Here is a 57671-nt window from a genome sequence, read left to right as displayed (position 1 = left end):
ACACTTTGCTTTTTCCCGCAATCCCCCCCCCTTTCCCATCAACTACGCACATATTCCCTTATAAAAGGGACCAATCTCAAAGCCGATCTACCTCAAAAAATTCATACAGACAATCCACCAAAGTTGATAACCATCACATGGTGCTAATTTGTATTAATTTTGAATATTTTGATTAAGCGCACAATTAGGCTATTGATTTGTTACTCAGACAAATTTTGTCATTTAATTACACATTGAAACTGTGTGCGCAGGACTATTTCATCGCTTGACAGTGAATTTAATCACGCATCCATCACACTTTTAACCGGTTTGATTCCGCCCTCTCATTGTATTGATAATAAGCACAACCAATGACGACAGGGAATAAAGACATGCTGTATGAGTTAATTGATCATGAACTGGTTGATGTTATCAATGACAACACTTATCAGTGGCAAGACGCCGTAAGAAAAACCACCGCTTACCTAGAAGAACGCGGTTACGTATCCGCCGATTATGCCGACGCGATTATTCAATCTACCCACGACAACGGCCCCTACTACGTATTATGTCCTGGGCTCGCCATGCCACATGCCCGTCCTGAGGCTGGCGTCATCAAAACCGGATTGGGTATCCATGTATTCCCAACCCCGATTGATTTTGGCTCTGAACTGGGCCCCGCAAACATCCTTATTACTTTAGCAGCAAAAGATTCTGATACCCACATCGAAGTGATTCAAGCGCTGAGCGAAATGTTTGTGGATGAAGACAGTATTGTAAAGCTCTCACAAGCCGCATCCAAAGAACAAGTCCTCGACATTATTAAAGCGTACTAAGAAGGATAATAACGTGAAAACGAATATGCGAGCGAATGTCCAAGCCTTTGGGGGTCACCTGACCGCCATGGTGCTACCCAATATCGGCGCTTTCATCGCCTGGGGGTTTATTACTGCCCTGTTTATTCCTACTGGCTGGATGCCAAACGAAGCGTTTGGTGAACTTGTCGGCCCCATGATCACCTACTTGCTGCCGCTGCTGATTGGTTATACCGGTGGTCAAATTATCGGAGAAAAGCGCGGTGCCGTTGCCGGTGCTATCGGTACCATGGGCGTCATCGTCGGTGCTGATATTCCCATGTTCGTCGGTGCGATGATCATGGGTCCACTCAGTGCTTGGGTGGTGGTGCAGATGGATAAACGCATCCAACACCGTATCCCTTCCGGTTTCGAGATGGTGGTGAATAACTTCTCTCTCGGTATTGTCGGCATGCTGCTGTGTCTGTTTGCTTACGAAATTGTGGGCCCTGCCGTTACTGCTGCGAACCTTTTTGTGAAATCAGGCATTGAAGCATTGGTTGCCACTGGCTTCCTGCCACTGCTGGCGATCATTAACGAACCGGCAAAAGTGCTGTTCTTGAATAACGCGATTGATCAGGGAATTTACTACCCACTAGGCCTGCAAGCAGCGGCTGAAACCGGTAAATCTATCTTCTTTATGGTGGCGTCTAACCCGGGTCCGGGTCTGGGTATGCTGTTGGCTTATGCCATGTTCGGCCAAGGCCTGAGTAAGCGTTCAGCACCAAGTGCCATCATCATTCACTTCTTTGGCGGTATTCACGAGCTGTACTTCCCGTACGTACTGATGAAACCTGTCATGATTCTCGCCATGATTGCAGGTGCAGCCACAGGTATTGCGACCTTCAACTTGTTCGATGCAGGTCTGGTTGCAGGCCCAAGTCCTGGCTCTATCTTCTCTTACCTGGCATTAACGCCAAAAGGCAGCTTCATCGGCACCATTGCCGGTGTGACAAGTGCCGCGATTGTCTCCTTCTTGGTGGCCAGCGCCATCCTGAAAATGAGCAAGTCAGAAGTGAAAGAAAGCGACTTTGAACAATCTGTCACCGACATGAAAGACATGAAAGCTGAAGGCGCGGCAAAACCTGCAACAGCAATCGCAACCAATGCACTGGATACGATTAACGCACAGGCCAAACCGATTCAGTTTATCGCCTTCGCTTGTGATGCGGGTATGGGGTCGAGCGCCATGGGAGCATCTACCTTCAAGCGCAAACTCACCAAAGCGGGGATTGATATTGAAGTGAAGAACTTCGCTATCGAAAAAGTCCCCAGTGATGCAGACATTGTCGTCACCCACGAGAGCCTAGAGAGCCGTGCCGTGAACGCAACCGGGCTACCCGTCATCACGATTAAGAACTTCCTCAATGACCCTGCTCTTGATGAGCTGATGGTAACTATCGAACAACAAGCCTAATCAAACAGTCCGGGGCGGTTCACCGCTCCGACTCTAAAGACTTCAGGAGACCTATCATGGTACAAACAACAGCAGCGGTTATTTGTGGCGAAAAGAACGTACAACTCAGAACCTTTGATTTACCAGCAATTTCCCCAGACGAACTGCTCGTCAAAAACATCTCAAACAGTATTTGTCTTTCTACCTACAAAGCCGCATTGCTAGGCTGCCAACACAAGCGTGTACCCGAGAATATCGAAGACGTGCCCGTAATGACCGGTCATGAATACGCTGGTGTGATTGTAGAAGTCGGCGACAACCTCAAAGATCAGTTCACGAAAGGCGAATACTTTGTGTTGCAGCCAGCGATGGGGCTACCTTCTGGCTACTCTGCCGGTTACAGCTACGAAACCTTCGGCGGTAACGCGACTTACTCCATCATTCCAAAAATCGCCATTGATTTAGGCTGTGTCCTGCCATACAGCGGTGACTATTTTGCTGACGCATCACTGGCCGAACCTATGTCTTGTATCATTGGCGCGTACCACGCCAGCTACCACACTAAACCGTACGTGTATGATCATGATATGGGCATCAAAGCCAACGGCTCACTGGCACTACTGGCCTGTGCCGGCCCAATGGGGATTGGTGCTATCGACTATGCGATTAACGGTTCCATCAAACCGAAACGCATTGTGGTGACAGACATCGACCAAGCTCGCCTTGATCGCGCAGAAAGCCTGATCCCGGTGAGCGCCGCACAAGCGCAAGGTATTGAACTTCACTATGTGAACACGGCCAACGTCGATGACCCCGTTGCTTATCTGAAATCACTGAATGACGACCAAGGCTATGACGATGTCATGGTTTACGCGGCCGTTGCACAAGTGCTGGAGCAAGCCGATGAATTACTGGGGAATGACGGCTGCCTGAATTTCTTCGCAGGGCCAACAGACAAAAACTTCAAAGTGCCGTTTAACTTCTACAACGTGCATTATGAAGCAACCCACATTGTCGGCACATCGGGCGGCTCAACCGGTGACATGATTGAATCACTGAATCTGTCTTCAGATCGTTTAATCAACCCGTCTTTCATGATCACTCACGTGGGCGGGCTGCAAGCCGCACCGCACACCATTTTGAATCAGTTGGACATCCCCGGCGGAAAGAAGCTTATCTACCCGCACATTGATCTGCCGCTGACAGCCATTGATGGTTTCCTCTCTTTGGCTGACAACGACCCGTTCTTTGTAGAACTGGATGCCATTCTGAAAGCCAACAACTATGTGTGGAATGTGGAAGCGGAAAAAGCGCTGCTCGCCTTCTACAACGTGAGCTTGACGGTTTAGTCACAATGACATTATGTGGTAGCCTTGCGCTGCCACATAATCAAGAGGTTACCAACGTTGTCACGTGAAAATGCACTACTTAAGAAACTGGAAGATTGCGAGAATGCCTCGTCATTTCTTCAGATTTCAAATCAAGTGATCAACCTCAAGTTAAAGGCGTTACTCCCTCGCGTGTTTGTTCAGGATGCACTGGTGATGGAGTATGCCGTGGAACCCTTATTACGGGAAGATGGCCCGCTGGAAACCACCGATGTGGTATCAAAACTGATGTTTGCGATGGGCAAAATTTCGCTCAAAACCTATGCTGACATCGGGCTGTACAACCAGACGCTAGAATACGCCGCCTCCCTACCCGATGCGCTGCAATTTGGCGATGACGTCGTCTACGACTTCATTAAAAGTCAGGCGGTATTATCATCCCAGCAAGACGGCTATTACCTTGAGTCCATCAACAAGATTAAGTTTTCCTCTTTCGAGGAATTTTCACAGATGCGGTATGAATCGCTGATCAAAACCGTCCTTAACCTCTCTTGTGAGTTGCTATTAGAAAATCTCGAAAGTGAAATTAATCAATGAGGCTTCGCCATGAAAGTGAACCTGAATATCAGCGGCTTTGAGACCCAAGCCGACTTCCCCGACCAAGACATTCAACGCATCCACCAGCCGCTGGTCGAAAAATTTACCCGTTTATTTCAAGAAACCCAGCAACGTGTGGTGATTTTTCTCTCCGCCCCTCCCGGCAGCGGCAAATCCACCCTTGCGGCTTTTTGGGAATATCTGTCTGAACAACAGCCCGACCTTGAGCCGCTGCAAGTCTTACCGATGGACGGCTTCCACTACCCCAATGACATTCTTGATGCCAATACCATTGAGAAAAATGGCGAACAAATATTATTGCGTAGCATTAAAGGCGCATATGAAACCTTTAACCTCACAGAACTCATCGCCAAACTCAAGCAATTGAAAACGGGCGATCCGGCTTGGCCTTATTACGATCGCAACCTGCATGATCCGGTAGATGATGCCATTGCGGTCACGAAAAACATTGTGGTGGTGGAAGGTAACTGGCTGCTATTAGACGAACCCGTATGGCGCGGACTGCACCAACTTGCCGACTTCACTGTTTTTATTGATACACAACCTGAATATTTGCAAGCGCGTCTCGTCAGTCGCAAAATACGTGGAGGGACATCACCAGAAGAGGCACTGGCGTTTTATCAGCGTTCAGATGCGGTCAATGTTGAAAAGGTACTCCAGCATTCCGTCAATGCCGATCTCACCCTGTTCTTGAACCAAGACGGTTCATTTGCCATTCAATAAGTTGTTCACCTAGCAGGAGATTATGATGGACATCGTGATTGACACCCACACTCACACTCTCGCAAGTGGCCATGCGTACAGCACCATCATTGAAAACGCACTGGCCGCCAAAAACAAAAACCTCAAGCTATTATGTACCACGGATCACGCCCCGAGCATGCCAGGCGCGCCACACTACTGGTTTTTTAACAACCAGCGCATTTTGCCGCGCTTTTTGCACGATGTGGGCATCATTCGAGGTGTGGAAGCCAACATCCTCAACCTTGAGGGCGAGATAGACCTGCCCCCTTCTTCCGACCAGCACCTTGATTGGGTGATTGCCAGCTTCCATGAACCGGTATTCCCACCCAGCACAGAAGCGGACCATACCACGGCACTCGTTAATATCATCAAAAGCGGCCGTGTCGATGTACTGGGTCACTTAGGCAACCCTAACTACCCGTTTGATATTGATGCGGTATTAACATGTGCCAAAACATACAACGTGGCCATTGAAGTCAATAACACCTCGCTGACCGGCAAAAGCCGTCACGGCAGTGATGTACGCTGCAACACCATTGTGGAACGCGGCAAAGCCATTGGCGTGCAATTCACGACCGGCTCAGACGCTCACTTTTGTGAAGAGATCGCTACACTCGATCTGGCGATTGCCCTACTGAAAAAACACGAGGTGGAAGAAGAGTACCTACTCACGACATGCCCAAGTCGATTCCTGAATTTCTTACTACTGCGTGGCAAAGAGAAAATCGATGCGTTTGAGGCGCTTTACTAATATTTGCTCCAATGGGTGCCGGGAATGAATAATCCATAAATTGGCACCCAAACCACCACACAATAGAAAAATCATCATTCAACGCATAAAATAAAATTGCACTCATCACAGCCGAATATGGGTCAAAACGGCCCCATAACTATCAAATTACTCACCACCAATAACGAACAAAAATCAAACAACAAACAAACCCTGCGACCAAAATACAACCAAACAGCTTAATGATGAAATTTTTTAATTTAACGTATTTTCATTTACCAATAGCATATGCAACCATAAAAATATTTAACTAAAGCATAATTACAATGAAAAAACTACTTCTTACCACTTTAATCTCACTGTCACTTCTAGGATGTGGAGGCTCTGACTCAGACTCAGGCTCAGGCTCAGGCTCAGGCTCAGGCATAACATTTAAAATGGATGATGCTACAGCTCTTGTTCTTTCAACAAAAAGTCGTTCAAGTAACTCTGCTTATAAAATTACAGAGCAAGGGGAACTTGATAATATCACTGAACCTCAATATCAAGTTGTAGATTTTAAAGTAATTGGCAACGAAACATTTTTTGAAGTTTTAAACTCAGATGAGTCCAACCCAGCTTTTTATGTAGTTCAGAGAGATGGAAGTCACCTAAGACTTGACGTAACCTCAATGCCTATATCTCTAACTGAAAGTGGAAAAATCATATTTTCAGATGGTAGCATCTATGAACCAGGAAGCCAAAGTGTATCTAAGTTACAATCTGTGATTGATGGAGAAAAGTATATTCATGATGTATCGGGAGATTTTTTCGTTTTACGATCTAATGATAATTCTGTAAACCAAATTCATGGTATTGAGACAGGTACACGATTCAACATTCAAGGATGCAACTCTAATCACATCGTTGCACTATCCAATAGATACGCTATCGTTGATGATTGCAATATAAAATCATATGTTGACATGGAAACAGGTGAACGCTCAAACAAAAACATCTGGGGTATTCAATGGGAAAACATTCCTTTAAAAGGTGGGAATGGTGCTATTTATATTTCAGAAGATACCATTAATGGCATTCACGGATGGTATCTTAAGCATGTTAATGCAAACGGTATTGAAACTCTATTGATTGATACAGATACAAATGTGAATATCTCTGCAATGTCACATGGAATTAATCGTAATCGAGTTTTATTTATGTCTGAAAGCTGGGTTGCTGTTCGAGGTTTGGATCGCGTAACACTATTAAACTTGAAAGATAATAGCGTTTCCTCCGTACTAGAAAACCTAAATGTGCTTCATATTGATTTAAGCGGAAACAAATTGCATTATGTCGCAGAAACTATTAAAGGAACCCCTCTTACAGGTATAATGGATCTCAATACTGGTGAAGATAAACCTCGTGAGCGTAGCATCCAATTTGATACTATTGACTCTCTATAAATAAATATAAAATACATTCACAATTTAAATTTATAGTTATCAACTAGTGACATATTACGCCTATCTATAACACAGATAGGCGTTTTCAATTTTATCGTTCGGGTTATTTACGATGCGCGGCAGGTAGCAAATACATCCTGATGCTGGCGATAAGCATCCGTTTCGACATCCATGATACCGAGCAACGAATCAAACAGATTGTCGTGTGAATAAGTCGCTTCTTTCGCATTCTGACGTAAGCAGTCGTCATTCAAATGCTTTTGCTGTTTGAAATCATCAGAGAACCACATCAGCATCGGCACGTGAGTCTGCTCTTTGGGTGCAATGGCATACGGAATACCATGCAAGTACACCCCATCTTCGCCTAATGATTCACCATGATCAGACAGATAAATCAAACCCACATTGTATTTGTCAGAAACCAATTTCAGGTTCTCGATGGCCTGCGCAATGAAGTAATCAGTGTACAAAATCGTATTATCGTACGTATTCACCAAGGCTTCATTCGTACAGTTTTCAATGTCTGCACGCTGGCAATCAGGCGTAAACGCACGGTGAGATTCCGGATAACGTTTAAAGTACGTTGGACCGTGACTGCCTGAAATATGGTAGAAGATGATACTATCTTGAGTTAACCCCTTCGCATCTTCCGCAAAATCTTCTAGCATCGCGATATCGTAGCAATGATCGTTATTACACAGCGGATCCGCATCTTTCGGCATTTGAGTTAACTTTCGGATATGGTGCGCAACGCCTTTATCCCCACCATCATGATCACGCCAAATCGAGTGAATACCGGCACGCTGCATGATATCCACCACATTATCTTGGTTATAAGCCGTCTCTTTATCGTAATTTGTACGGTTCATGTTAGAGAACATGCAAGGTACAGATACGGCTGTCGCTGTGCCGCAGGAGGTGACATTTTGGAAGAAAATCAGATTGTCCGGCGCAGTATGCTGGTTGGTTGGCTTGTCGTAGCCATGATATTGATAGTTATACGCACGTGCGGTTTCGCCTAGCACAAAAACCAGCAACGTTGGCTTGGCCGCTGCTGTTTGCTTCGCATCGGTGCCGATTTCCTTGTAAGGCACAGGATCAACAAAGTAAGTATCACGGACATAATTATAGGTTCCCCACACGTATTCATTGGGGATGATCATTTTCTTCAAATGATGGTTATTACGACCAACGGATGCGTAGTCTTTGTAGTACAGGCCGGCAATGGCACCAATTACCATCAATGAAATCGCAATACCGCCCAATTTCCAGCCAAAGAAGGATTTTGCGCCGGGAAATTCCAACTTGGTGAACGCCAATAAGCAGGCAGGTCCCCCCCCCATCAACACAAACCAGACAACGGAATAAGCGCTCAAATAACTACTCGCTTCTCCGGCGTTGGTTTCAAAGACATTTTCAATCATCCCGTAATCAACGAAGATGCCATAATTATACATGGCATAGCTGACTAAACTTGACGTCAATAATAAGAAAATAAAGAAAGGCTTCGAGAAATACGGCCAATTAAATAGCTGAAAAATCGCCTGAAAAGCGGCACAGAAAAACACGGGGAGTGATAACACAAAGCCCTGTTTATAAGAATCCATGGCTGACATGATCCGCCATAGCTCATGGGCAATCGGCAGATTCACAACAACGGTATAGTAGAGCGCCAAAATAATCGGCAGTTTATTGATAGATACGTGCGGTCTTGCTTGATAATTAAACACGGACTTTCCCATCCTATTATTATTTCGCTCATTATGACTATAGTATTTACAATTGGTTTCAAAAAATTACTTGCCCTAACCTAAACGGTCAAATTAAAAGCAATGTGATGCAATTTGTTTGATATGCTCTGTGTCTATCTGTCGCTTCTTTCGCCTGATATTCTTGTATTAACTGCCGCACTGTCACTCTCTATTCAGCCCTCTTCATTGCCAGCAAGCGCCTGATAAAAGAAAAATCAATAAATGCACAAAATGCATGGTAAATATGATAACCATTCATTTTACTCATAAATTAGATTTGTTTAGTATCACTCCCAAGTTAAAGACGTGAAGCAAACACGTATTCCCATTGACGTTTCAATAGGTTGTGCCTCTTGGGCCGGGTCTTTTACACCCTGAATTTGAGCCAAAATATTCATGAAAGCATTGATGGATACCGCCTTTCTTGTTTCACGCCTGCTGTTTTCAAATACCCATTATTTTGAGGAATTAGGTATGACCATTCCAACCACAGCAATGTTAGACGCTTGGCAAGGCTTTACCGCTGGTGCATGGCAAACAGACGTCAATACCCGTGATTTTATTCAAACGAACTACACGCCTTATGAGGGTGACGAATCTTTCCTTGCTGAAGCCACAGAGGCGACCAAAACGCTTTGGAATAACGTACTGGAAGGTATTAAAGAAGAAAGCCGCACACATGCGCCGTTAGATTTTGATACGGACCTGCCTTCAACCATTATTTCTCACGATGCGGGCTACATTAATAAAGATATCGAAACCATCGTTGGTCTACAAACAGACAAACCACTGAAGCGTGCCATTATCGCTAATGGCGGTATTCGCATGGTGAAAAACTCATGTGAAGTGTATGGCCGCGAACTTGATCCACGTGTTGAGCAAATTTTCACGGAATACCGTAAAACACACAACAAAGCGTGTTTTGATCTTTACACCAAAGACATCATTGCCTGCCGCAAATCCGGTATCATTACTGGCCTGCCTGATGCTTATGGCCGTGGCCGTATTATCGGTGACTACCGCCGTCTTGCGCTTTACGGTATCGACTTCCTAAAAGCAGACAAACTTGAGCAAATCAATTCAACTCAAGCCTTCCTGGAACAAGGACAAGACCTAGAGAAAACCCTTCGCCTACGTGAAGAGTTGGCAGATCAGGTACAGGCACTGGAAGATATCCGCACCATGGGCCTGAAATACGGCATTGATATGTCTTCCCCTGCCCGCACCGCACAAGAAGCGATCCAATTTACCTATTTTGGTTACCTTGCAGCGGTGAAATCACAAAATGGTGCAGCCATGTCTCTGGGTCGTACGTCGACTTTCTTGGATGTGTACATTGAACGTGACTTGGCGAACGGTGCGATCACCGAATCTGACGCGCAAGAGATGATTGACCACTTCATCATGAAACTGCGTATGGTGCGTTTCCTGCGTACGCCTGATTATGATTCACTGTTCTCTGGCGACCCAATCTGGGCAACAGAAGCGATGGCCGGTATGGGTGTCGATGGCCGTACCTTAGTGAGCAAAACCACGTTCCGTTACTTGCACACGCTGCACAACATGGGCCCAGCCCCCGAGCCAAACATGACCATTCTGTGGTCAGAACAATTGCCGGTGGCCTTTAAGCAATACGCAGCGAAAGTGTCTATTGAAACCTCGTCTGTTCAGTATGAAAACGATGACTTGATGCGTCCAGATTTCAACAATGATGACTACGCCATTGCGTGTTGTGTGAGCCCACAAATTGTGGGTAAAGACATGCAGTTTTTCGGTGCCCGTGCCAACTTGGCCAAAGCCTTGTTGTACACCATCAATGGCGGCATCGATGAAAAATCAAAGGCTCAAGTTGGCCCACAATTTGGCAAGATTAGCGATGAGGTATTGGATTTCGACAGCCTGATGCCACGCTTTGATGAAATGCTCGATTGGCTGGCCACCCAGTACGTGACCGCATTAAACATCATCCACTACTCACACGATCGCTACAGCTATGAAGCGTCACTGATGGCACTGATGGATCGCGATGTGCATCGTACCATGGCCTGTGGTATTGCGGGTCTGTCTGTCGTAGCGGATTCTTTGGCAGCCATTAAATTCGCCAAAGTGACACCGATCCGCGATGAAGACGGCATTGCCATCGACTTTAAGATTGACGGTGACTACCCAGCCTTCGGTAACAACGACGACCGTGTTGATGCCATTGCCTGTGATTTGGTCGAACGCTTCATGAACAAAATTCAGAAGATGACCATGTACCGCAACGCAACGCCAACACAATCTATCTTAACCATCACCTCTAACGTGGTGTACGGTAAAAAAACCGGTAACACACCGGATGGTCGCCGTGCAGGTATGCCATTTGGTCCGGGTGCGAACCCAATGCACGGCCGTGACACAAAAGGCGCGGTAGCCTCACTGACCTCTGTCGCGAAACTGCCGTTTGCCTTTGCCAAAGATGGGATCTCTTACACCTTCTCTATCGTGCCAAACGCACTGGGTAAAGAGGTGAACACCCAGAAGCAAAATCTGGCGGCGTTGATGGACGGTTATTTCCACCACGAGGCGGACAAACAAGGTGTCAGCGTAGAAGGCGGTCAGCACTTGAACGTGAACGTGATGAACCGTGACATGCTGATGGATGCGGTGGAAAACCCAGAGAAATACCCGCAGTTAACCATTCGTGTATCTGGTTATGCGGTACGCTTTAACTCACTGACCCGTGAGCAGCAACAAGACGTGATCACCCGTACGTTTACAGAGCGCGTGTAAGCAGGAATCGCTCTCTGCGGTATCACCGCCTCACTGACTGAGATAACCGGTCATAAAATGAAAAATGGCTCGCGATGGCGAGCCATTTTTTTAACGTTCAATAACATCACTTATAAAGCCATTACTTTTAAATCGGACGGTCTTAAGCCCATAGATCGTTAGCCCTTTAAGACAGGTGTACTCTCTGACACGCACCCCGCATCTTTATAGCGGTTCGACAGGCTCTGCAAAATCTCATCTTCTGTCAGTGCGCGCCCCACGCGCTTTCGCTCTTTACTGTCAGGCGCAAACAACTCGTCAACTAAACGTACCATCATCACAGCGACATCTTGTTTTTGTGCCCCTTTGCTTTGCCATGCAATCGCTTCATTGAACCAATCATCCGACGGATGACCAGATTTTTTCAAGATAATATAAATGTTAGTGGCATAGGACACACACTGGCTGGCTTTCGATGGCTCTGCCGCCATCGCTGGTGCGGACAATAGTGGTGCCGACAGCATTAACGCTGACAATAAAAGGAGAGTTTTCTTCACTGTTAATCTCAATAGTGTGTTGGTAAGCGGTTCCGCGACGTAACCTACGGGTGACGAGTAGTAGGCCATTTCACGAATGAATACCCTACAATCCCGATAAAATGTAAGAAACACAATGCCTCTGATGCATTGCTTGTAGTGACCTCAAACTACTGATGATAAAACGCATTTCACTTTCATCAGGGTGAGGATAGCCTCTAAAATGCTAAAAAATCGTACCGCTACTCAGTGACATCGGATTGAAACGTCATCATCGCCTATCATCCGCAACAACATAGGATTCCGTGTGTATTTTTGGTAGGGTGAAGGCGTTTTTTCATCCACACGCAAGAATGATGTTGCGTTGCCTTAACTGCTATAGGGAAGAATCATGACACATCCTATTATTTCTGATCTCAACAGCCGCTACACCGCTAAACGTTACGATGCATCGAAACGTATTCCACAAGCTGATCTGGATGTGATCTATGAAGCGATGCGCCTGTCGGCCTCGTCCATTAACTCACAGCCTTGGAAATTCATTGTGATTGAAAGCGATGCCGCCAAACAGCGTTTTCACGATACCTTTAACAATAAACACCAATTCAACCAACCCCACGCAAAATCCGCATCACACATCATTTTGTTTGCCCATAACCCACACTACACCCGTGATGATTACGCCAACGTGGTCGATAAAGGGATTGCCGATGGCCGCGTACAGCCAGAAAACCGTGAGCAAGCCTTTGGCTCTTATGCCTTTGCCGACCTAAATACCGATGAGAACGGGTATAACGGTGGTTGGACGAACTCACAGACTTACATCGCACTGGGTAATACCCTGCATACATTGGCGCGTTTAGGCATTGATTCTACCACCATGGAAGGCATCGACAGTGAACGCATCAGCGAGGTATTTACAGCGGAATTAGGCGGCTATGTGTGTAACGTGGCGCTGGCCATCGGTTACCACCATGCTGATGAAGACTACAACGCGAAATTACCAAAATCCCGTCTTGCCAAAGAAGTGGTTCTCACCATGCTGTAGCAAAGAAATTTCATCCTGTTCATCCAAACTTTCGAGTGATTCATGATCTTTGAAAACAACAGGTTGTGAGTATTTACGTCTGACGGAATACTATAACGAATATAGGCTTTTGCCCGATACGGATTAACACGACGTACTATTCAAGGAAGAATGCAATGAAACCGTCACTTCATTACCTGTGCCCTTTGTGCACGACGCAATCAACGGCTGAATTAAAAGAAATTGATAAGCTTATCAAAGATAAGACGACAAACTGTCAGTCCTGCAACGGTGAACTGGCGTTAGATAACGAAGGGATTACCACCCTGACAGCAAGATGTGAGGAGATTAAAGCCGCGGGGACCTATCAGTTATGGGGCAGCTTGATCATGGTGGCTTCAACGCTACTCCACTTTTCAGAAGTCATTACCATGCCCCTACTTATCATCGGTTACGTAGCGACCGCAGGGCTTTATATTAAATCGCATTCCACCACCTTTCCGGATGCGATGCTCACTTTTTATGCCGATGAGAGCACGCAGGATAGCAACGCGGAAACCGCTGAGATGGACTTAAACAATGAAAACGCAGCAAAAACACTGAATGACACACCATAACGTTTGATCATCAGCACTCAGGAGGATATTGCGCCGCAATGGCACAGCCACCTCGCATTATCCTCCTTGCTCATCCCCTCGCCGACTTGTATTGTCTTCATGCCCCTCTTTCCGTTCTCTCACGACTTTCCTTGTCATCGGCGAACGATTAACATTTAATACCCCTGATACACACTTCCCCATCCGGCTATCGCCGTGGCAAGTAATACATGCTCATTAAGACAGTGTGTCACCGAATCATTTTAGTAAGGGATCAGTTTGGCTAAAAAATACTATGTTGTGTGGCAAGGTCGTGAAACCGGCATCTTTACGAGTTGGGCAGACTGCAAAGCACAAGTCGATAAATTTAATGGCGCGCGATTCAAATCGTTTCCGACGCTAGATGAAGCCGAAGCGGCGTTTGGCAAGAAAGCGTCACCGTCATCATCTCAAGCCTCATCCCGTCGCACCGCCCCTCAAGCGAAAAAGAAAGCGGCTCCGCTGTCTCAAGCACAAATCACCGCAATGCCGTTTGATATTAAGATATTCACAGACGGTGCCAGTGAGCCGAATCCGGGCGAATCCGGCACTGGGTTAGCCGTGTATGAACAAAACCAGTTAAGCGAGTTATGGTATGGCATTTATCAAGCCATGGGCACCAACAATACCGCGGAACTCAATGGTCTGTATCAAGCCTTAATCATGGCAAAAACAAAACTTGCGCAAGGCCGTTCGGTTGCTATTTATTGTGACTCGATGTACACCATTGATTGCATCACTAAGTGGGCAAAAGGCTGGTCAGCAAAAGGCTGGGTGAGACCCGGTGGTGAGATCAAAAACCTCGATATCATCAAACCCGCGTATGCGTTATACCAAGAGATTGCTGCCAGAATCACCATTTACCATGTGAATGGACACGTGGGTATTGAGGGTAACGAACTGGCCGATAGAATGTCGATTATTGCTATTGAAGCACAAGAAGAAGGCCTGAGCTTGTACCGTGAAACGGATGACATTGCTGAAATACTGGCCTGCCGTAGAGGCTAAAACACGGCAACATTCCGTTCTTAATGTGCAACGCCTGCCCCTCTTCCATTCTCGGGATACGGCGAAGCACCGCATTCTCATAGTAAACACGATTGATCTGCATTACAGTCAAGGTCATACAGATCAATCATTCTTCGAGGCCATCATGTTTAGTCAACGTCCTATCAAGCAAGCCAAAACCATTGATAATGTGTACGGCAGTGCGTTTTATCACCTTGAAGCCAAAGACAGAACCATTGATGAGCTCAGAAAAAAACTCGTCGCCAAAACCGATAACCAAGAATGGATTGATACCGTCATCAATGACTTGATTGATCGCGGGTATTTAAAATCCGATGACAAGTTTGCAGTTAACTTCGCTGAAATGGCCTTCAGTGCAGAGAAAGGCAGCCAATTCATTCAATCAAAACTGAAAGAAAAAGGCATCAGCGAAGCAACCATTAATGAAGCCATCTCGTACGTCATGCAGCGTGACAACATTTGCGAGATAACCTTATTGCAGCGCCGTCTGGCGAACATGCGGCTTGAGTCATTATCCAGTGATAAATTGCATGCCACGTTAACAAAATATGGGTTTAGATCATCCGATGTGCGTGACGCGATTCAAGCACACCCAGTGGCGGCTTCATTGCCGTCTAAAATGCAAATCAAGGCGGATAAAACCGACATCACCAAAGAGATTGAAAGGCTTGCCCGTAAATTAAAAGGCAAATCGACCATTCGCCGAGAGCTGCAGCAAAAGCTGATTGATGTGTCTCATTTTGATGAACAAGTCGAAAAGTTAGAGTTGGATGGCAGTATCGATTTTTATGAAAACTGCCGCTTACGCTTAGAGAAGAAACGCTTTGATTTGAGCGATTCAAAAGACAAAAGTAAAGCCTATGCGTACCTGTATTCGCATGGCTTTAGTGCCGATGAAATAAAGGAAACACTGGGTAGTTAACAAAATAAAGATTAAATCACTAAAAAAGCTTCACCAACGCGTTGAGGGGTATAAATTAATAGCTATAAGCTATTTTCTGTTTTTCCTCAGCGTGTAGGTGTTCATATGATAAAAATGCTGGTATGCGACTTCGATGGCACAATCAATGGTGGCCCGTCACACGGTGTACACGAATTTTCTGACTACCTCAGTACGCAACTTGATCTGCACTTTGTCATCGCGACCGGCCGAACTTTTCCTTCCATTACCGATGGACTCACCACCGAAAATTACCCGACACCTCGCTGTATCATTAGCGATGTGGGTACTCAGATACATCATGACCACGATCAGGGGGCGGATACCCTTTGGCAACGTCACTTAGAAACCAAATGGCGTAAATCGGCTATTCAAGACGCACTCAGTCACATTCCGTTTTTGGGAGAATGCCATGCACTACACCAGGGGGACTATAAACTGACGTTTGAAGGGAAACTTAGCCCGAAACAATATGATGCGATTGCAGCGCAGTTACTCTCCCATCAGATTGATGTTGATTTAACCTACTCACATGATTGGTATTTAGACATCACCCCGAAAGGGGTCAATAAGGCGACGGCCATTCATTACTTGATGCAAAAACACGGTTTATCTGTCCACGAAATTTGTGTCGCGGGCGATTCGGCCAACGACACCGCCATGCTGACCATGCCCGGCATCAATGCCATTTTAGTCGCGAATCATTACCCGGAAGTGGCGCACTTATCAGCCTTAAATCATGTGTACACCAGTACGGCATCGCACGCAGAAGGGGTATTGGAAGGCTTAAAATACTGGCAAGATGTAGCGATAACGCGTTCAGTATAAATAATGGCAATAATTGGCTGTGATGAATCATAAACAGACATAAAAAATGACGAGCTGCTACCCTCGTCATTTTTCTTGGTTTTATGTGTCGAATGCCACTTTCGCCATCATACTATGGCATGGCAGACAACGGCGGTTCACCATTCAAGGTCGCGAGACAATTACGCGCCGCCTGTGCTGGGCTATCTGCATGACAAATGGCAGACACCAAGGCGATGCCATCAGCGCCGGCGGCATCAATTTCTGTGATGTTCGACATATTGATGCCCCCAATGGCTACGATCGGAAACGAACTCTGTGCCACCGCCTTCGCCAGGCCCTCAATGCCCCACGCTTTCTTGATGTCGGTTTTGGTGGGTGTGGCAAAAATGGCGCTCAAGCCTAAATAATCCACTGGCAGGGCTTCTGCCTCCACTAGCTGCTGCTCATTTTCCACCGACAAGCCGAGAATTTTCTGCTCACCAATCAATTGTCGAGCGATCGCCGCAGGCATATCCGATTGCCCTAGGTGCACACCATCGGCATCAACCGCCAACGCCACATCCACCCGATCATTGATGATCAGCGGCACACCGGTTCCCTGCAAAATGGCTTTCACTGCCAGAGCGCGTTCAATGAATGCGCGCACATCGCCGTGTTTTTCTCGCACTTGTACCATGGTAACACCACCAGCAACCGCTTCTGCTACCACCGTTTTCAAGGTATCGAGATCTTGCTGATCATCCGTCACTAAATACAGACGGTACGGATTCATCTCGGTCATCGCGTTACACCATCTCCAAACGTTGTACTAACGTGTTTTCATCTAGCTGATAGAGCGCATCCAGCAAATTAAGTTGCAGGCTACCGGGTCCTGCAGATTGCTCTGCCGCGATCTCACCCGCGACGCCCATTACCGCCGCCGCAGCTAACCCTGTCGTTTCCCCAACCGCGGCAAACGCACCTGTTAAGGCCGACAAGGTGCACCCCATACCCGTCACGTAAGGCATCATGGTGTGGCCGTTGTGCAACGCCGTGATGCACTGGGCTGTGACGATGTAATCCACCTCACCCGAAATCACAACAGAACAACGGTAAGTCTTAACCAAATACTGCGCGGCGCCAACGGCCGCTTCGCTGCTGTCCAGCGCATCAACACCCTTGCTTTGCGCTTTGTTTTGACCTTCTTCACCGGCTAACGCGATAATTTCAGACGCATTACCACGAATGATCAAGGTCTCAGCGGCCTCTGCCAGACGCCGAGAGGTTACTGTTCGCAACGTGCTGGCACCGCACCCGACCGGATCCAGTACCACACATTTTTTATTTATGTTCGCCTGTTCAATGGCATACGCCATACGCGGTGTCCATTGGCTGTCGAGCGTTCCAATATTGATGACCAATGCCCCACAAAAGGTCATCATCTCAGCCATTTCTTGCTGCGAATGCGCCATGATCGGCGACGCACCAATCGCCAGTAACGCATTCGCCGTATTGTTCATCACCACATAGTTGGTGATATTCACCACAAGGGGTTTTTGCGCACGTACCGCGTGAAGTGCATCAAGGATGCGTTGTGTTTGCGTTTGTGTATGTGCTTGCAAGTTAGCTTGTGTGCTCATCATTATCCTTCCTTTACGGCGTTTAAGCCTTGCTGCCAAAACGCCACTTCCATGCGGGTCGCCGTTTTGAACACCTGAATCAGGTGCTGCCCGCGAGGACTGTTTACATCAATATCGTGCAGCAGACTATCAAGGTGATCTCGCCCATTCGCCACGCCCTGCTGGAATTCGTCCCCACTGTACAGCGCCATCCAACTTGCGTACGGATTCCCGTCTCTTACCGTTTCTGGCGCGGCGGCCAACAAGCGGCCAATTTCTGCATAACCCAATGCACAAGGCGCCAATGCGGTGTACAAGTCGACAATATCGCCCGTCATACCGGCATCGAGCACATAGCGGGTATAGGCCACGGTACCGACATCCTCCATCTCTGCTTCCATGTCGGCTTCGGTCAGTCCCCATTGCGCGCAATACGACACGTGATGAGCAATTTCTGAATCCAGCAACGCGTGTACGCTGGTGAGTGCCTTACGCATCCCCGTTAAATTCGGGGCTTTGTAAATTGCTAACGCATAGGCGCGCGCGTATTGCTTCAAAAATAAAAAGTCTTGCTTTAAGTAATGTAAATAACACGGCTGAGCCAACGTGCCCGCGCCCAGTTGCTGTACAAACGCATGTTGGGTGTAATCCATCCAATCCGCTTGGCATGCGTTAATCAAATCCTGATGATTCATCTGTGGCGTTCCTTATGTTCTTTTTTATCGGTATAACGCGATTACAATACGGGTACGTAATCTTGGGCTTTAGGCACGGTTTCAATAATATTATGTGCCTTCATAAACACGGCATAATCATCGTATCGCTTCAAATCCACCGCCGATGGGCGCAAAGCAAAGCGGGTCAACGTGTCCTTCCATGCGCGGTGGTTCAGTTCGTTATCCAACGTGTCCGGGGCGTAAGCAACAAAGGTCTTCCATGCTGCTTCCGGGTGATTCACTATGTACGTAGTGGCTTGCTCAAGGGCATGATTAAACGCTTGAATCGCCGCTTTATCGTAGGTGTTCGCATTGGCGACAAACACCAGTTCATCGTAAGCTGGCACACCGTGCTCTTCGGGGAAAAATGCCTTTGCTTTGTAGCCTTCTAACGCCAATTGGTTGGTTTCAAAGTTACGCAGCCCGCCCCAAATCGCATCCACTCGGCCGGAAGCCAGCGAGGACGATAACGCCCAGCCCACGTTAATGATTTTCACCTCATCGAGGCTGACACCGCCGCTGTTGAGCATGGTACCAATGGTGGCTTCTTCATTGCCCGCAATCGCAATACCGATTTTCTTGCCTTTAAAATCAGCCATACTGTTAATACCTTTGCCTTCCAGCACCATTAAGGTATTCAGGGGGGTCGCAATCAACGTGCCGGCACGGACTAAGGGCAAACCGGCGGCCACATCAATGGTCAAATTCGGCTGATAAGTGATGGCCAAATCCGCTTTATTCGCCGCCACCAGCTTAGGCGGCATGCTTGGGTCGGCAGGCTCTTGAATCGTGACATCTAAGCCATTCTCGTTGAAATAGCCTTTCTCTTTCGCAATCACAATAGGGCCATGATTGGGGTTCACAAACCAGTCCAGCATCAACGTCAGCGGTTGGGTTTTACTTGCGGTATCCGCAAGCGCAGTACCCGACATCATGAGCGATACGAGGAGTGAAACCGCCGAGGCGGCGTATCGCATGCCTGTCTTTTTCATGCCTGTTTTTTTCATGCTATGTCCTTCTTCTGTGTGGCAAATAATTAACATTGTTATAATCTGGATAATTAATCGGCTTCCCAAGGGATCAGGCGTTTAAGCACTTTGTCGGTGATGAAATACAGCGACACTGATAACGCGGAAAGGATGAATAATGCAGCAAACATTTCATCAATCATCATGCGGGCATTGGCTTGGAGCATCAGGTAGCCTAGCCCTTCGCTGGAGCCGACCCATTCACCGGCCACCGCACCGATCGGGGCGATGACGACCGCGACACGAATGCCGGACGCCAAGGTAGGTAACGCCGCCGGCAACTGCACATAGCGCAAACGCTGCCATTTCGTGGCGCCCATGGTGCTGACTAAATCAAGGTATCCCGTTGGCGTATTACGCAAGCCGTCATAGCAGCAGGTCGTCACGGGGAAGAAGATAATCAACGCGGCCATCACCACTTTTGAACCGATCCCATAACCCAGCCACAACATCAGCACGGGAGCGATGGCGAACACGGGGATGGCTTGACTAGCGATCAACAGCGGCAATAACCAACGCTTCAACGGTTTGAACAGCAGCATTTGCAGGGCAAAAAACAGCCCCATCGACAACCCTAACAACAAACCAAATACGATTTCCTGTGCGGTCACCCAAGTATGTTTCAGCAACACATCGTGTCGCTGTATCATGCGCTCAAACACATCCAGCGGTGCCGGTAAAATAAAAGACGGCATCGCAAATACCACCACAATGGCATGCCAAAGGCCGATGATGACCGCCGTACTGATCGCCACTCGCACCAATGGATGCGATAACGGGGAGACAGAAATGGCCGTCTTTGTAGAGGATGACGATTGCGCCGCGGAGGATGCTGAAGTTAATCGGGTCAGGTTAGTCATCGTCTTGCTCCAAGCGCGTCAAGATCACTTGCTGCAAGCGGGCACAATCGGCGTTGTAGTCACGCGGTGTCACTGACGCAGGCACGTCAAGCGCCATCGCCCTAGCAGGCTGTCCTTGCAGGATGTACAACGCATCGGCCAGACGCAGGGCTTCTTGCGGATCATGGGTGATCAGCACCACGGTTTTACCTTTCAGCAGCGTACAAGCGAGGTTTTGCAATTTATGGCGTGTGACCGCATCAAGCGCGGAAAACGGCTCATCCATCAGTACCACGGGCTTGTCTTGCATCAAGGTGCGAGCCAATGCCACCCGCTGACGCATTCCGCCGGATAATTGTTGTGGTCGATAATGGGCTTTGTCGGCTAACCCTACACTCGCCAGTAACGCGAGGGCTTTTTGTTTCGCTGACATTGATATTTGACGTGAGGCAGAATCACCAAACCGGGTACTCAACATGACGCTCTCGAGCACCGTTAGCCACGGCATCAACAAATCTTGCTGACCCATATAAGCAATATGCGCATGCAAATCACACGCCGGCGTCGTCGTCAGGTGCCCGTTCCACACCACGCTGTTATCCAATAACCCGGCTAAATAACGCAGTAATGAGCTTTTACCGCACCCACTGCGCCCCAATAAACAAGTCCACTGGCTAGCGGGGATCTGCATATTCAGCCCCGCCAACGTTGCCGTTTCACTGTCGAGATAATGTAAATAGCCGTCTTCAATGCTCACCGCCACCCCATGATGATCATCAAGGGATAACGGGAGAGTGATCGATGACACACTAGCGGACATCGTTATGACCAGGGAAGAAGTGATTAACCGGGCCATGGCCTTTGCCGATATCTAACGCATCCGCATGCAAAATGGCCTGCGAGATATACTGCTTACCCAAGGTCACGGCTTGCAACAAATCGTTGCCTTGCGCCAAATAAGAGGCGATGGCTGACGACAAGGTACAACCGGTGCCGTGCGTATTGCGCGTTTGTACGCGTTTCGCACTCAAGCGTTGCACATCGTCAGAGAGGATCAGTAAATCGTTACTGTTTTCATCTTGCTCTAAGTGGCCACCTTTCAGCAAAACACTCTTGGCACCGAGTTGACGCAGATCTGCAATCATTGCCGCCATTTCATCTTCATTGGTTGGGATTACCCCCCCAATAAGTGCTGCGGCTTCTGGCAAATTGGGGGTGATGACATCGGCTAACGGCAATAACGCGGATTTCAATGTACTGATCGCGGTGTTTTCTAATAATAAGTCGCCGCTTGTAGCAACCATAACGGGATCAACAACAAGATGAGCAGGACGGTACTGCTGAATTTTGGCCGCCACCACCTTAATGATCTCGCTATCGGCCAACATACCGACTTTAACGGCGACAACATTGAGATCAGAGAACACCGCATCCAATTGGTATTCCACATGTTCAACCGGGATCGGACAAATGGCAGAGACGCCTAGCGTATTTTGCGCTGTGATAGCGGTGATCACCGAACAGGCATAACCGCCAGTGGCTGAAATGGCTTTAATATCGGCTTGAATACCGGCACCACCACCGCTATCTGAACCGGCAATGGTCAGAACAATGGGGGTCGATGCGTCAAGCGCTTGGGGAACATACGATAAATTTGACATAATCATTCCTCGAACTGACGTTCTAGGACTTATCAAGCCAAGACATGAATAATGAGGAAGGAGAGGTCATCATCAGCAAGACAGATAGTTCCCTACGCCAGTGTTAACTGAATCAGGTTCAACGGGTCTCGCGATGCGATCTCAGCCTACTGGCCCCCCGACTATACTGTTGCGATAGTAGCAATTTTCAATAAAAGTGCAACATATCAAACTTGCATCACATTGATTCTGTGGGTCGAAACACTTTATTTAGAGGTTCTATGGCGCATTCCTGTCTGTAAAGTGACCCACGACATAACGAGCCAACATAGCCAATACGATGCCACACACTATACCGCCACCATTCGCGGCCATGTCCAACCACTCACCATACCGGTTCACATACGGCTGGATCAGTTCTATGGCCCCACTCCACAACCAGAAAGCACCGGCCAGCGCGAGCCAATAACGCGGCCTGACAAACGCCGCCGGAAACATTAACGCGGCATACGCGATAAAATGGGGGGTTTTATCCGTTCCCGGTACAGGCGGTAAACTCGCCATCGGAGAGAGCGACAGTACCGTGATCGCCAATAGAATCAGAATAGTCACGGCAACCCAATACCGTACCATTAAACGAATAATCAAAATTTCACACTCAATAGTAATCGTGTTGCGTAATGTACACGGCCTAACAAACCACCTCAAGCCTATGGCTGATTGCCCGACAGCCCATAATCATTGAAAAGATTTATGTATATCAAGAAGTACGTTACACTTCCTCACAAACCGTAATCGTTGGTGATGCGGCCGACTGCTGCAAATAACCGACATGAATTCCACCGGTTGCGCTTACCCTAACGTGCGCGCAAGCCGGAAAAAGAAAATAGAGTTTCCCTATGAGTAACACAATCCAGTGGTTCCCGGGCCACATGCACAAAGCGCGTAAAGAGATTGAAGAAGTGCTTCCGAAGATCGATGTGATCATTGAAGTGCTTGATGCCCGTATTCCTTTCAGTAGTGAAAATCCACTGATCAAAACGTTCCGTGAAAAGAACAACAAGCCTGTCGTTAAAGTGCTGAACAAGCGCGACTTGGCGGATCCGGAAATGACGGAACTGTGGATCAATCACCTTGAACAAGAGCAAGGCGTAAAAGCCATTGCCATCACCACAGAAAACATCAACGAAGTGAATAAAATCACTGAGTTATGCCGCAAACTGGCCCCACACCGTGAAGACATGGGCAAGCATATTCGCACCATGATCATGGGTATTCCAAACGTCGGTAAATCCACCATCATCAACACCCTTGCAGGGCGTTCAGTGGCGATTACCGGTAACCAGCCAGCGGTGACCCGTCAGCAGCAGCGTATTAACCTGCAAAACGGCATTGTGCTATCTGATACCCCAGGGATTTTGTGGCCAAAAGTGGAAAACCCGCACAGTGGTTTCCGCCTTGCGGCTACAGGCGCAGTGAAAGATACCGCGATGGATTACATCGATGTCGCTTTCTTTACCGTTGAATACTTGGCACAAGCTTACCCTGAGCGCTTGAAAGCCCGCTACGACATTGACGAACTGCCAGAATCTGAAATCGAAATGATGGAAGAGATCGGCCGCAAACGTGGTTGCCTGAAATCCGGTGGCCGTGTTGACCTGCATAAAGCGTCTGAAATTCTGATCAATGAACTGCGCAATGGCACCCTTGGTCACATCACGATGGAACGCCCAGAAATGATCACCCAAGAGTTGATCAATGTGGCAGTAGAAAGTGAGCGCAAGGCTGAAGAAAAGATCCGTGTGAAAGAAGAACGCCGTAAGCGTTACTTGCGTAACAAACGCTAAGTTTCACGACCGCGTCTGAGTAAAATAGACGCATTGCAAAAATAGCATCGCCGTCATGCAATATTGAGCCACCAGCACTGAGCGGCAGGTGGCTTTTTCACCCTTGCAGCCCTGCAAAAAAACAAAGAAAATAGCCCATACTCACGTGACCGTCCAATACAGGGTTCACGCGTGTTCAGCACAGCCCATATTCTCTCCCTGAAAGTCACATTTTGAGGAAGTTTAGGGTTATAGAGAAACTTTTCGTGCTACGGCCGGTCTGATTTCGTTCAAGCATGTTTATTTTCAGCCTGTTGATACGCAACACGCTGACTGAAGTAAGGTTCAAAAACGTTTTTCATGTATTCCACTGCCACACACCGTCAGCTTGCCAAATACGCGCTATGGTTAATCGCCATGGCGATTTTTGTGTGCACCAGCCAAAATACACGACTAACAACGATCTGCTCGGCATCACCTTCCGTCAACGCGATTAACACGATTGACGCGACCTTTATCAGCGGTAATACACCGGCATTGGCGCAATCAAACCCTATCGTCGCTTTCCTTGCCATGCAAATCGACGCATTGCACGCTCAAGCGCAACAAAATGATGCCCTCACCCGAATCGCCAGCAGTGACATCAGCAAAGCCTGTTCGCTCACTGACCACCTGCTACCGTGGCATCCTCCCCAGCTTGAACACGGCATCATTAATATACTGTTTATCGTCCTCACCTTTGCTGTCTTTGCAGGCGCAGGGTTACTTGTACCGGTTCTCACTGAACCGATCCCTCCGACGCAGCGGCGTCACCTGACTTTTTGTGTCTTCCGGGAATGAAACCGGCAGAGTCCATGCTGGCCATCGCGTAAGCGAGTTCTGTAACGTTTTTATTTTTGGAGTCACCACAGTGAATTACTCAACCCCACACGGTCGCACCTCCCGCCACCGAAAATCAGCAGCCCGTACACCCATTGTGCTGTTATTGGCATTACTTAGCCTGTTCATGTCTTTGGGGGCATGGGCCAAAACGGCCACTACTGGCTGGTTACATAATCCGGATCATCCACCGATTCAAGTGCGCTTTATGCTCACGGGACAAACCGATCCAGCCGCTAAAACCGTAGAAGGCTTGCTCGAAGTCCAACTGAATGATGATTGGAAAACCTACTGGCGTAGCCCCGGTGAAGGTGGCGTCGCCCCTTCCATTGACTGGTCTCTTTCCAACAATATCAGCAGTGTGGACTGGCACTGGCCGATGCCTAAGCGCTATGAGTTTTTGGGTGTGGAAACCTTGGGCTATAAGCACCACATCAACTTCCCGATGACGCTGCACATTGACGACATGAATAAGCCAGTATTCGTTTCCGGTAAATTAGTGATGTCTTCCTGTACCAACATCTGTGTGCTGACCAATTACGAGATCGCTTTGGGCTTTAAACCTGATGCTATCGATTACAACGAAGAAGCCATGCACTTGTACAACCAAGGCATGAGCCATGTACCGCAAGCACAACCGTCCGTCACGATTGATGCGGCAGGCTGGGACGAGAAAAACCGCGAATTAACCTTGGTGGCAACGAACACGTTAGGCTGGCAACAACCGGATGTGTTTATCGATGGCGATTCACAAAATGTTAAAGATGCATCTTTCTTAAAGCCAAGCGTTGAGGTGAACGGTAATACCTTGATCGCCAAAATGGCAGTGAGCAGTTGGTTTGGCACGCCGAAACTGAATAACGAAACCTTGAATGTCACCATCAGTGATAACGGATTTTCCGTCGAAGATACCGAAGTCGTAACCAATCAGCCCATCGCTCTGCCTGTCGACAGCAGCACCAACTTGTGGGAAATCATTGGCTTTGCCCTACTGGGTGGGTTAATCCTCAATATCATGCCGTGTGTTCTCCCGGTATTGGGGATGAAACTGAGTAGCGTGATTGCGGCTGAAGGCTTAGCAAGAAAACAGATCCGCTTGCAGTTTTTGTCATCTGCTGCCGGTATCGTGACGTCATTCTGGCTATTAGCTGGCTTCTTGATCGCGTTAAAAGTATCAGGACAAGCGCTCGGCTGGGGCATTCAGTTCCAAAGCCCGTTTTTCATTGGGGCGATGGTTATCATCACCGCGCTTTTCGCAGCCAACATGCTAGGGCTGTTTGAGATCCGCCTGTCGAGCAATACCAATACCTGGTTAGCCACTCAGGGGGATGAGTCTTACATCGGTCACTTTGTACAAGGCATGTTCGCCACCCTGTTGGCTACGCCGTGCAGCGCACCATTCTTGGGTACCGCCGTGGCCTTTGCCTTGGGCGCCGATATGCTGACCTTGATCGCTATCTTCACTGCACTGGCAATTGGTATGGCCGCGCCGTGGTTGGTGATCGCCCTCTTCCCACGCTTAGCGCAAATGCTGCCTAAGCCAGGAATGTGGATGGACAAAGTCAAAACCCTGTTTGGCTTCATGATGCTCGCGACCAGCGTGTGGTTACTTAGCCTGATGACCAACTTCCTTAGCACGCCTGTTGTGGTCTTTATTGGCGTATTGATGCTAACCGTATTGCTGTGGCGCTTGGGTAAAGCCAAAGGCCGCAAGCCCGTGATCTTTGCGTTAGCGATGGTGGTACTGGGTGCCGGTGGTGGTCTGATCGCAGGCAGCATGACGGCCGATAACTGGTCAACGCCGCTCCCGCAAGATCATGCGTGGCAGTCTCTGGATGTAGAAGCGATTGATGGCTATGTGAAAGCCGGCAAAACCGTGGTGGTGGATGTCACAGCCGACTGGTGTATCACCTGTAAGGTCAATAAGATGAGTGTTCTGTTGCAAGAGCCGGTACACAGCCAACTCGCTGGCGACAACATCGTACTGATGCGTGGCGATTGGACCAAGCCGTCTGATTACATTACCGGCTACCTGCGCTCGAATGGCCGTTATGGGGTACCGTTTAATGTCGTCTATGGCCCGAACGCACCGACAGGCATTCCTCTGCCCGTGATCCTGACCAATGATGATGTGCTCAATGCACTATCATCAGCCACACAGTCCGCCACACAGTAAGGAACGCTGATGACCACATCACACGATAAACACGCAGCAGCAGAGCCGGAGCCGGGAGCGCCTGAACCGGGAGAGAATTCCCCCTCTTCCTCCCGCTGGAAACGCTGGTTGAAAGAAGCGGTATGGATGCTGATATTGGTTACGGTTGTCAGTATGGGCGTGGACATGTGGCGCAGTCGCAACCTGCCGACGGACACGCTGCCAACACCATACCTGCAAACCTTGCTTGGCGACCCAGTGGACTTAGTGGCTCTTAGCCAAGATGAACCGGTGATGCTGTATTTCTGGGGTTCATGGTGTTCTGTCTGCCGCTTTGTAAGTCCGGCCGTCAACTGGCTAGCCGACGACAATCAAGTGATCACCGTAGCATTAAACTCTGGCGATGACCGCCGACTCACGGCTTATCTGAATCACCATGATTACCGTTTTACGACGGTCAATGACCCACAGGGAGATATCATGAAAGCGTGGGGATTTTCAGCGGTACCCGCGGTTGTGATCATTGATAAAGGCAAAGTCAGCAGTGTGACCACCGGTTTTACCAGCCTGCCAGGATTATGGCTGAGACTGCAATAACCGCCACATATTCAGCGCATGTAATAAAAACAGCCCACGGTATCATGCCGTGGGCTGTTTTTTACCTAAGTATGTCTCGGCAATGCCTTGCACAGGATGCCAGTGCTGTCATCCATAGATATACTCAGAGAAAAACTGAGACGTGATTCACTCCCATTCCCAGTGTCGCCCTTCATGCCCTTGTGAATACAGCATACGATAGCCGCTGATGTTTTGGTGCGGCACATCTTTCACGATCTTCTGAAATTGCGTTTGATCCAAATGGATCAAGTGCTTGTGATCGCCGGATTCAATGTACAACTCGTCTTGTTCGAGCAGCATATCATCCACCAGCATATCCACCTGATAAGCCGGTCCTAATGAGGGTACAGCCCCCGGTTCGCAGTCTTGAAAGAGCGTCGATAATTCATGCTCCCCGACCAAGAAATACGGTTTACCGAGCATGCGACTGATTTTATCAATCATCACCCGCCGGTTAGAGGGCACCACCGCCATTAAAAATTCGCCTTGCTGATTTTTCAGCACCACCGCTTTAGCAACTTGCGCCGTCGGCACGTGAGATGCAATAGCGGAACTGAAAGATGTGTCGGTGTGCTTATGCTGGGTAAGATTAAAATCGATATTGTGATTGTCCAGAAACTGTTCGACAGTGATTGCGATAGCCATAGGATCACCTTTTTTACGCTTGGTGCACCTAGAGTATAGCGGTCTATCACGACCTCTATCTATCACGTCTCATACACTCTATCGAAATCAACACCGCCGCCTTACGGGCTAATACGGCGGGCTTGCCAATATGTTCGTTGCCAGTAGGGATTGTTCAGACTAGAGATCATGACCCCCTGTGAGGTTGATGCATGTAAAAACTGTTTATCACCCACATAGATCCCAACATGACGCAGGTTACGACCCGTTTTAAAGAACACCAAGTCCCCTTTTTTGAGTGCTTTAATATCCACCCACTTGCCTTTACGCACTTGCTCTGCCGTCGTACGCGGCAATTGCATTTTCAGGACATCAGAAAAGCCCACTTGCACAAACGCCGAGCAATCGATCCCTTTGCGACTGGTACCGCCTAATTTATATGGCGTACCTTGCCACTGACGATAAACCGTATCAAACGTGGGTGCTGATGACAGCGGTACATCCATCGGTATATAGGTATAGCGAGGATCGTTACCACTGGTGCGGTGGTTTGCAGCGTGCTCCTGTGATTTTAGTGTCTGGGATACTGACAGATTATGATCCGGGGCAGAACTGCAACCTGTAACCAAGCCTGCCACTAACATCGAATATACTGCTATTTTCACCGCTTCCGCTTCCTTCACTGCAATCGAAATGACAATTATTTATGGTATATAATTGTGGATTCTATCAAGTTTAGACCCTACCAACCATGTAATCCTCATAAAAAAAGACATATTGATAGCAAAAAACACCCCACCAAGATGGCAGTAAAGAAAGAATAAAATGAAGAGAAAGGAAGCGAATGAGACGGGTTATATCGCGAAAAACAAAAAAAAGGCTAGCAAACAATGCTAGCCCATAAACTCCACACAACAGAAGAAATAGATACGAAAACACAACCTATGGGTTAATGACTGTACCTACTGAGGGTAGTTATCGCCTGTATCCAGGGTGTTATCCAGTTGTTTTTTACCAAGCAAGAAACAACTGCGACAGGCTTCACGCTCTCTTTCTTTCTGTCAATAAAACTCGGTCAAAACAAGGAATTAGTGCGCGTATTAGCCGATTTCATCTCTTCATGAACAAAGGTAACATCCCCCTGTAACATGGTCATTAATACGGTGGCTTTTGCGATCTGTGCGGCAGTCAGTTTCGTTAAATCCTTATCTACAAAGACTAAATCTGCCGACTTACCGATCACGATACTGCCTGTGACCGATTCAATCCCGAGGGATTTCGCCGGTTCAATGGTGTAGCTATCAATCGCTTTATGGATATCATTCAGCGCATAGCGTTCAGGTTGCTGCAAATGGCCACTGATACGTTCTAGAGGCGGGGTGTATTGCTGCCCGACCCCGCCGCTGCTTAACGCAATGCTCGTTGAAAACTTCTCCAGTGCCTTAACACTGACCACCTTGGCATGACTCGCTTGGTTATGCTCAAGCTCCGCGCCTTTCTCTGCATGGAAAAGAAAATTGACGGTTACGCCCAGTTCACTAAACAAGGGGTATTGCACGGGTTTGATAAACTGCATGCCACTCACAGTAAAACGTTGATCGTCACTATTACGGCGTGCATTTTGAATAGAATACAGCGCGGCCTCTACGGCCGAATCCCCTTCTGCGTGAATATACGCGCTAAAACCGATTTCTTTCAATCGCATAAGCCAAGAATTTAATTCTGTTGGCGTAAAGTAGAAAAGGCCGTTCGGCTCTGATGCAACCACTGGTGTACGGTAAGGACTGCTTAATCGTGCAGTCCCTAATCGATATTGACCATCGACGTTGATTTTGACCTGATTAAGCAATAAACGTGCATTTAAATCGTTGCGATACATGTTTTTCAGTTGTGACAACTGATCATTCACCCCTTTAAACGGCGATAAGCGTGGGCGCACCGATAGACGCACATCCAAATCATACCCCTTCGCGACCTGTTGCCAGAATTGCAAGCCGTCTTCAATCCAAACAGCGCCGGATTCACCGATACTGGTGATACCCCATCGTTGTAGATCATATGAGAAGGCGTCGAAGCGCTGCAGTACCTCCGCCATATCTAGCGGATAGGTTTTTAATGCCTCTTCTAATACCAGCTCTGACAACGACCCCAATACGGTACCGCTGGCGATGTTCTCTGAGGTTCGCAGTATTTTCCCACCAATAGGATCCACACTGTGCTTGGTGATCTTCATCAGTGTCAACGCCGTGGAATTCATCCAAATCACCGAAGAATGCGGTTCGAAAATCACTACGGGAGTTTGTGTAAAATGCACATCCAGCCATTCTCTTGGCGTCAAACCGTCTAAGTCAGCGGTTAATAAGCCTTGCGCAAACCCCACTAACCATTGCCCTTGCGAGAGCTTTTTCGCGGTTTGTTGACACGCACCAATTGATGGTGTTCCGGCATGCAAATCTAACTCACAGGCCACATTTTCAAAGCTGATCAGGTCGAAAAGGTGGGTATGTAAATCAATAAACCCCGGATAAATCGCACTGCCTTGGGCGTCAATGTGCTGCGTTGTCGCAGTAACTAACGACTTCGCTTCATCAGACGGTCCCAAGTAACTGAATTTACCATTAGTGATGCCAATGACGGTATCTGGCGGCATAGTGTAAACCTGTCCGCCGGTGATCATCATGTCTAATGATGGCCGTGCCATCGCTGGTTTTACACACAGCCCAGCCAACAGCATTCCAAGCAGAAAACGGCATAAATTTGATGTCATTGTTCACCCATAAGCAGATTGTCACCGCTAGCGTATAATAGGTGACTCTCAAAATAGAAATGAGATTTATGAATACCCTCTTTTTTGTGAATCTACAATACTTTACCGTATCAATAACGTCATTTTCGACCAACACTGACACTTCTTCCTTTCGCGCCCTCAAAGTAACAGTATTACTCTGGTCACGCTGGCCAAAAAAACACATAATAAACATCCTCTTGTTCCATATGCTAAGGAGTGTGCGTGCTGACGTTTATTCGACTTTTACTGGCTGCTATTTTTATGGTTGTGATGAGCCTTTTTGCTTTGATCTATTGCAGCATTTTCAAACCCCGCGACCCCAAGCATGTCTACTTTTTCTGCCGTTGGTTCAACCAACTTCATAAACTGGTCGGGATCACGCTGATCCAACGTGGGTTAGAGAAAGCCCAAACCGTGCCGCGTGCCGTCTACATCTCCAACCACCAAAACGTGTTTGATTTCGTCACCTCGCCCGGTATGTTGCCACCTCGCACGGTATCTATCGGGAAAAAGAGCCTACTTTGGATCCCTTTCTTCGGACAGCTTTACTGGATCACCGGCAATATCTTGATTGACCGAGAAAATAAATCCAAAGCCCGTGACACCATCCAGCAAGTTGTCACCGCCATTCATGAACGTGATTTATCGATTTGGATGTACCCAGAAGGGACGCGCAGTAAAGGTCGCGGATTACTGCCGTTCAAAACAGGGGCATTTCGTATGGCCATTGCAGCGGGCGTTCCTATTGTGCCGGTCTGTGTCAGTTCTATTCACAATAAGATTGTGCTCTCTAAACGGAACAATGGCATTGTAATCACAGAAATGCTCGACCCGATTGATGTGTCAGGCTATGCGCTTAAAGATGCGCGAAAATTGGCGGAACACTGCCATCAACTGATGGCGGCAAAAATTGCCGAATTAGATGCAGAAGTGGCACAACGCGAACAGGCTCTTGCCAGACAAAACGCACAGGTCAACGGATAAGGTCATCATCCACCATTATTGTCATTCCCGCCTCTGCGCTCAAAAGAAAAAACGCGTGTTATGCATCGTGCACAACACGCGTTTTTTGTTCGTTACACCGCTTCAGGCAGAAAGCATCACGACGCCAACAATAGGTCGAAACCGTGGCGTAATTGATCGCTTTGCAAAATACGGCCATGGCCGAGCCCTTCTGTCGCAATCAGCGTAACGTGATTGAGCGCCGAAGCCGTTTCTGATTCGGTAAAAGCCGCAAAACGGTCTTGGCGATCATGCACAATCACCACTTTGCCTTGCCATTGTTGTAATTTCGCCACCGGATCAACCGAACTCAACGGGCTTTGATACGCTTGGGCGATGTCCTCCACCACTTCGTTAAACAGCTTCATGGAATACCCCGAATGCTGCACCGCCGAAACCAGATTCTCGGTATAATTCAGTACAGGCGCCACCAGCAATACCGGCTTACCGCGCAAAGCAACATGCGCACTTTCCAATACCATGGCGCCGCCCATACTGTGTGCCACAACCCCTGCGATCTGCGTTTGTGCTTCAAGCACGCCATCCAATGCCCGGATAAAGCCCGGTAAATGGCCATACTGCCCTTCACTTTCACCGTGAGCCGGATTATCAAACGCTAATGCGGTGTACCCTGCAGCCGCTATGTGTGCCATTAACGGGAAGAACTGTGCCGCCGACCCTGACCAGCCGTGCCCCAGCACCCAAGTTGGTCCCTCTCCGAGTCGATACGTCATCATGGTGCCTTCTGAGGTCATGATGGGTTCACGAACCAGGCCGTCGGGAGCATCAATCTGACGGCGAGTTCGTTCAGGGGTCAACAACACTTTCATCGCGACCTTCTTGGCATGCTGAGGGGCAAGGCGGTGATGTAAACGGGTCGAAAGATTAACCATCTTTCTGCGGAGGTTAAATGTTGCATTTTTCTGGAAATAAATTTTGCTACTCATCCTTGCCTCTTTAAAACAAAAACATCAATATGACTGGCAGTACACACAAAAAGAACGGTCGTGCTTTTTCATGGTGCGCAAATTGTGTGTAGCTGCGTTATGCTGTGCCACAATAGCGATCTTACGATCGCCATTGCCTTAATAGGTCATCAATACCGTGCCAAAACCGCTGGTGATCTTCCGTTTCAAGCGCCAGTGAACGAAACAAATGGCTGCTTAAATACACACCGTACAACTGGTAGACACACTGCCAACTATCTAATTGCGCCGAGAACTCCCCAGACGCTTTGGCCTTTTCAATTTGGCGATGAAGATACGTCAACCATCGATGTGTCAAATTAGCCAGTCCTTGCTGAATTGGATCATCACTTTGTGCGCCGTCTTTCCACGCATCAAGAAACATGCAACTGCCCTGAAACGAGCGATTCCATGCAAGCCATAGTGACAATAACTGACGCAATTTCGCTTCAATACTTGCGTGTTCAATCTGTCGGGTCGGCTGGATCACTCGCGCCACAAAGGCCTGACCGGCAAATTCCAACACGGCAAGTTGTAGGTTGTCCTTAGAATGTACATGGGCAAACACCCCACTCTTGGACAACCCTGCAGCTTTCGCCAATTCACCAATGGTTAAACTGTCGAGCCCATCGCGGCTTGCAAGGGCAAAGGCCGTGGTTAAAATGTGCTCGCGGGTATGCTGTTTTTTATTCATTGCACCTTTGGGTGATCGCTCATCTTGGATCGATATTCTTTCATCTAGCACTGTTTTAGCACGATCGTACTTTTTAATTCAACTCCGACCACTGTCAGCGTTTCAGATACAGGACGCCTTGACGGTCAATTCCGCTTATCGTTCCGCAAAACGAAAGAGACTATCAATGGTGACTGGGCACTCACCCACTTGTTGCACCATATCTTGCGCTTGTTTCAATGAATCGTAGCTACAGGGGATGCCATAGGTATCGGTAAGGGGGTAATCATTACCTTCATGATCCATAAAATGCACACTCCAACCTGCGCTAAGAAAATCGTGTACCAACTTCGCTTCTACGATGGTTTGATCCGCCATTAGCTGGCGACATTCTGACAGCACCATACGTCACCTCCCGTTATTTCGCTTGGCTCTTCTGCGTGGCTATTCCGCGTGGTCATTTCGCATAGCTATCTCACTTAGTTATCTCACTTAGCGATCGCGCTCGACAGCGTCGTTCTAGCAAAAGTATAGCTGATCGCTCTGCCATACAGCTGAGCATGCCGGAGGGGCAAAATGGCAAACCACAGCAGATAGCATGATGCAAAAAAGGCGGAACACAGAAACTGACACCAAGAGGGAAGAAGAAAAGCAAAGCTGGGCTGGGCTGGGCTGGGCTGGGCTGGAAATATAATTGAAAGGGAAAAGAGAAGAGAGAAGAGAGAAGAGAGAAGAGAGAATCACAAAATATGCATGGGGTTAAAGCAAGAAAGGCTACGGGCGTTATGCCTCGTAGCCTTTCTCTGCAGCACTAAACCGGAAAATTACAGGTACAGTTTCGCCACGTCAGATGGCTCTTGCTCTGAACCTAGTAGTTCAGCCGTCCAGTTAAGACCAACCAATACACCATCTTCAGATAGTGTGATCATCCAATCTTCAACAAACACATCCAATGGGATCATCACAGAAACAAATTCTGCCCACTCATCCACACAATGCAATGCAGCATCTGCTTGGTTTGACCAGAATGGCATCACTTCTGATGCTTCAAACTCACTTGAGTCAACAGAAAGCCAGTCACCCTCTTCATTACAAAGGCCCCAAACCTGTAGGGTTTCTTTTGTCTCTGCAACAAACAGATCACAGTTCGCTTTAATATCTGTGGTTAACTTAGTCATTCTATTCTCTCTTGTCTTTTATATATGACATCAACGGCTTGATGTACGCCTATAATACCAGAGTTTACATCAGGTATACCTATGCTAATTATACTTCCCTGAGAGAATGACGTTTTAATGAAAATCCATTCGCTATACTTGATTTGTTATCGCTGGCTCACGGTCTGCCAAACGGTTTTGGACCTTCGTCGCTTTTATCCGAGCTGTTTCATCCGCCACGTTCTCATCCACTAAGAGGTGTCTATGGCAACCGCCGATTGGCTAACGCACTTTAATAACCAACCTGTGCTGACACCCCGTTCACATTTAGTGGAGGCTCATGCCTTTTTAGGTGAGGATCTGGCACACCGCGTCGCCGTCGACTGCGCCTGTGGTACCGGACGGGATACCCTGTACTTACTGGAACAAGGCTACCGGGTATTTGCCTTCGATAATGACGTCCCCCGCCTCAATCTACTCTCAGAGCATCCCCTGCTGGGTGCAAATCCGAATCTCGATATTCAAATCAGCAGTTTTGCAGAATATCAATTCCCCAAAGCACACCTGATCAATGCCAGTGCTTGCCTGTTTTTTTGCACGCCGCAAGATTTTAAAACGCTCTGGGCTCGCATCGAGCACAGCTTACAAATCAACGGGATTTTTTGCGGCCATTTCTTGGGTTCTGAAACACTCGAGCCACAAGAGAGCCTGCCCATCCTAACGCATAGCCAAGCCGAATTAGAGCAACTCCTCGCCCCGTTTTACATTATATCTTGGAAGAAAAAGCAAGAGTATTCGGCCAATTTAACAGGAAAAAAACGTCTTTGGTTGGTTCACACCATCATCGCAATGAAAAAATAATAAGCGCAACAAATAAGCCACAAAAATGTTATGGATAAAGCATAGATTTCTGTTCTTGCCGCGAAATATTCATGACAAAATACTGCCTAATTCTTCCTCTCTTTTGTTAGGTTTTCATCTATGCAAACGCACCGTGTCGGCAATGCTCTGGCCGCGTTCTCTTTTATGCTTTGGGGTATTTTACCGCTTTATTACCAATTTTTGCCCCAAGCTAATATCAATGACTTATTAGCATTACGTATTATCTTTTCAGTGCCGTTTATGTTTGCCGTCATGGTGATCCTCCGCCGTCCAATGCCGAGTTTTGCAACGGTCTGGCAAGACAAACGTTCGTTGATCATGACGGCGTTGGCCGGATTGATCATGTGCGTGTCTTGGTATGCCTTTACTTGGGCGATGACGCATGATCAAGTGCTCGCGGCCAGCCTGGGCTTTTTCATTAATCCACTGTTTGCTATCGCACTGGGCGTGCTTTTTCTAAAAGAGAAATTATCTGCCGCGCAAAAAGCCGCTGTGGTTCTTGCCACGATGGGGATCGCTTATCAGGTATGGAGTTATGGCGAACTGCCATGGATTTCCCTGATCATGGGCAGTTTTTTCGCGCTCTATGGCTTGTGTAAGAAATTCATCAAATATGATGCGTTAACGTCTGTCACGCTGGAAGCCGCTCTGTTGGCGCCAATTGCCTTGGTCTACGTGCTCATGACGGGCTTTGCTGGCACCAGCACAGCGTTGGCTGGGGACACCTCTACCTTACTGCTGTATATCGGCTCTGCCCCTATTACACTGGCACCGTTGATTTTCTTTGCCTTAGCCATCAGCCGTACCAGTCTCACCATGGTCGGTTTAATGCAATATATTGAACCCACGCTGCAATTCTTATTGGCCGTTTTCTTGTTTGGTGAAGTCTTTGATGATGTGAAAGCCATCAGTTTCGGCTTTATCTGGCTCGGGCTTATCTTGTGCAGCCTTGAGGCCATCAGCAACATGTTCCACCGCCGTATTCGTCCTGTGTAAAACAGTCGGGCATGGACAATCCCTCAGCAGTGCGCTGCTGGGGGATACCTATCACAACTTCCTCACGCGCTTCCCTTCATTCGTACGATTTCCATTGCATGCTTCTCGTCTCACTCCATACTTAATGCATCAATGATCACTCGCGATCACGCTACAATCATCAAACAGCAGGCACCAAGAAAACAATAAAAAACCAATGAAGGGATAGAAAGGAAAGTTGCCGTATGGATACACAGCAAGTGTTTAATGATAGCTATCAACGCTGCACAAAAGACAAACAGTTCTTTTATACGTTTTATGATTTTTTCTGGCAGAAAGACGAGAAGTTCCGCCGCATGTTTGCTAATACAGACATGGACAAACAAATAAAGATGCTCAAGCTCTCTATTGTGCTCTTGATGCTCTCCACGTCCTCAAAAGAAAGCCGTGAATTATTCAACACCTATGCAGAACGGCACGGGCGAGGTGGCCTGAACGTCTCCCCCATCGACTTTGACCTCTGGCTAGATAGCTTATTGGAAACTGTGGCGATCAGTGATCCCCTGTTTAATGATGATATCGAAACAGCATGGCGCGCCTGTTTTCAAAGTGGATTAGCCATGATGAAGGCTGCTTGCGAGCCACACAATGCCACGTCGACAAACCATTGACAAAAATCACTGACAATAAAGCACTAACAATAAAAAACCCTGCCACAGTGTGACAGGGTTTCGTATTTTTTCATCTGAGCGTATGGGTAAGAGCGCCTAGGCTTACTTCTCGCCGACGCCGCGGTTAACCTTCTGTGCCAGGGTAATTTTACCAAAACCCAGCTTACGGAAATGGCTATCGCGGTAATCACGAACGGCTTTGCTGCCAGATGATACCATCTCGACCTGCTGTTCCATTTTCAGGTACTGGGTCAGATCAATCCCTTCGGCTGCCGCCACGGCTTCGTGAATAGAACGATATTGAGAATAGGAAAACGACAGCGTCTTCTCTTCTGTTTTATACGTATAAATAATAGTGCGTGACATAACGCCTCCAACAGCACGATTTTAGGGGGGCGAATTTACCTTAGATCAGCGTCAGATGAAAGGACATTCTGGCTCTCACACACTATCTCTGCATTTACTAACTGCGCCACCGACATCGGACGGTAAAAATAATAACCCTGTACGTAGCGTATTCCACGACTATGTACAAACGCCAATTCTGCCCCTGTTTCCACCCCTTCCACCACAATTTTAGATTGGGTAATTTGCCCCAATTGCACCACCACTTCAAACAGGCTTTTACCCCGTTCGGTATCCAGCGCAGTCACCAAAGAGCGATCAATTTTTATCTTGTCGAAATCAAAACGGGACAAATACGCCAACGAAGAGTAACCCGTGCCAAAATCATCCAAAGCAACAGACACGCCGAGTTGTTTAATTTCATTGATGATTGAAGCCGTACGCTGCTCTTCTTCAATCAACAAATCTTCCGTGATTTCAATTTCAATTTGTGAGTAATCAAACGCGCTGTTATCAATTACCCGCTTTAAGGATTTCACAAACCCTTTGGTTAATACCGTCTCTGACGATACGTTAATCGACAAACAAAAATCAGGCGCTAACGAAAGCAATTCCGCATCAGCAATGGCATGTTCCAACACCCAAAAGTCTAAATCTGGCATGAGCCCAAGCTGGTTAAATGATGGTAAGAACGTCGGGGGTGAAATTTTTCCATCATGGCTTTGATGGCGCACTAACGCCTCTAAAGCCACCACCTTCCCCGTGATAATGTCCATCTGAGGCTGGTAGTAGAGTAAAAACGATCCATTACTTTGCAGGGCTTCCACTTCCTTTTGTGCATCGAAATTACTTTGCATAGAAGGAATAAAACTGGTGAGTTTAGTCCGCACTTCAATTTCATGACTGGTAAAGAAACGGTTTTTGAACATGTCCGTCAAATCAATACCCGCAGAGCGCTGATCCATCATTTTGAAGAAGGGGTAATACATCAGCATCCCGACCCCAATCAGAAAGACTTGAAAACCAGCCACGGCATACGATCCGCCGGATCCCATGTAGCCACTGATGATCGGTGGCGTGATCCAGCTGTGCACTTCGCTCAATGGCGGAATGATACCGTACGCCATCGCCGCATACGCGAGGGTAAAGCTCACCAAGGGCACGGCTAAAAATGGCAAAATCATGATCGGGTTGAAAATAATGGGCACACCAAACAGCACGGGCTCGTTAATATTGAAGATGGTCAAAATCAGCACCGTTCGCGCTAAGATCTGATACCCCTTACTTTTGGCAAAAAAGAGCATACACAACACCAACGAAAACGTATTGCCGCTTCCCCCGATCCCAGTAAAGAAATCATAAAAGTTCGTACTGATAATATTGAGATCGGTGCCAAAATTACGCCAATCCGCCATATTAGCCATGCTTAGTTCATACAACTCGGTTTTGAACATGTGCAGCACATTATGGCCATTTACGCCCACACTCCAAAATAGCCCACGAATTAACTCATACAGCAACCCATCATAAAACGAGGTTGGATCCAGCTCTGGGAGGGTTAAATACGGTGAAATGTACTGACTAAAAAACAACTCGATGAAGTAACAGAAAACCAATAATGCACCCAACGCCATCATACACGCCACCAACATGTTGGCTGATGTGTCGATGACATTGTTGTAACTCGAAAGATTGAGTAAACGGACTTTCTTGAAATGATGAATGATGGTGCAGACAACAAAAGCAGAGGCTAAAGATAAGGCAAAGTTATTCGGCAGCATGATCTCCGTAGCGATCAATCCCCACTGCTGGGAGATAATAAAGAAGGCCACCAAAGAGCACGATATCGCCGCGGCCTTGGGCAGTCGCCGCTGATTCGCATAATACGTCGCGAGATAAATATTCAGTAGCACAGGGAACATGTGCGCCGTCATGTTGCCCGCATACCCTAAGGTCAGACTGAGTGTGTCATACCCAACGCTGGCAAAAAAAATCGCCAGCAAGTTAAAAAATGCAGCTAATAGTGAGATCGGTAATGCCATAATAAACACATTACTGATCGCCACAATATATGGGTTCGTCGACAACCTAGATAACAGCTGAGTCACACACTTTCATCCTGAACATTTTATATTCCCTATAACACCCATTCAAGGCAACCTGTATACCTACTAGCAATACAGGCTACCTCATGTCACCTTATCACACTACATTAACTTACAATGCCTACGCAGACTGTGCAATTGTTTCATTTTTAAGATATTTTCCCTTAATTAACGCCATGGCATCAGCTAAAGGCTGTGGACGTGCAATATGGTATCCCTGAATCACATCCACACCGCATTTTGCCACAAAGGCCATTTCATGCTCGTCTTCCACCCCTTCCGCGACCACGGTACAGTGGGCAATCTGGCCAATCTGCGCCACAAGGTGATACAAATCTTTGCCTTTTTGCGTCGTGGCATCGACCAGCAATGAGCGATCAAGTTTGATCTTATCAAACGGATACTTCAATAAATGCGGGAAAGACGCGTAACCCGCACCAAAGTCATCCATCACCACCATGGTACCGATGGCTTGCAGCTCTTCCATGGTTTTGCGCAAATGCACACTGTCACTCAAAATCGCCTCTTCAGTGATTTCAATTGCTAGCGACGTTGGGGCAATATTGTAATGTGCCAACCGTGATTTCAAATGCAAGACAAAATCCGCTTCAGAAATGGACGCCACCGACATGTTAATCGCCACACGACGGACGTGTTCCAATGGCATGTTTTGCATGTCTGTCAGCACTTGTTCCAAGACCGCTTTATCCAAAATCGGCATCGCATCCAACAATTGGAAATCCTGAATAAACGTTGGGAAATACACTTTGCCGCTCGGATCGCGATAACGCAGCAAGGCCTCAAATTCCACCTTGTGAGGTGCCGCCAAGTTATGCAGCAATTGGTAGTGCATCACCAAGTCCCCTTCACGCAACATACTGACCATACGTTGTTGTGCTGTCGCCTTACTGATGCTCGATTCGGCCGAAGCACGAATGCTGCTCAGCAAGTTTCTGAACGTCATACGCTCAACGCTTGAGAACTGGGCCACCGATTTAATGGATGATAACCCCTGCCCGGCAAACGCCAGATAGAACGGACGGTAAATGAAGATACCTACCACAATGATCACCAATTGCAGCAACGTGCCTTCAACGCTGTTATCCATCGCGATGTATCCACTCAAGAGCGGTGGGGTCATCCAGTCAACAATGGTTGTGACCGGACTCACTAGGCCATAAGACATCGACAAATAGGCGATCACGAAGCTAACAAGCGGCACCAATACAAAAGGGACAATCAAAATCGGGTTAAAAATGATCGGTAAACCAAACAGCAAGACTTCATTGATGTTAAACATCACCATGGGTATCGCCGCAATGGCCAGCATGATGTGATTACGTTCTTTAGAAAACAGCAAAATACACAACAGCAAACTGATACTGTTACCCGATCCGCCCATCGACAAGAAGGCATCATAGAACCCTTGGCTGATCACATTCAGTGACGCTTCACCAGCATGCCATGCGGCCAAGTTATCTTGTGTGACGGCATACAGCATTTGCTTAACGGAAAACAACAGGTTGTGGCCGTTAATGCCAATCGCCCCTAATAGGCCCAGGATGCTCTGATACATCAGGCCGCCACTGAATGTCAGAGGATCCGGTTGTACCGCTTTTATTTGCGCTGAAATAACCTGCACCAACTGCAAACTCAATGTGGATAATGCAAGAGCCAATGCACTAAACATAAAGAAGTGGATGACGTGTTTGAATAACGTCGGTGCGAAGTTCACCGCCTGCGGTTCTAATGTTTGCAAATTGATCCGCGTACAATAAGCCAACGTGAGAAAAGCACTCAACATCGCTACCAATGGATTATTCGGCAAGTGATACTCGACAGATAGACTTCCATTAGCGATAGAGAAAACATATAGCAACGCCACCGAGTAAATGATGAAAATGGCGCTGTTCACGTTCGTTTTATGGGAGAGATAATAACTTGTCACCACGCACAACGAGAGTGGGTAAATATTAATCAACATATCCGACAAACGGAAGAACATGCTCGCGATGTCTGAAAACTCGCCATAGCGGAAACCATGCCCTAACAGCACAGCCAGCGCATTCGCCAACGTCAGTGGCAACAACAAAATAGCAATAGCGGATATATCACGCAGATACATGTGGTATCCCGCGCGAACAGGTATCAACTTTTTCAATAACGGCTTAATAGAATTCAAAGCTTACTTCCAACCAAATAATACGCTTGACGTCATGCAAGAGCACCACTGCATCCACAGAAATATAAATAGTTATTCATCATTCATTTATATTTAATGCAATATATTTCATATTGTTACTCAATTAAAACGTCAAAGAATAACAATCACATAGCGTCAAGAATTAGACGTATGATTCTATTCTAATTAATTCAAGCTATCAGATTACAGATATACGGAATGCACCGTGAAATGCACCGGATTATTTTGGATTGAGCGCCAAGTTTATCTCTTACCTTCTGTGAATCTATCCATCGCAGAACACGATAGCTGGCTAATCATAACAAATTCATACTACATCAACACCCTGATTTTTATTTGGCAGGTAACGAATCATAACCAGAGTGTCGGTTTTTACTTGTTCATTAAAAAACCATATTTTAACGATAAATTTTTTTTGTCGTTAATTGGGGATTTATGTTTCTTGCACGAAAATCGCAATGAATCGCTGAGATGGGAATGTAAATTAACCCCAACATAAGGAAAAAGACGAAAAAACAGGCGGCACTACAATAGGAATAAATATGTAACTATTTATTTCAGCATGCTTAACGAGGCGCCAACGGATGCCTTGTCAGAAGAATGTGAGAAATAACTCACCTATTTCTCCCATAGTTATACACAGAAACAGTGGATAACTATGGTGAATAGTCGATTGAAGGCGGCAGATTACAACGTGAATTGATGGATAATTTGGTTGCTGCTGCCACGCCACAGTAGCTCTGGATCGTGCAAATCTTGCTCAAATTTCCCATCAATTAGCACATCTACGCATTCAACCACGGCTTTTTGCGCTTCGGTTAAGTTTGCTAGCTCATAGCCGGACCACAGCCAGATATCTTTCCCTTCGCACTCTTCACGTACACGTTTCACTAACTTCAGTACCGTCGATACGTTCGCAGGATGCAGCGGATCACCGCCTGACAACGACAAGCCACGGCGTTTGATGCGGGTATCATTCAAATCTGCGATGATTTGATCTTCCATCGCTTGTGTGAACAGATGGCCAGAGGTGGGATTCAGGGTGGACTTGTTGTAGCAGCCTCGGCAATTATGCTCACAGCCAGACACAAACAAGGTGCAGCGTGTCCCTGGGCCATTCACCACATCAACCTGATAGTAGTTATGATAATTCATGCACTTAACTCCAAAAAACAAAAAGTGCCGATCAAGATCGGCACTCTATAACTATTCACTCAGTGTGTGATTACATGTGTTTTACGCGGCGAATCACTTCTTCTTGCTTGCCCGAGTTAAATGGGCGCGCATCGGGTGAACCAAGGTAACCACAAACACGACGGGTTACTGACACCTTCTTAGGATCATGGTTGCCACATTTCGGACATGTGAAGCCTTTGCTGGTACAGTCAAACTCACCAGTGAAACCACAGTCGTAACACTCATCAATCGGTGTATTGGTACCGTAGTAAGGCACTCGGCTATAGCTGTAGTCCCACACATTTTCTAGCGCTTCAACGTTGCGCTGCATGTTCGGGAACTCACCGTAACAGATGAAACCACCGCTTGCCAGTTCAGGATATGGCATTTCAAAGTCAATCTTATCGTAAGGATTCACTTTCTTTTCTACATCAAGGTGGTAGCTGTTGGTGTAGTAACCTTTGTCAGTCACATTCTCTAACACGCCAAAGGCTTTGGTATCCAGCGAGCAGAAACGCGTACATAGATTTTCTGACGGCGTACTGTACAGGCTGTACCCCCAACCGGTATCTTCTTTCCACTGTTCAACCGCATCTTTCAGGCGCTTAACAATGGCGATACCTTTCTGGCGAAGGGTTTCACTGTCATAGATATGCTCACCATCTTGTGCATACAGTGCATTAATGGTTTCGTGAATACCGATGTAACCCATTGAAATAGAAGCACGACCATTTTTGAAGATATCAAGCACTTCATCATTTGGGTTAAGGCGCACACCCAGCGCACCTTCTGTGTACAGAATCGGTGCAACACACGCTTTAACACCACGCAGACGATCAATACGTGTTTCCAGTGCACGACGAACCAACTTAGTACGCTCATCCAAGATCTCGAAGAACTTCGCTTCATCGCCCTTGGCTTCAATCGCAATACGCGGCAAGTTCAAGCTCACTACGCCCAAATTATTACGGCCTTCGTGTACTTCATTACCATTTTCATCCGTCCAACGGCCCAAGAAGCTACGGCAACCCATTGGCGCTTTGAATGACCCTGTTACCTCAACCACTTTTTCGTAGTTCAGAATATCGGGGTACATGCGTTTAGTTGCACATTCAAGAGCCAGTTGCTTGATGTCGTAGTTAGGATCAGAAGGCTTATGGTTAATGCCATCTTTGATCGAGAACAGCAGTTTAGGGAAAACAGCCGTCTTCTTATTCTTGCCCAACCCTTTAATGCGGTTTTGGAAAATCGACTTTTGGATCAGCTTCGATTCCCAGCTGGTGCCCAAACCGAAATTCACACTCAGGAACGGCGTTTGACCATTGCTTGAAAACAGTGTGTTGATTTCATATTCCAGTGACTGGAAGGCATCGTACACTTCTTTTTCCGTCAGCTTCTTCGCGTAATCTTCTGGATTAGGGATGTCCCACTCCATTGCTGTCGCTAGGTGCTTCTGGTGGCTAACGGTCACATACGGGGCTAACACTTCATCCAAACGGTTTAGCGTTGTACCGCCGTAAGTGTGGCTTGCCACCTGTGCAACGATTTGTGCCGTCACAGCGGTCGCCGTTTGAATCGACTTTGGCGTATCAATTTCAGCATTACCCATGCGGAAACCATTGGTCAGCATGTTTTCCAAGTCAACAATCATACAGTTGAACATTGGGAAAAACGGCGAGTAGTCAAGATCGTGATAATGGATCTCACCGCTTTCATGCGCCTGAACAATGTCACGTGGCAACATGTGATGCTTTGCATAGTGCTTAGACACAATACCCGCAAGAAGATCGCGCTGAGTCGGGATCACCTTACTGTCTTTGTTCGCATTCTCATTCAATAGGTCAGCATTGCTCTGCTCAACCAAGCCCGTGATCTCAGCACTTAGCGCACTCGCTTTTTCACGCTGAATGTCACGGTCATGGCGGTACTCGATGTACGCACGCGCAACCGCTTTGTGTGGACCCGTCATTAGGTGATTTTCAACGGCGTCTTGGATGGCATGGATCTCAACCTGATCTTGACCAGCAAACTGAGATAACACTTGCTCTGCCACAGATTCGGCATAGGTGTCATTCATCGCTTCTACCGATTCGGCTGCACCCAATACAGCTTCTTTAATACGCTTAGTATTGAATGGGACACGGCATCCATCACGCTTAATCACAACAGGGTTCACACAACGCTCCTAAAAAATGACACTGTCACTAAAAACACAACATATAGGGTGTAACAGTGATAGTGGTACTAGATGCGGGGTATTAGGCGAGAAATCGGAAAAGGAAACATTGATCTAAATCAATCTTTCACTAAGGCCGTACACCTTGCGACCGATGTTTCCAACACGCTCTCACTTTTAAAAAAAAGTGAGTTCTATACCCCTTTAAAGTCAACCGATTTATTCTACGAGAATCAAAGAAAACACAAATTTTTCCCTTGCAATTTTATCTTCATGTACACTACCTGCTGCACGGTTTTAAAGAAGATGAGGCAGATGGAATTTGATACACGAAAAGCCCGATTAGAATATGCATCCTACCTGCGATTAAGTTATGGCGTGCGCTGGGTATCGGGTATTTCACTGCTTATCATGGGGGTCATGTTGGCCACTATGCTGCTGAATTACATTGAAACACATACGCACTATCGCACCAGTAGTTACCTGCTTTATAGCGGGCATGCCCTGTTGTGTGCCTGTGGCGTCTTTTTTTCACGAAAAAAAGACCTGCCCTTCACGCACTGGCAACCACTGGTTATTGCCTTTACCGCCCTTTTCAGTCTGACCTGGACGGCGGTGATTTATCATGTCTCGCTCGTTAGCCATTCGCTGACAAGTGCAGAACTGTTAGCAGAACTGATGATCATGATGAGCCTGCTGGGTTTTTATGCTTCAGCCAGAGCCACCCTTATCACCGTTTTACCGGTCTTAACCATCAGCAGTTACATCACCTATCTGAGCGCTGATCACTCCCTGTCACTCGCCTGCCAGCAGTTTGTGATTACGCTGCTGGTGTTATATACCGGCCGTAAAACGCTCTACTACTGGTTTGTTAACAGCATCACCAAGGAACACGACAAACAACTCTTGCTCAATCAATTAAATAAGCTAGTTTCGCTGGATCAACTCACCGGCATCAACAACCGACGTTTTTTTGAGTATGAATTAGAGAAACAATTTCGCGCGAGCAAACGTGAGAAAAAGCCGCTTTCTGTGATCATGATAGATATCGATTTTTTCAAGCTGTACAACGATAACCTCGGACACGTGCAAGGTGATTTCTGCTTAAAACAAGTCGCACATCGCTTAAAATCCAGTATTTTACGTCCAACCGACACGGTGTCGCGCTACGGCGGTGAAGAGTTTATTGTCTTGCTGCCTGGCACAGATTTACACGGTGCACAAAAAGTGGCGATACGCATTCAATCCCTATTGGCGCAAGCCAACCTTTCTCATCCGCATTCCACAATCAGCCCACGGGTTACCGTAAGCCAAGGCATTGCGACCATGCATGACGACCGGTGTTCCAGCCAACTGATTGAACGGGCTGACAATCACTTGTATTTGGCCAAAGCGCAGGGGCGTAACACCTTTTACGCCCAATAACCGTCTCGTCTTGTCTCATCGCCTATACTCAATGGCATTACGCGGATGAGTAGGGTTTATGCGAACGATGTGGCGCTATTGCATATTATTCTTCATGGTTTGGAGTGGTTTCGGTCACGCCTTTGAAGTTGCCCCTGTTCCGCCGGAAACGTACACCGGTGATTTACCGATCATGGAAGAAAAAGGCGTGATCCGCGTGCTGGTTTCTGCCGACCTCGGGTTTTACTACCTTGACCGCGGCCAACCCAAGGGCATGACGTCAGAAATGCTGCTTCTCTTTGAGCAATTTGTACTGGCCAAAACCCAACAGCACCTGCGCATTCAAATCATTCCCGTTCCCAGAGACCGTTTGATCCCTTCGTTGAACGCCGGCTTGGGGGATATTGCGGCGGCAAACTTAACGATCACGGCTAAACGCCAACAACAAGTCACCTTCAGCTCCCCCATCATCAGTGACATTCAAGAACTCTTCATCACTCACGCGATGATGGATCCCATCACCAGCATCGATCAACTCTCCGAAAAAAGCGTTTGGGTACGCGCCAGTTCGAGTTATTACCAGAGTATCCGCCGCATCAATCATCAACTCACCGAAACGGGCAAAGAGCCCATGTATGTCCATTTTCTGGAAGAAACCTTGCAAGACTACGAGCTACTCAAAATGATCCAAGAAGGATTAGTGCCCATGACGGTGCTGGATTCGCACAAAGCGGAGTTTTGGGATTTAGTGACCAATGATCTGCAAATTCATTATGAATTTCCGGTGCGTCAACATGGCGCTATCGGGTGGTGCTTTCGCCAACAAAGTCCGAAATTGGCCACCCTTGTCGATGCATTCATCGAAAAAAACCGCCGCGGCACCCTGAACGGCAACATCATTTTCAATCGCTACCTCAACAGTAAAACCTGGTTTCAACGTGTTGTTAGCCCAAGCAACATCAAGAAATTCAAGCAGCTCGAATCTAAATTCATGCATTACTCAGAGATGTATGACATGAACTGGCTGATTATTGCGGCGCAAGCCTTTCAAGAATCACAATTTGATCAATCAAAGCGCTCGCACGCGGGGGCCGTCGGCATCATGCAAGTGCTGCCACAAACGGCGGCAGAGCCGTATATCAACATTTCGAATATCAGAAGAAGTATCGACAACAATATTCATGCAGGAGTGAAGTACATGGACTATATCCGTTCGCATTATGTGGCGGATGACGAAACCGATGCACTTAATCAACTTTATTTTGCGCTCGCCAGTTATAATGCAGGGCCCAATCGCATTCGGCGACTGCGTGGCGTCGCAGAGGAACGCGGTTTTGACCCCACGAAGTGGTTCAACAATGTGGAAGTGATCGTGAAAGAAGAAGTCGGCATGGAGCCCATCACGTACGTTGGGAATATCAATCGTTACTATACGATCTACAAACAAATATTCTCATTGCAAAACGCAGCAAGCCAACAAATGGCACAAAAAGCCAGTAGTTTGCAATACATGCTCAGTCGCTGAGCATCCTCTATTTCCATGCCCTGCTTCTGCTTGCATAACTGCGTGGTAATAAAAAACCCTCAACACAGACGCATTGAGGGTTAAATGGCACCATACCTAGCTTTATAAGCGCACAATCTGATTCAGATAGCACACCGTTATTCTTTATTCACTGACGATGTTTACAGCTTCAAACCATTAGACTTGCTCACTGTCAGATTCGACAACGTGCGTGGTTTGTTCTTCGCCTACGTACATGCGTACATACTGCTCCGCCGCTTCAGACCATTCAAAACGGCATGCCATGGCATTTTGCTGCAAACGCTTAAACTCTTGTGGCTTCTGGCAGTAAAGCAATAAGCTACGCTGCAGTTTAATCAACAAGGCTTCCGGCGTTGGGGCATCAAACATAAAGCCGGTTGCCACTTGCGGCGTTGCATCGTAATCAATCACGGTGTCTTTCAAGCCACCCACACTGCGTACAATCGGCAATGTGCCATAGACCAAACTGTAGATTTGATTTAGCCCACATGGCTCAAATTCAGATGGCATCAGGAAGAAATCGGCCCCTGCTTCCACACAGTGTGCCAACGGGTTATTGTATGCTTCTACAAACGCAAACTTATCGCAGTACACTTCGCTGATCTCACGCAGTGCTGCCGCCAACGTTGGATCACCGCTGCCCACAATTACCACCTGCACATCATTAAGCAAGAAGTCTTGCAAAATCGGCAGTAAGTAATGAATACCTTTTTGCTCTGTCAGACGGCATACCATGCCGTAGAGCGGCACATCAGCTTGTGGCAAGTTCACCTGCTGCTGCAAATCACGCTTACACGCTTTTTTACCACGGGCTAGGCTAACTTTGTTGGCTTTGTAGTTTTGCTTGATATACGGATCCGTTTCTGGGTTCCAATCACCATAGTCACAGCCGTTCACAATCCCATACAGATCATTCGCACGCTGTTGGAAATCTTGCGACATGCCATGCGCACCTAACTCTGTCACCAATTCTTTGGCGTAGTTCGGGCTGACGGCATTCACTTTATCCGCATACGCCACACCGGCCTTCAGCATGCTGATATGAGCGGGATCCGCTTCAATCTGCACATAACGCTGCTGGATAAGCTCTGGGATCAAGCTGTACTGGTCGTAATTGAAAATACCTTGGAACACCGCATTGTGAATAGTAATCACACTTTGCGTTTGTGCAAAAAACGCATCTGCGGCATAACGAGTGCGCAGTAAGAACGGCACCAAGCCAGTATGCCAATCATTACAATGCACCACATCCGGTTGAAAACCGACTTTTTCACACAAATCCAATGCGGCGGCACTGAAAAAGGCAAAACGCTCACCGTTGTCAGCATAACCTTGGTTATTTTCCGCATAAATGTCAGAACGGTCGAAATACTGCGGTGCGTCCACGGCATACAACGGGATATCACCGCTTGCGAGTGTTTTTACCTGATACGGTACCGCCTGCGGTTGTGTAGGCACATGCAATGCCGTCGACAGCACGTTTTCACCGCCTTCACGCTGTGCAATTTGTCGGTACAGTGGCATCACGATGCGCACATCGTGCCCCATCTCATGCAATGCCGCAGGGAGGGATTTGGCAACATCCGCCAATCCACCGGTTTTCACAAAACCATCCACCTCAGACGCCACAAACAAAATACGCAGTGGCTGACTGTTCGGCTTATTCCTCGTAACCAATTTTCGCTCCTTTTGGAATAACGACGATCCCTTCGTCTGAAACATGATATTTTTGCTTATCTGCTTCAAGGTTTTCACCAATAACGGTACCCGGTGCAATCTGCACATTTTTATCGATGATAGCGCGACGAATCGAACAATTCGCCCCAATTTTCACATCGCCTAAAATGATTGATTCAGTGATCGTTGTACACTGTTCGACGTTGGTTCTAAAGCCCAACACCGATTTATGTATCGTCGCACCACGGATATAACTGCCCGCAGAAATCATACAATTGTTGATATCCACTTTGCAGGTGTCGCTATCGAGGATGGTCGCAGGCGGAAGCGGCGGGTAATACGTGTGAAGCTGCCATTGACGGTTATACAGCGAGAATGGCGCATCTTCCGACAGAAGATCCATGTGAGCCTGCCAGTAAGATTCAATCGTACCGACATCGCGCCAGTAACCGGTCGATTTCTCACCACGGATCACATTGGTTGTGAAGTCATAAACAAACACTTTGCCTTGTGGGAACAGTTTAGGAATGATGTCTTTACCAAAGTCATGGCTGGACGCTTCATTCACCGCGTCAGCTTCCAACTCATCACGCAACACGCCCGTTTCAAAGATATAGTTCCCCATAGAGACAAGCGCGAAATCCGGTTCACCAGGAATCGATTTCGGATTGGCCGGTTTTTCTTCAAAGCCGATCATGCAACCCTGCTCATCGACTTCAATCACCCCAAAGGCGCTCGCTTCATGCAACGGCATGCGCAGTGCTGATACGGTCAGGTCCGCTTTTTTCTCTAGGTGGTAGTCCAGCATCTGCTTCACATCCATTTTGTAGATGTGGTCACTGCCGAAAATACACACTTGATCAGGTTCTTCCAATTCCACAAAACGCAGGTTCTGATAAATGGCATCGGCGGTGCCGTCATACCAACGCTTACCCATACGCATTTGTGCCGGAACAGGGTCAATAAAACGCCCTGAAATGCCGGAAATAGTCCACCCTTTCTTCATGTGCAGATACAGAGATTGCGATTTAAACTGGGTTAGCACATAAATTTTCATCAAATCTGCATTAAGAAAGTTATTCAATGCAAAATCAATTAATCGGTAACTACCACCAAATGGCACCGCGGGTTTCGTTCTTGAATCCGTTAAAGGGCGTAGACGAGAACCTTCTCCGCCTGCCAAAATCATTCCTAAAACACCAGCCATGGTGTGACTCCTTGTTAGTAAGCAACTGGATACATATATACCATAAACAAATACTCTTTGAGAATGGTATTTCCTTAAAACTTCGTTAATTTTTTACAAAAATACCCATTTTGCGTGGTTAGTAATTACTCGACAAGGATCACACTCGGTGCAAACACATACATTTGTTAAGAGAATATTAAATTCACACGCAAGTTACCGCTTTCACAAAAAACGGGGATAATCTCCTCCCTACCGCGACAGATTACGCATTCAGGGTGAGTCACTACGCCATCTCCTCCCCCCTCTTTCTACGCCCTACGACCCCATCAAAAAGCTGAGTACTTCCTGAGTATCTGTCAGTAAACTGACCGCAGTGCATAGCTAGGATCTCATGATGACAACTGTTTCTCTCTCACTGACGCCACCAGCCACCAATGTCATTCTTCATGCCTTTGACTGGCCCTACACCCGTGTCACGGAACACGCGTTGGCAATCCATCAAACCGGCTTTAAAGCAGTACTGGTTTCCCCGCCCATGAAGTCACTACACCGCCCAGAAGGCACCCCGTGGTGGCAACGCTATCAGCCGCAGGACTATCGGGTCATTGATAATCAGCTCGGTAACACGGCTGATTTCACGCATATGATCAACACACTGCAAGCGTATGGTATCGATGTATACGCCGACATCGTGTTCAATCACATGGCCAATGAATCTGCCTTTCGTACCGACCTCACCTATCCGTCCAAAGACGTGCTCAAGGATTACAAAGATCGCAAAGGGTACTACGACAACCTCACGCTGTTTGGCGATCTCTCGCAGCCACTGTTCACCGACAACGACTTTATCACTGCGTTTCCCATTGAAGACTGGGACAATCCGTGGGAGGTACAACACGGGCGCCTCAGTGGCGGGAAAAGTGACCCCGGTTTACCGACCCTGAGTAGTCACGATAACGTAGTAAAAAAACAACAAGATTACCTGCGCGCGTTGAAAGCGTTAGGGGTGAAGGGATTTCGAATTGATGCTGCCAAGCATTTAACGCTGGCACACATTCAAGCGGTCTGGACGCCAGCGATCTGTGACGGGATGCATGTATTTGGGGAAATTATTACCGACGGCGGCGTCAGTAAAACCGAGTATGCCCTTTATCTGGATCCGTATCTGAAAGATACCCGACTCGGCGCCTACGATTTTCCACTGTTTCATTCACTGTTCAATGTGTTTGAAAAAAACGCCCCGATGACCAGTTTAGATCATGCCTATTCAGTGGGTGAGGCACTGGCATTTGATCGCGCTATTACCTTTGCGATCACGCATGATATCCCCAATAATGCGGTGTTTATCAACCAGGTGATGACGGAGCAGCACGAACGGCTGGCGTATTGTTATATTCTTGGACGAGATGGCGGTGTACCATTGATATACAGCGATCTTGATACCAGTGGAATAGAGGATGAAGTAGGAACGCCACGTTGGATGGATAGCTGGAAAAATCCCGAATTGCAGCGCATGATTGCCTTCCATAATCACATGCACCCTTACCCTATGACACTTTTGGCTGCGAGTGACGACTACATTCTGTTTAGCCGAGGTGAGCACGGCATTGTGGCCATCAATCGCGGTGACGGCGCAATAACACTGCCGCTACCCGAAGGGCAACACTACCACAATGCATTAGTTGCCGTTTCAGGCACAGGTGCAACCGCTGATGAAGCGCGCGTTGATGGCGATACCGTAGCAGGCAGCATCACGCTTGCAGGAAAAGACTGTGTCATGTTGATTAACGTGGCGAGTTACGGGAAACACGCGGCTCTACGCTAACACAGTGAGGAGGCCTCGCGTTGATACCGCGAGGCTTATTTATCCAAACGCCTATGCAGTATGTCGCGTCGATTTAATCGCGTTCGACCGCCAGCACTTTGCCGCTGAACAAATCTAACTCGACTTCAACTTCGTGCCCATCGGCATTGCGAGCTTCAATTTCAATTTCATGTTCATCACGCTCGACTTTGATCTTACGAAAATCGTGATATCCCTGACTTTGCAATAAACGTAGGGCCTTGGGCACGGTTAATTCCTGCACCTTCGGTTCCACCGGATCAGCCCATGCAGGAAACACCACCGTACTTGCCACCAGCAACACAGGCATTAATTTTAGTTTTTGCATCATATATTCACCTGCCTTTTGATCTTACTTGGGAATCGCTTCCCGCTTACCCAATCGCATCCATGTTAGACGCTCTCGTGTTACGCACACCGGTCTTACAGCACCGTACCTAACACTCATACATTGTATTATCTGCAATTAGTACACTATGAGTTGTGAATTACATCACGCAATCGCCTTATTCTAACCCATGATACGGTGTCGCTATGCGCCATTGCGTAGATTTCAGCAGAGAAATGACCGAGATCGCACCAGTTTTTTGCCCCTTTCTCCTTTTCAACCAACATCCTCACCTATGATGTAGGTATTCGCATGTGTTAGACACCCCTTCTCCCTGATAGGGAGACAATAGGGAAACAATAGGGAGAGACCATGACCTCTGCATTTCGCACCGAAACAGACAGCATGGGGACAGTCAATGTGCCCAAAAACGCGTTATTCCGCGCGCAAACCCAACGTGCGATCGACAACTTCCCGCTCAGTGGTATTCCCCTGCCTCCGCGGTTTATTCAAGCATTGGGATTTATCAAACAGGCCGCCGCCCGCAGTAATCTCGAATTGGGACTCCTCGAACATGCTACCGCCCACGCCATCATCGACAGTTGCCAAACCATCATCGAAGGGCATCATCTCGACCAGTTCCCGATAGATACGTTTCAAACCGGGTCTGGCACCAGCTCCAATATGAACGCCAATGAAGTGATCGCAACACTCGCCAGCATCCAATTAGGTACAAAAGTCGATGCAAATGATGATGTGAATCGAGGACAAAGCAGCAATGATGTGATCCCCACGGCGATACAAGTGAGCAGCGCCTTGGCCTGTCACACTCTGCTTTTTCCCGCCATTGACCATACGATTGACGTTATCAATACACGCATTGCCGCTATAGGTGATACCGTTAAAACTGGCCGCACGCACCTGATGGACGCCATGCCCATCACCCTTGGGCAAGAATTGGCCGGTTGGCAAACCCAACTGATGAAAGCGCGGCGGGGGATCGAACAGTCCTTGGAAACCGTGACAGCACTGGCACAGGGAGGAACGGCCGTTGGAACAGGCATTAACACGGCGCCGGAGTTTGCCGCCATTTTTGCCAACAATATCTCCATCTCAACGGAAGTAGCGTTTACCGTCAGTGACAATTTTTTCTATAACCTCAGCAGTCAAGATGCCATCGTCGCCCTGTCTGGCCAATTGAAAACCACCGCCGTCGCACTCATGAAAATTTCCAATGACTTACGTTGGATGAATTCGGGGCCTTTGGCAGGCTTGCGCGAAATTGAGCTGGAGGCATTACAGCCGGGATCGTCCATCATGCCGGGAAAAGTCAATCCGGTGATCCCGGAGTCCACCGCCATGATCGCAGCACAGGTGATAGGCAACGACACCACGATTACTGTGGCTGGCCAGTCGGGTAATTTTCAATTGAATGTGATGCTACCGTTAATTGCCCACAATATTTTGCAGAGCATTGAATTGCTGGCCAATGGCCTGACCGTACTGTGTGATAAAGCCCTGGCAACGTTCACTGTACAAGAAACCACCTTACAGCATGCGTTGGCGAGAAACCCAATACTGGTAACCGCATTAAACCCCATTATTGGCTATGCCAAGGCCGCCAATATTGCTAAAAAAGCGTATGCCGAACACCGTAATATTATTGATGTGGCCGCAGAAGAAACAGACCTGACCCACCAGCAGCTAGCCGAATTGCTTAACCCTTATCACCTGACGCAAGGTGGCGTGGCGAAGTAGTGAGTAGTGTTCAAAAACACAAACGTAAAATGAGCTACCATGTCATGGTTAGCTCATTAAGGAAGAGGCGTTAACAGAGCATCGGGCATCGCTCTTCGTGTGGATAGCGGCTTCTGCGGGCAAACAAGTGCAGGGCGACCGGTGTAATACCCTTGCAGTAAATCGGCGCCTAACGCGACGGCAGCCTGAAACGCCCGCTTGTTCTCCACCCCTTCGATCAAAACCTTAGCATTAATATCACGTGCCACCTGTATCGCCTCAAAAATGGGCACTGAATTGCCATCAAGGTGTTGTTGCAATAGGGATTGATCAATTTTAATCAACCCCGGCTTTACGGCGCGGGTACGAAACTCCGACGAGGCATGCGTGCCATAATCATCAATCGCAATTTGCAGCCCCCCTTGGTGCATGGTACGAATGGCATTAACTAGGTTGATATCGTCATCACAATAATGTTCGAGGATCTCGATAAAAATATGATCAGGAGACAAACCTAATTCAAGGATACGGGGAATGAGCAGAGACTGCTGAAAGGCAGGGCTCAAACTGTCGATAATCGCCACTGGGGTCATATTGATGAACAACTTCGAGTTCGGCAGAAAACGGGCAAAGTTTCTTAAGTGAATAACCCGCGCTAAACGATCAATATTAATTAAATGCGATTCGACATTTTGGTAAAGATTGATCACATCGCCAGTGTTCACTAACTCACCGTCTGGCGTATACATACGTACTAACGCTTCATAGGCGTACCGCTCTCCGGTTGGGGTAACGATCGGCTGAAAAGCGCTTTTCAGCAATAAATGATGATATTGAGCACAACATGAACCGTCCTCAAGGCACGTCACATAGTGTTCTAATTCTTGCCTCGTCCTTAATATTTTTTGCACGCGAGATCCAATCCCCCTTGGTTACTAACTAGTCAAAATAAACGCTATTCTTTTGTACAAAAGAGATAATAACGCCAATTCAGTGACACATCACGCTTTATGCAACAAAAATATTACCAAACGCGTTTAATATGACTCATTTTTAAAACAACAAAAAGGGGCGATACTGAAACAAATTTTGTTAAAAAATAATAAAATATTCTAACTTACGTGTGATTTGCGGAATATTTAACCTAACAAGCACATTCAATGCGTTTACATGCGCTTTCCCGCCCGATCATCACCTAGTCTTTACGCCAAAATAATGGCGCAAGAAAAACATTTATCCACCCCAGTCCTATATACGCCAAATAAACAGCACATCCTGCGTTTTGAGCAGCAGAGAGATCCTCTATTGCCCACCATGATCGCCCTCATCACATAAATTATCTCGCACAGTTAATGATCTCTGCCAACGGTCAGGGTAAAATCCCCCGTTTATGTGCCCATCAATACCATTCGATGTGGCGAAACTTGTGACGTATATGCCGCGACGTAGCTGCTGCGCCGCACATACCTGCAACGATAGATCAGCCTATGCATTCCCCGGAACACTGTTTTACCCCGTTTAACGCCAATATTGATGCCTATGCATTACCTGAGCGTTTTAATTTCCCCTTCTATTACGAGCCTCACCCACTGTGTTTGTTGGCGGCCGACGAGTTACAACAACACCTTGCCTCGCAAACCGACTGGCAACATAATTTTGGTGTCGAAGGGGATACCAGCAACGCGATCGGCAAAATGTTTGGGGTACTCCTTGTGCGTAATCCACACGGTGAGATCGGCTATTTATCGGCATTCTCAGGCAAAATTGCCGACCAAAACTTGCTGCCACACTTTGTGCCGCCAGTGTTTGATATGCTCACCGAAAACAGCTTCTTCATTACTGAGCAAGCCGAAATCAATGGCATCAGCCAGCAAGTTGAAGCTCTGACATCGAACCCTGTGGTTATCGCGCTCAAGAAAAGCGTGAAAGCAGACATCCATGCCCGTGATGAAGCCCTGAAAGCGCACCGTGAAAAAATGGTCGAAGCCCGTAAAGTGCGTAAAGCCTTGCGTGAAAACAGCGCGTCAATGACGCCAGAAGATCGTCACGAACTTAAGCAGCGTCTGAGCCATGAAAGTGTGATCGAAAAGCTGCAATTGCGTGATTTGAAGCTGGAATGGGAAGCGCGTATTGGATCAAGTCAAACCGAGCTTGAGGCCCTAACCGCCAATGTTGCCTCGTTAAAACAAGCGCGTAAAAACCGATCATCCGCGTTGCAGAAAAAATTGTTCGCCCAATACCGCTTCCTCAATATCACAGGGGAAGAAAAGGATCTGGGTGATTTGTTCGCAGGTACCACACAAGGTGTTCCACCTGCCGCTGCCGGTGAATGT

51 protein-coding genes, 1 pseudogene and 1 riboswitch (1 of these 53 cut by a window edge) are annotated in these 57671 nt (G+C 47.5%); of the genes and pseudogenes, 26 read left to right on the top strand and 26 right to left on the bottom strand.

What is annotated here, in order from left to right; genetic code table 11:
• Positions 1-371 precede the first annotated feature (371 nt).
• The 7 genes from ACSF8W_RS07385 to ACSF8W_RS07355 all read left to right on the top strand — a co-directional run bounded on the left by ACSF8W_RS07385 (position 372) and on the right by ACSF8W_RS07355 (position 7094).
• Complete coding sequence (locus ACSF8W_RS07385) at positions 372-815, top strand: PTS sugar transporter subunit IIA (protein WP_500846702.1); 444 nt, start codon at positions 372-374, stop codon at positions 813-815.
• A 13-nt stretch (positions 816-828) separates the two neighbouring features.
• On the top strand, positions 829-2250 hold the full coding sequence (locus tag ACSF8W_RS07380) for a PTS mannitol transporter subunit IIBC (RefSeq protein ID WP_500846334.1): 1422 nt from the start codon (positions 829-831) through the stop codon (positions 2248-2250).
• A 56-nt stretch (positions 2251-2306) separates the two neighbouring features.
• The gene (locus tag ACSF8W_RS07375) at positions 2307-3578 is read left to right on the top strand and encodes a zinc-binding dehydrogenase (protein ID WP_500846333.1); all 1272 of its coding nucleotides are present in this window, start codon (positions 2307-2309) and stop codon (positions 3576-3578) included.
• Positions 3579-3635: 57 nt separating this feature from the next.
• Positions 3636-4154, top strand: a complete 519-nt coding sequence (locus tag ACSF8W_RS07370) for an MltR family transcriptional regulator (RefSeq protein ID WP_500846331.1) — start codon at positions 3636-3638, stop codon at positions 4152-4154.
• 9 nt (positions 4155-4163) lie between these two features.
• Positions 4164-4898, top strand: coding sequence for a nucleoside/nucleotide kinase family protein (locus ACSF8W_RS07365; RefSeq protein ID WP_500846330.1), 735 nt, complete (start codon positions 4164-4166; stop codon positions 4896-4898).
• Between the two features lie 25 nt (positions 4899-4923).
• On the top strand, positions 4924-5670 hold the full coding sequence (locus ACSF8W_RS07360; protein WP_500846329.1) for a phosphatase: 747 nt from the start codon (positions 4924-4926) through the stop codon (positions 5668-5670).
• A 305-nt stretch (positions 5671-5975) separates the two neighbouring features.
• A complete protein-coding gene (locus ACSF8W_RS07355) occupies positions 5976-7094 on the top strand; it encodes a hypothetical protein (RefSeq protein WP_500846327.1) in 1119 nt (372 codons plus the stop codon).
• Positions 7095-7201: 107 nt separating this feature from the next.
• Here ACSF8W_RS07355 and ACSF8W_RS07350 read toward each other — a convergent pair whose 3' ends face one another.
• Positions 7202-8836 carry a phosphoethanolamine transferase gene (locus ACSF8W_RS07350; protein ID WP_500846325.1) on the bottom strand — a complete coding sequence of 545 codons (1635 nt, stop codon included), beginning with the start codon at positions 8834-8836 and terminating at the stop codon, positions 7202-7204.
• 483 nt (positions 8837-9319) lie between these two features.
• Here ACSF8W_RS07350 and pflB point away from each other — a divergent pair, with 483 nt between their 5' ends.
• On the top strand, positions 9320-11617 hold the full coding sequence (gene pflB, locus ACSF8W_RS07345) for a formate C-acetyltransferase (protein ID WP_500846323.1): 2298 nt from the start codon (positions 9320-9322) through the stop codon (positions 11615-11617).
• A 158-nt stretch (positions 11618-11775) separates the two neighbouring features.
• Here pflB and ACSF8W_RS07340 read toward each other — a convergent pair whose 3' ends face one another.
• A complete protein-coding gene (locus tag ACSF8W_RS07340; protein ID WP_500846321.1) occupies positions 11776-12153 on the bottom strand; it encodes a hypothetical protein in 378 nt (125 codons plus the stop codon).
• A gap of 370 nt (positions 12154-12523) precedes the next feature.
• Between ACSF8W_RS07340 and ACSF8W_RS07335 the strand changes: the two genes are divergently transcribed.
• From ACSF8W_RS07335 to ACSF8W_RS07315, 5 genes are all read left to right on the top strand, one after another.
• Positions 12524-13180 (top strand): nitroreductase family protein, encoded by a 657-nt coding sequence (locus ACSF8W_RS07335; RefSeq protein WP_500846319.1) that lies wholly within the window; start codon positions 12524-12526, stop codon positions 13178-13180.
• Between the two features lie 155 nt (positions 13181-13335).
• Positions 13336-13776 (top strand): hypothetical protein, encoded by a 441-nt coding sequence (locus tag ACSF8W_RS07330; RefSeq protein ID WP_500846317.1) that lies wholly within the window; start codon positions 13336-13338, stop codon positions 13774-13776.
• Positions 13777-14034: 258 nt separating this feature from the next.
• The gene (locus ACSF8W_RS07325; RefSeq protein ID WP_500846316.1) at positions 14035-14802 is read left to right on the top strand and encodes a ribonuclease H1 domain-containing protein; all 768 of its coding nucleotides are present in this window, start codon (positions 14035-14037) and stop codon (positions 14800-14802) included.
• Between the two features lie 145 nt (positions 14803-14947).
• Positions 14948-15745, top strand: a complete 798-nt coding sequence (locus ACSF8W_RS07320) for a RecX family transcriptional regulator (protein ID WP_500846314.1) — start codon at positions 14948-14950, stop codon at positions 15743-15745.
• A 105-nt stretch (positions 15746-15850) separates the two neighbouring features.
• Positions 15851-16591, top strand: a complete 741-nt coding sequence (locus ACSF8W_RS07315) for an HAD-IIB family hydrolase (protein WP_500846312.1) — start codon at positions 15851-15853, stop codon at positions 16589-16591.
• A 112-nt stretch (positions 16592-16703) separates the two neighbouring features.
• On the opposite strand, the gene thiE is transcribed toward ACSF8W_RS07315, so the two are convergent.
• From thiE to ACSF8W_RS07275, 8 genes and pseudogenes are all read right to left on the bottom strand, one after another.
• Positions 16704-17345 (bottom strand): thiamine phosphate synthase, encoded by a 642-nt coding sequence (thiE, locus tag ACSF8W_RS07310; protein ID WP_500846700.1) that lies wholly within the window; start codon positions 17343-17345, stop codon positions 16704-16706.
• A 13-nt stretch (positions 17346-17358) separates the two neighbouring features.
• Positions 17359-18192 (bottom strand): hydroxyethylthiazole kinase, encoded by an 834-nt coding sequence (thiM, locus tag ACSF8W_RS07305; RefSeq protein WP_500846698.1) that lies wholly within the window; start codon positions 18190-18192, stop codon positions 17359-17361.
• Between the two features lie 2 nt (positions 18193-18194).
• Positions 18195-18866, bottom strand: a complete 672-nt coding sequence (locus ACSF8W_RS07300) for a TenA family protein (RefSeq protein ID WP_500846310.1) — start codon at positions 18864-18866, stop codon at positions 18195-18197.
• A 41-nt stretch (positions 18867-18907) separates the two neighbouring features.
• Positions 18908-19894, bottom strand: a complete 987-nt coding sequence (locus tag ACSF8W_RS07295) for an ABC transporter substrate-binding protein (RefSeq protein WP_500846309.1) — start codon at positions 19892-19894, stop codon at positions 18908-18910.
• 53 nt (positions 19895-19947) lie between these two features.
• Positions 19948-20673: pseudogene (locus ACSF8W_RS07290) on the bottom strand (ABC transporter permease); the annotation flags it as partial.
• A 94-nt stretch (positions 20674-20767) separates the two neighbouring features.
• Positions 20768-21574, bottom strand: coding sequence for an ABC transporter ATP-binding protein (locus ACSF8W_RS07285; RefSeq protein ID WP_500846307.1), 807 nt, complete (start codon positions 21572-21574; stop codon positions 20768-20770).
• Entirely contained in the window at positions 21564-22415 is an 852-nt protein-coding gene (gene thiD / locus ACSF8W_RS07280) for a bifunctional hydroxymethylpyrimidine kinase/phosphomethylpyrimidine kinase (protein WP_500846305.1), read from the bottom strand. Before thiD ends, ACSF8W_RS07285 begins: the two co-directional genes overlap by 11 nt.
• Before the next feature lie 72 nt (positions 22416-22487).
• A riboswitch (TPP riboswitch) is annotated at positions 22488-22585 on the bottom strand.
• Between the two features lie 88 nt (positions 22586-22673).
• The gene (locus ACSF8W_RS07275) at positions 22674-23006 is read right to left on the bottom strand and encodes a VanZ family protein (protein ID WP_500846303.1); all 333 of its coding nucleotides are present in this window, start codon (positions 23004-23006) and stop codon (positions 22674-22676) included.
• Positions 23007-23293: 287 nt separating this feature from the next.
• Between ACSF8W_RS07275 and ylqF the strand changes: the two genes are divergently transcribed.
• The 4 genes from ylqF to ACSF8W_RS07255 all read left to right on the top strand — a co-directional run bounded on the left by ylqF (position 23294) and on the right by ACSF8W_RS07255 (position 27851).
• Positions 23294-24241, top strand: a complete 948-nt coding sequence (gene ylqF, locus ACSF8W_RS07270) for a ribosome biogenesis GTPase YlqF (protein WP_500846301.1) — start codon at positions 23294-23296, stop codon at positions 24239-24241.
• Positions 24242-24580: 339 nt separating this feature from the next.
• A complete protein-coding gene (locus ACSF8W_RS07265) occupies positions 24581-25060 on the top strand; it encodes a hypothetical protein (RefSeq protein WP_500846300.1) in 480 nt (159 codons plus the stop codon).
• 136 nt (positions 25061-25196) lie between these two features.
• Positions 25197-27275, top strand: a complete 2079-nt coding sequence (locus ACSF8W_RS07260) for a protein-disulfide reductase DsbD family protein (protein WP_500846696.1) — start codon at positions 25197-25199, stop codon at positions 27273-27275.
• Between the two features lie 9 nt (positions 27276-27284).
• A complete protein-coding gene (locus ACSF8W_RS07255; RefSeq protein WP_500846298.1) occupies positions 27285-27851 on the top strand; it encodes a protein disulfide oxidoreductase in 567 nt (188 codons plus the stop codon).
• A 147-nt stretch (positions 27852-27998) separates the two neighbouring features.
• Here the strand turns inward: ACSF8W_RS07255 and ACSF8W_RS07250 are convergent, their stop codons facing one another.
• From ACSF8W_RS07250 to ACSF8W_RS07240, 3 genes are all read right to left on the bottom strand, one after another.
• The gene (locus ACSF8W_RS07250; protein ID WP_500846297.1) at positions 27999-28517 is read right to left on the bottom strand and encodes an aminoacyl-tRNA deacylase; all 519 of its coding nucleotides are present in this window, start codon (positions 28515-28517) and stop codon (positions 27999-28001) included.
• Between the two features lie 101 nt (positions 28518-28618).
• Positions 28619-29161, bottom strand: coding sequence for an NlpC/P60 family protein (locus ACSF8W_RS07245; RefSeq protein WP_500846295.1), 543 nt, complete (start codon positions 29159-29161; stop codon positions 28619-28621).
• Between the two features lie 410 nt (positions 29162-29571).
• Positions 29572-31263 (bottom strand): amidohydrolase, encoded by a 1692-nt coding sequence (locus ACSF8W_RS07240; protein WP_500846294.1) that lies wholly within the window; start codon positions 31261-31263, stop codon positions 29572-29574.
• A 243-nt stretch (positions 31264-31506) separates the two neighbouring features.
• On the opposite strand from ACSF8W_RS07240, the gene ACSF8W_RS07235 reads away from it, so the two are divergent.
• The gene (locus ACSF8W_RS07235; protein ID WP_500846293.1) at positions 31507-32268 is read left to right on the top strand and encodes a 1-acylglycerol-3-phosphate O-acyltransferase; all 762 of its coding nucleotides are present in this window, start codon (positions 31507-31509) and stop codon (positions 32266-32268) included.
• A gap of 116 nt (positions 32269-32384) precedes the next feature.
• Here the strand turns inward: ACSF8W_RS07235 and ACSF8W_RS07230 are convergent, their stop codons facing one another.
• The 4 genes from ACSF8W_RS07230 to ACSF8W_RS07215 form a co-directional block, all read right to left on the bottom strand.
• Entirely contained in the window at positions 32385-33233 is an 849-nt protein-coding gene (locus tag ACSF8W_RS07230; RefSeq protein WP_500846291.1) for an alpha/beta hydrolase, read from the bottom strand.
• Between the two features lie 121 nt (positions 33234-33354).
• Positions 33355-33945 carry a TetR/AcrR family transcriptional regulator gene (locus ACSF8W_RS07225; protein WP_500846290.1) on the bottom strand — a complete coding sequence of 197 codons (591 nt, stop codon included), beginning with the start codon at positions 33943-33945 and terminating at the stop codon, positions 33355-33357.
• Between the two features lie 135 nt (positions 33946-34080).
• Positions 34081-34329, bottom strand: a complete 249-nt coding sequence (locus ACSF8W_RS07220; RefSeq protein WP_500846288.1) for a hypothetical protein — start codon at positions 34327-34329, stop codon at positions 34081-34083.
• 419 nt (positions 34330-34748) lie between these two features.
• A complete protein-coding gene (locus ACSF8W_RS07215) occupies positions 34749-35102 on the bottom strand; it encodes a DUF2750 domain-containing protein (protein WP_500846287.1) in 354 nt (117 codons plus the stop codon).
• 243 nt (positions 35103-35345) lie between these two features.
• Here ACSF8W_RS07215 and ACSF8W_RS07210 point away from each other — a divergent pair, with 243 nt between their 5' ends.
• The 3 genes from ACSF8W_RS07210 (at position 35346) to ACSF8W_RS07200 (ending at position 37609) form a co-directional block, all read left to right on the top strand.
• Positions 35346-35942, top strand: coding sequence for a class I SAM-dependent methyltransferase (locus tag ACSF8W_RS07210; protein WP_500846286.1), 597 nt, complete (start codon positions 35346-35348; stop codon positions 35940-35942).
• 120 nt (positions 35943-36062) lie between these two features.
• Positions 36063-36959, top strand: coding sequence for an EamA family transporter RarD (gene rarD / locus ACSF8W_RS07205; RefSeq protein WP_500846284.1), 897 nt, complete (start codon positions 36063-36065; stop codon positions 36957-36959).
• 224 nt (positions 36960-37183) lie between these two features.
• On the top strand, positions 37184-37609 hold the full coding sequence (locus ACSF8W_RS07200; protein WP_500846283.1) for a globin family protein: 426 nt from the start codon (positions 37184-37186) through the stop codon (positions 37607-37609).
• Positions 37610-37711: 102 nt separating this feature from the next.
• Here ACSF8W_RS07200 and ACSF8W_RS07195 read toward each other — a convergent pair whose 3' ends face one another.
• The 5 genes from ACSF8W_RS07195 to nrdD all read right to left on the bottom strand — a co-directional run bounded on the left by ACSF8W_RS07195 (position 37712) and on the right by nrdD (position 45614).
• Complete coding sequence (locus tag ACSF8W_RS07195) at positions 37712-37975, bottom strand: DUF2960 domain-containing protein (protein ID WP_500846281.1); 264 nt, start codon at positions 37973-37975, stop codon at positions 37712-37714.
• 35 nt (positions 37976-38010) lie between these two features.
• Positions 38011-39996 carry an EAL domain-containing protein gene (locus ACSF8W_RS07190; RefSeq protein ID WP_500846279.1) on the bottom strand — a complete coding sequence of 662 codons (1986 nt, stop codon included), beginning with the start codon at positions 39994-39996 and terminating at the stop codon, positions 38011-38013.
• Positions 39997-40180: 184 nt separating this feature from the next.
• Positions 40181-42184: an EAL domain-containing protein gene (locus ACSF8W_RS07185; RefSeq protein ID WP_500846277.1), complete on the bottom strand. Its 2004-nt coding sequence runs from the start codon at positions 42182-42184 to the stop codon at positions 40181-40183.
• 765 nt (positions 42185-42949) lie between these two features.
• Entirely contained in the window at positions 42950-43417 is a 468-nt protein-coding gene (nrdG, locus tag ACSF8W_RS07180; RefSeq protein ID WP_500846276.1) for an anaerobic ribonucleoside-triphosphate reductase-activating protein, read from the bottom strand.
• A 70-nt stretch (positions 43418-43487) separates the two neighbouring features.
• Positions 43488-45614, bottom strand: a complete 2127-nt coding sequence (gene nrdD, locus ACSF8W_RS07175; RefSeq protein ID WP_500846274.1) for an anaerobic ribonucleoside-triphosphate reductase — start codon at positions 45612-45614, stop codon at positions 43488-43490.
• Between the two features lie 315 nt (positions 45615-45929).
• Between nrdD and ACSF8W_RS07170 the strand changes: the two genes are divergently transcribed.
• Entirely contained in the window at positions 45930-47039 is a 1110-nt protein-coding gene (locus tag ACSF8W_RS07170; RefSeq protein WP_500846273.1) for a GGDEF domain-containing protein, read from the top strand.
• Positions 47040-47097: 58 nt separating this feature from the next.
• Positions 47098-48543 carry an MltF family protein gene (locus ACSF8W_RS07165; RefSeq protein ID WP_500846272.1) on the top strand — a complete coding sequence of 482 codons (1446 nt, stop codon included), beginning with the start codon at positions 47098-47100 and terminating at the stop codon, positions 48541-48543.
• 177 nt (positions 48544-48720) lie between these two features.
• Here ACSF8W_RS07165 and glgA read toward each other — a convergent pair whose 3' ends face one another.
• On the bottom strand, positions 48721-50286 hold the full coding sequence (gene glgA, locus ACSF8W_RS07160; RefSeq protein WP_500846271.1) for a glycogen synthase GlgA: 1566 nt from the start codon (positions 50284-50286) through the stop codon (positions 48721-48723).
• On the bottom strand, positions 50225-51448 hold the full coding sequence (gene glgC, locus ACSF8W_RS07155; RefSeq protein WP_500846269.1) for a glucose-1-phosphate adenylyltransferase: 1224 nt from the start codon (positions 51446-51448) through the stop codon (positions 50225-50227). Before glgC ends, glgA begins: the two co-directional genes overlap by 62 nt.
• Positions 51449-51821: 373 nt before the next feature.
• Between glgC and ACSF8W_RS07150 the strand changes: the two genes are divergently transcribed.
• Positions 51822-53255, top strand: a complete 1434-nt coding sequence (locus ACSF8W_RS07150; protein ID WP_500846267.1) for an alpha-amylase family glycosyl hydrolase — start codon at positions 51822-51824, stop codon at positions 53253-53255.
• A gap of 73 nt (positions 53256-53328) precedes the next feature.
• Here ACSF8W_RS07150 and ACSF8W_RS07145 read toward each other — a convergent pair whose 3' ends face one another.
• Positions 53329-53604 carry a PepSY domain-containing protein gene (locus ACSF8W_RS07145; protein ID WP_500846266.1) on the bottom strand — a complete coding sequence of 92 codons (276 nt, stop codon included), beginning with the start codon at positions 53602-53604 and terminating at the stop codon, positions 53329-53331.
• Between the two features lie 369 nt (positions 53605-53973).
• Between ACSF8W_RS07145 and ACSF8W_RS07140 the strand changes: the two genes are divergently transcribed.
• On the top strand, positions 53974-55359 hold the full coding sequence (locus tag ACSF8W_RS07140; RefSeq protein WP_500846264.1) for a class II fumarate hydratase: 1386 nt from the start codon (positions 53974-53976) through the stop codon (positions 55357-55359).
• Positions 55360-55415: 56 nt separating this feature from the next.
• Here the strand turns inward: ACSF8W_RS07140 and ACSF8W_RS07135 are convergent, their stop codons facing one another.
• Positions 55416-56207, bottom strand: a complete 792-nt coding sequence (locus ACSF8W_RS07135; RefSeq protein WP_500846262.1) for an EAL domain-containing protein — start codon at positions 56205-56207, stop codon at positions 55416-55418.
• 618 nt (positions 56208-56825) lie between these two features.
• Here ACSF8W_RS07135 and ACSF8W_RS07130 point away from each other — a divergent pair.
• On the top strand, positions 56826-57671 hold the 5' portion of the coding sequence (locus tag ACSF8W_RS07130) for an RluA family pseudouridine synthase (RefSeq protein WP_500846261.1). Its footprint extends 834 nt past the window's final position; the window shows 846 of its 1680 coding nt (coding positions 1-846); its start codon is at positions 56826-56828; its stop codon lies beyond the right edge, outside the window.

The organism is Photobacterium sp. 270122K (genome assembly GCF_059941365.1).
Note: the sequence above shows the minus strand (reverse complement) of the source record. Positions and strands in the feature narration are given on the sequence as shown.

Excerpts from the sequence above, each read along its gene's own strand:
- ACSF8W_RS07285 (WP_500846307.1), bottom strand. The coding sequence starts at position 21,574 with ATGTCCGCTAGTGTGTCATCGATCACTCTCCCGTTATCCCTTGATGAT.
- ACSF8W_RS07365 (WP_500846330.1), top strand. The coding sequence starts at position 4,164 with ATGAAAGTGAACCTGAATATCAGCGGCTTTGAGACCCAAGCCGACTTC.
- ACSF8W_RS07145 (WP_500846266.1), bottom strand. The coding sequence starts at position 53,604 with ATGATGCAAAAACTAAAATTAATGCCTGTGTTGCTGGTGGCAAGTACG.
- ACSF8W_RS07320 (WP_500846314.1), top strand. The coding sequence starts at position 14,948 with ATGTTTAGTCAACGTCCTATCAAGCAAGCCAAAACCATTGATAATGTG.
- ACSF8W_RS07215 (WP_500846287.1), bottom strand. The coding sequence starts at position 35,102 with ATGACTAAGTTAACCACAGATATTAAAGCGAACTGTGATCTGTTTGTT.
- ACSF8W_RS07360 (WP_500846329.1), top strand. The coding sequence starts at position 4,924 with ATGGACATCGTGATTGACACCCACACTCACACTCTCGCAAGTGGCCAT.
- pflB (WP_500846323.1), top strand. The coding sequence starts at position 9,320 with ATGACCATTCCAACCACAGCAATGTTAGACGCTTGGCAAGGCTTTACC.
- ACSF8W_RS07265 (WP_500846300.1), top strand. The coding sequence starts at position 24,581 with ATGTATTCCACTGCCACACACCGTCAGCTTGCCAAATACGCGCTATGG.
- ACSF8W_RS07225 (WP_500846290.1), bottom strand. The coding sequence starts at position 33,945 with ATGAATAAAAAACAGCATACCCGCGAGCACATTTTAACCACGGCCTTT.
- ACSF8W_RS07255 (WP_500846298.1), top strand. The coding sequence starts at position 27,285 with ATGACCACATCACACGATAAACACGCAGCAGCAGAGCCGGAGCCGGGA.
- ACSF8W_RS07210 (WP_500846286.1), top strand. The coding sequence starts at position 35,346 with ATGGCAACCGCCGATTGGCTAACGCACTTTAATAACCAACCTGTGCTG.
- ACSF8W_RS07315 (WP_500846312.1), top strand. The coding sequence starts at position 15,851 with ATGATAAAAATGCTGGTATGCGACTTCGATGGCACAATCAATGGTGGC.
- thiE (WP_500846700.1), bottom strand. The coding sequence starts at position 17,345 with ATGAATCCGTACCGTCTGTATTTAGTGACGGATGATCAGCAAGATCTC.
- ACSF8W_RS07200 (WP_500846283.1), top strand. The coding sequence starts at position 37,184 with ATGGATACACAGCAAGTGTTTAATGATAGCTATCAACGCTGCACAAAA.
- ylqF (WP_500846301.1), top strand. The coding sequence starts at position 23,294 with ATGAGTAACACAATCCAGTGGTTCCCGGGCCACATGCACAAAGCGCGT.
- ACSF8W_RS07250 (WP_500846297.1), bottom strand. The coding sequence starts at position 28,517 with ATGGCTATCGCAATCACTGTCGAACAGTTTCTGGACAATCACAATATC.
- ACSF8W_RS07335 (WP_500846319.1), top strand. The coding sequence starts at position 12,524 with ATGACACATCCTATTATTTCTGATCTCAACAGCCGCTACACCGCTAAA.
- nrdG (WP_500846276.1), bottom strand. The coding sequence starts at position 43,417 with ATGAATTATCATAACTACTATCAGGTTGATGTGGTGAATGGCCCAGGG.
- ACSF8W_RS07140 (WP_500846264.1), top strand. The coding sequence starts at position 53,974 with ATGACCTCTGCATTTCGCACCGAAACAGACAGCATGGGGACAGTCAAT.
- ACSF8W_RS07385 (WP_500846702.1), top strand. The coding sequence starts at position 372 with ATGCTGTATGAGTTAATTGATCATGAACTGGTTGATGTTATCAATGAC.
- thiD (WP_500846305.1), bottom strand. The coding sequence starts at position 22,415 with ATGTCAAATTTATCGTATGTTCCCCAAGCGCTTGACGCATCGACCCCC.
- ACSF8W_RS07330 (WP_500846317.1), top strand. The coding sequence starts at position 13,336 with ATGAAACCGTCACTTCATTACCTGTGCCCTTTGTGCACGACGCAATCA.
- thiM (WP_500846698.1), bottom strand. The coding sequence starts at position 18,192 with ATGAGCACACAAGCTAACTTGCAAGCACATACACAAACGCAAACACAA.
- ACSF8W_RS07190 (WP_500846279.1), bottom strand. The coding sequence starts at position 39,996 with ATGGCATTACCGATCTCACTATTAGCTGCATTTTTTAACTTGCTGGCG.
- glgC (WP_500846269.1), bottom strand. The coding sequence starts at position 51,448 with ATGGCTGGTGTTTTAGGAATGATTTTGGCAGGCGGAGAAGGTTCTCGT.
- ACSF8W_RS07195 (WP_500846281.1), bottom strand. The coding sequence starts at position 37,975 with ATGTCACGCACTATTATTTATACGTATAAAACAGAAGAGAAGACGCTG.
- ACSF8W_RS07355 (WP_500846327.1), top strand. The coding sequence starts at position 5,976 with ATGAAAAAACTACTTCTTACCACTTTAATCTCACTGTCACTTCTAGGA.
- ACSF8W_RS07185 (WP_500846277.1), bottom strand. The coding sequence starts at position 42,184 with ATGTATCTGCGTGATATATCCGCTATTGCTATTTTGTTGTTGCCACTG.
- ACSF8W_RS07220 (WP_500846288.1), bottom strand. The coding sequence starts at position 34,329 with ATGGTGCTGTCAGAATGTCGCCAGCTAATGGCGGATCAAACCATCGTA.
- ACSF8W_RS07230 (WP_500846291.1), bottom strand. The coding sequence starts at position 33,233 with ATGAGTAGCAAAATTTATTTCCAGAAAAATGCAACATTTAACCTCCGC.
- ACSF8W_RS07165 (WP_500846272.1), top strand. The coding sequence starts at position 47,098 with ATGCGAACGATGTGGCGCTATTGCATATTATTCTTCATGGTTTGGAGT.
- glgA (WP_500846271.1), bottom strand. The coding sequence starts at position 50,286 with ATGTTTCAGACGAAGGGATCGTCGTTATTCCAAAAGGAGCGAAAATTG.
- ACSF8W_RS07240 (WP_500846294.1), bottom strand. The coding sequence starts at position 31,263 with ATGACATCAAATTTATGCCGTTTTCTGCTTGGAATGCTGTTGGCTGGG.
- rarD (WP_500846284.1), top strand. The coding sequence starts at position 36,063 with ATGCAAACGCACCGTGTCGGCAATGCTCTGGCCGCGTTCTCTTTTATG.
- ACSF8W_RS07150 (WP_500846267.1), top strand. The coding sequence starts at position 51,822 with ATGATGACAACTGTTTCTCTCTCACTGACGCCACCAGCCACCAATGTC.
- ACSF8W_RS07300 (WP_500846310.1), bottom strand. The coding sequence starts at position 18,866 with ATGAATCATCAGGATTTGATTAACGCATGCCAAGCGGATTGGATGGAT.
- ACSF8W_RS07170 (WP_500846273.1), top strand. The coding sequence starts at position 45,930 with ATGGAATTTGATACACGAAAAGCCCGATTAGAATATGCATCCTACCTG.
- ACSF8W_RS07375 (WP_500846333.1), top strand. The coding sequence starts at position 2,307 with ATGGTACAAACAACAGCAGCGGTTATTTGTGGCGAAAAGAACGTACAA.
- ACSF8W_RS07295 (WP_500846309.1), bottom strand. The coding sequence starts at position 19,894 with ATGAAAAAAACAGGCATGAAAAAGACAGGCATGCGATACGCCGCCTCG.
- ACSF8W_RS07350 (WP_500846325.1), bottom strand. The coding sequence starts at position 8,836 with ATGGGAAAGTCCGTGTTTAATTATCAAGCAAGACCGCACGTATCTATC.